The sequence below is a fragment of the Haloarcula sp. CBA1127 genome, from assembly GCF_001485575.1.
Classification (GTDB): Archaea; Halobacteriota; Halobacteria; order Halobacteriales; family Haloarculaceae; genus Haloarcula.
In genome coordinates this window covers 57,672-115,342 of the sequence record NZ_BCNB01000001.1, presented here as the reverse complement: position 1 = coordinate 115,342, position 57,671 = coordinate 57,672, and the positions used below count along the sequence as shown (strand labels likewise).

Here is a 57,671-nt window from a genome sequence, read left to right as displayed (position 1 = left end):
TCGTCGAAGCCGATGGTGAAGAGACGATAGAACCTCGCCACGTCATGACACTCTCCCTGTCGTTCGACCATCGAGTGCTCGACGGCGCAGACGCCGCACGGTTCACGAACTCCGTACAGAAGTACCTGCGAAATCCAAACCTGCTACTACTAGAATAATGGTCGTCGGAGATGTCACTACCTCGACTGACGTACTGGTTATTGGCGCGGGCCCCGGCGGATACGTCGCCGCAATCCGTGCTGCACAGCTCGATCTCGATGTCACGCTCGTTGAAAAGGGTGAGTATGGGGGTGCCTGTCTCAACCGTGGCTGTATCCCCTCTAAAGCGCTGCTCAACGGTTCAGAACTGGCCTCAGAGGCGGGCCAGGCGGAGGAACTGGGGATTTACGCGGACCCAACAGTTGCGCTCGACGAGATGATGAGCTGGAAAGACGGAATCGTCGACCAACTAACGAGCGGTATCGAGCAATTATGTACGGCAGCCGGCGTGAATCTGATGAAAGGAACAGCCGAATTTGCTGCTGAAAACAAGATCAGAATCGTCCATCAGGGTGAGGGACAGGGATCTGAATCGCTGAAATTCGAAAACTGCATCATCGCAACGGGGTCTAGGCCGATTGAAATTCCGGAGTTCGACTTTGATGACGAGCGTATTGTCTCGTCAGATGGTGCTCTGAACTTCGAAACGGTACCTGACGAACTCGTAATCGTTGGTGCCGGATACATCGGTATGGAGCTAGCAACAGTCTATAGCCGACTTGGGAGCGACGTGTCGGTCATTGAGATGCTAGAGCAGGTGCTTCCCAGCTATGAAGGAGACATTGCCTCGGTAGTCAGGAAGCGAGCAGAGCGTTTCGGTGTGGATTTCCATTTCGGGTACACCGCAGACAGGTGGGCAGCGTCGGATGGTAAGGCCGTCCTGACTGCTGTCCCCGCAGACGAGGCAGCGCATGATAGCGAGATAGAACTCACTGCTGACAGAATACTTGTCGCCGTCGGAAGACGCCCGGTGACTGAAACGCTCGGTATCGAAGCTGCCGGCGTCGAAACCGATGCTCAGGGGTTCATTCCAACGGATAGCAGATGTCGGACGAACAAGGAGCACATTTTCGCAGTCGGCGACGTTGCGGGTGAGCCGATGCTGGCACACAAGGGCTCGAAAGAGGGGGAAGTTGCAGCCGAAGTAATCGCCGGCGAGCCCGCCGCAGTCGATTACCGTGCACTCCCGGCTGCGGTGTTCACCGATCCGGAAATCGGAACCGTCGGGCTGACCGAGGACGAAGCAACGAACGAGGGTGTTACTCCCGTTACAGGTGAGTTCCAGTTCCAGGCGTCCGGACGGGCACTCACAGCAAACCGGACAGAAGGCTTTGTCCGAATTGTCGCTGCAAAAGAAACTGAACGTGTGATCGGTGCACAGATCGTCGGCCCGGAGGCATCAGAGTTGATTGCAGAAATCGCAGCCATGATCGAAATGGGGGCAAAGCTCCAGGACATCGGCTCCACCGTCCATACGCATCCAACATTAAGTGAAGCGGTAATGGAAGCCGCACAGAATGCGAGAGGGAAAGCGATCCACAGACAAAACTGACTTGTCGATATTGACGACTCAGAAACTGGACTTGCGACCAAAACCGGCGAATCCATACACAGGTCTGGCCTACCCGATACTGTTTACTGAAACGAACCAACACCTTGAGAACAGAAGGTTCGCTGAGCGACCGCTATGTTCTTTTGTGGGTATAGGCCGGAGCCAGTCTCCAGCGTCGGACGCCAGATACGTTTCAGATTCAGTCGTTCGCGACCGTTTGGCTTGCAGCACCGTCACTGGCACTCAGCTTGTTCTCCTCTTCTTCGGGTCTCGGTACGTCTGTCGGAAGGTTTTCGTACAGAATCCCTCTGCTCGCATTGTAGCATGTCATGCGATGTCATGGCTGGTGGAAACATATAAAGCCGTCCCTTATTCTGTTCCGCCGAATATTAACATTTCGAGAATGTTTATATATCGACCAATACCCCAGAACGGGATAATAGAGTATATGTTTAGGTTCAGCGTGACTGAAAATACACTCAACCTGTTTTTAGCACTGAAAGTTCAGCTACTATATCGTATGCTAGCATTTTCTGTGATTTGTCCTTTGTACAGTGCTGGATACAATCCGACAATATTGGATTACCGACTGTTTCGTTGCAGATGTAAGATTTGGTCTGAGCACAATCCGAACAGGTATATTATATGCCAGGGTACTGCGATGTCATACATTCCTCTTCACAGAAGAAATGCTCCGTTAGCTCTCCGCCCGGATCACGTATGGTAATCCCGCTGAACTTCATCTGTTCGCTGATCACTTGTCCACAGTAATCACAGCGGTAGTTCGGTGACCCGCCGATTAAGACTCGAGTTGACTTGTTTTGGATATTCAGTTCGGCAGCGGTCGTGTTGCCGCTGACTTCCATAGCACAACGAGCAGTTGCCAGTGACTGCTCCGCCTCAGTTTGTCCATTCATCGTTTGTATCGATTCGTTGTTGACAGGGTCGGACTCGTTCGGTCTACTGTTACACATTACTCTGGAGTCGCTATTGTCGATTCACCGACGTTTTCCGCCTATGCCGGGTTACTGTCCGGACTGGGGTGGGCTACGTAGGTTACCGGGGAGGAAGTGTAAAAAACGTATAACCGGACGCTACAGTCGCTAATTGGCTCGCTTTCCGGGGCGTTTCCACCGTTCTGGTACCCGGTTCCATACCTCCCAGTACGGAACTTTTGTATTTAATCATTTGGTTAGTGCCCATTAGCTTCGCCACTGAGATGGGTCCGGTCACAGGCTTGAAGCGAGTTCGGCGTTTTAGAGAGATGACCGCTGTAGGCCCCGGATACGTTGTGCAGCCCCGCTGTACCCTCAGGTTTGGGCTGGTTATATTTGACGAGTGTGAACGCCACTCACGGAACTATTAAGTGTACATCCATTAAAGATAAGCACATGAATCCGGGCGTCGACTGTACGGCTTGGCAGGCAAGCCCGCTGTCCCGGCACTTGATCGGTGCAGATCCTTTCACATCCGGTTTTACGTTTTTTACATTTTTCAAATTTTAAACTGACGTAGACCACCACAGTGCGGGCAAACGCCGGCACACAGGTGGAAAACGTCGGTCCTGGCTGGTTCCCAAACACCAGCCGACGGTTTTCGGGTCGCGATGACCCATCTCACGAAGCGCTGCGACACTAACTACAAACCCATAATCAGCGACATCATGAACGCACAAAACACGCAGGAGTACCGTAGCCAACAATCAGCAGACATCGCAAACGCGGACCGAGCGCGGAGTGCAGCCCCCGAAAGCGTTGAGAGCCAATCTATCAGGATCGTAATTAGCTCGATTGAAACGCGACAGTGCGATCACTGCGGAGCACCGATTGACGAAAACGTCCGGTATCGTAATGTTACGACCAGAGATAGTGCTGGCAACGTTTCGGAATACGCGTTCTGCGGTGTCGACTGTAAGACTGCTCGGTTCCCGAGGCTCGGCTGACCGCTGGCTGGCGTGGCGCATTGTCGGTTTACAGAACGACTGACTTGGGGCCCGGCTTCGTTTTGATAAGACGGCCCGATCCTCATTCGGAGTGGCAGTCGCAGCCACCCTGTTCCAGAAACGCCACAATCTCGTAGCTACGGCCGCAGTCCTCACACAGCACCTGTACCTCGTTGATGATGTTGAAATCGCCTGCCGAGATGGCGTTGTTCTTTTCGAGGCTCTCGATAGTCTGTCTCGTTACAGCGGTGGTTCGGCCCCGAAGGCGCTGTATTGAATCAATGGCGTTTTCTTTCCGTTCTGTGGGCGTCTGCTCGGGTCGGGCCGCCCCACGGTCGTTCTTGAGATAGCGATACACTGTCTGGTGAGAGATAAAGTCGCCCATCACCGATTCGACATCGACCCCGTTCTGTTCGAGACGGGAGCGTATGAGCGGGGCATCCGCGTCATCTTCTCGAAGTGAGTGATAGACCTGCTGGATGTCGCCACTTAATGTCGGAGCGTCACTCCCTTGGATGGCGGACTCAAGCACCGACTGATTGAAGTAGTCAGCGAGGTCTCGGGTACTTTCTTCCTCCCCATCGGCGCCGACCCACCGGTCTTCGAGTTCTGCACCCATCCCGACAAGATCGTATTTCCGAATTACGGTGTCGACCTTGTTCGTTCCCCCACCGGACTGTGAGTCGTCTGTGGTCATACTCCGATTTAGATGAACCCCATAGTTACTAAACACTCCCGCATACCGTGAGGACTGGCGAGGTCCCTCATGCGGAGAGATTTATGAGGCCCATACGCTGGTATGTGTCGGCCGATTCACGAACTGAACTACTCATTTGATGCGGATTCAGGCTCGCGAACCCACGTCACCGGGACCGGGGACTGCCGGACGATTTTGGCGCTGACACCACCCATGACGTACCTGCTGAAATCAGTCTGTCCGTGGGTCCCCATAATCGCGAGATCGATTTCATTCTCGTCGATGTAGTCGCAAATCACCTTCGCGGGGGTCCCGTGTTCGATGACGCTGGTGACCGAGTCAAGCGACGCCTCCTCGACTTTCTCGGTCGCTTCGGCCAGAATTTCATTTGCCCGCTCAGTCAACTCTCCCTCTTTCAATACGGAGCGTGCATCCGGCCCGAGGCCGCCGGTCTCGACAACGTGAAGCAGATGGAGCGTTGCTCCCGTTGCCCTCGCGACATCGATTCCCTCTGCCACTGCGAGTGCTGCGCCACGGCTTCCATCCGTTGGGACGAGGACGTGCTTCGGAGGATACGCGAGTGGTCGATCTTCGGCAGGGTTGACCGCAACGACGGGAACCGCTGCCGTGTTGATGACGCGTTCGGTGACGCTTCCGAGGAGAATCCGCTTGATCCCACGCTGTCCGTGCGTCGGCATAACGATACAGTCGATGTCGGACTGTTTGCTGTAGTCGACTATCGTCTTGTGCGGGTCTCCCTGAAGGACCGCAGAGACGACAGGGACGCCTTCGTCTTTCGCATATTGTGCGGCTTCCGCCACGATGCGCTCCCCTTCTGTTTCGAGAACGTCAATGACCTCACCACGGATTGTGGTGACGCTGTCTCGGCCAGTGTCTGCGACGTTGAGGATGTGAATCGTCGCCTCGTGTTCAGCTGCAATCTGTAGTGCGTACTCAAGGACCGATTCTGCGGCGTCACTTCCGTCGGTTGGGAACAGGATGGTGTCGTACATAGTGGTAGTGGCGTGCTGGAATGTGGATCAGCTATCTGGGTCGCGGAGGGCGTGTCGGATTGTCCGTAGGCGGGTCCCCATTTTCGCACTCCCTGATGGTGTTCTCTGCGTCCTTGCGTGCTCTATGCCGTTGCCTACGCATCAAAGCACTCGCGCCGGTACGGTTTCAGAGACATTGTATTCAGAGACTGTGTGCTGGACTACGCAGTGACATCTAATAATATCTCGCCCGCCGAAGCGCTCTCCAGCCATATCTGTGGCTGAGATACACAGCGGATTGCTCTACGCCCCACCAGGGCTGGCGCGTCCACAGGACGGTGCTGACACATATGTTTAAGCCAATCCCCCCACCGTATTGAGATATGGCAGCAGTCCGACGCCTCGTTATCGACGTACTGAAGCCCCACGATCCGCCCCTACTGATGTTCACCAACCAACTGGCCGAAATTGAGAGCGTCGAGGGCGTCACCTCGTCCCTGATCGAATTAGATCAGGAAGTGCAAAACGTCAAGCTCACGTTCGAAAGCGAAGATCTGGACTTCGAGGCGATCGAAGAAACGATCGAAAACCTCGGCGGGTCAGTACACTCTGTGGATCAGGTTGCCTGCGGTGACGCGGTTGTCACGGACCGGCGGACGTTACAGGATGGCTGATGCGCCGTGGCCTCCATTCGACAACTCCTCAGGCGTCTTCTCGGGAAGGAGGACGTCCTCGCAATCTCGCGCCGGTACTTCATATCGAACGGCTTCGACGGGACGCTGACGAGCATCGGCATCATCGTCGGCGCTGTCCTCTCGGGAGTTTCAGATGGGTCCACTGTCATCAAAATCGGACTGGGCGCGGCAGTCGGTCTCGGGACATCTGCTGTCTGGAGCGTCTGGGAAATCGAACGTGCCGAAACCCGGGCCGAAATCAGACGTATCGAGCGGGCGATGCTCAAAGATCTCGACGATACCCGCGTTCAACGTGACCAGAGCGGTGCCCGCTTCGTACACGCCATAATGAGCGGTCTGGGGCCGCTCATCGGGGTTCTGATTCCACTAACCCCGTTCGTTGTCGCGGGGACCGTTGTCACAATGGCAGAGGCGGCACTCATCGCGGTCGGCCTGGGTATCGGTGTGTTGGGTGCGTTCGGCGCTTACATGGGTTCGATTTCGGGCCAGCGGTGGTACGTTGCCGCAGCGCGGATGGGACTTGCCGGCTTGGTCGTCGCAATTCTTAATCTCTTTCTTCCGGGGTGAGAGACCGCGACTCTGTTCTCACTGGAATACAAATCCCAACTTGCTTTCCACTGGTCCCCATACGCGTAGTCGATGCGTGTTGGCTTGCGACAGTTCAAACGGCCGTTGTGCTACGTGATGGCGCTCCTGTATGTCGTTGCTGGGATATTGCATTTCGTCGTGCCAGAACTATACGTCCAGATCGTGCCACCGGTCTTGCCGGCGGCACTTGCGCTGGTGTACCTGTCCGGCGTCGCCGAAATCGCTGTCGGGCTCGGCCTGTTGGTGCCCCGGACGCGTTCGTACGCCGCCTGGGCGACGATCGCACTGCTCGTCGCGATCTTTCCCGCGAACGTCTACATGGCTGTCTCCATGGTCACTATTGAGGGGACGGGTGGCGGCGATCCCTCTGTGTTGGTCCGCTGGGCACGGCTGCCGCTGCAGGGCGTGTTGATCCTCTGGGCATACTGGTACACCGACTGAGCGTGGAGAACGCCCTGAGCGACCGGGCCAGCTCGACCGTTTCGTCCGCTGCCTGCACCGGGTCTCTCGCTTCGGTCTCGACCGCCGCGTTCTCTCTCTCACCCCGTCGCTAAAGTAGTTGCCAAACCCGCTTGCTTGCGCTTAACCCATTCTGGAACCAATATGAGGAGAGCAAGGAAGCCAACGAGGATACCGAGACCAAGTATTCGCAGTACCCCTGCCGAACGTTGTCGGTTCGGGGGAAGAGATTCGGCTAATCCAGAGAACGCAAACGCGATACCCAAAAGAGATGTTGTGAGTGCCGCTGAGTACAATACCGAATACACCAACCCAAGATGCAAATGAACGAGAAGAGTGAGAATAAGAGGCCCTTCCATCGTCCGTCGAGTTCACGAAACAGCATCCGTTGAACTGCCTCCATACGTCCTAACAGAAGTTTGACCCGGTAAAGAGTTCGCTAAAAGATGTAGCGAGTGGATTTTCTATCTCGGCGTAGACTGACTCGTCACCTAGCGGCGAATCCAGTTCGTTGGCTCTGTTGAAATCCTCAGAGGGTTACACGTCCGCCCGATAGTGTGACCAGATGCAGGCCCTCCCGAAGTCGCGGCTACTCCGGTTTGTCGAGCAGGCATTCCACTTGGCTCAACGAGCTGTCGCCCGCTACTCCTCGAAGTTCTCAAAACGACGTTACACACTCCACCAGCACATCGTTCTACTTTGTCTCAAAGTTCGGAAGAACACGACGTATCGGACGCTTCTCGACAAACTCATCGAGATGCCACGCATTCGGAACGCCATCAACTTGGACGAACTCCCGTCACCCTCAACGTTGTGCAAAGCTTCAACCGACTCGATATGGCTGTCTGGCGTGTTCTGCTTAATCTCTCGGTCACGCTTCTCCCGACTAACGGTATCGTTGGGATCGACGCTTCAGGGTTTGACCGGAGTCACGCCTCGAAACACTACACGAAGCGAACCAAGCTAACTATTCAGCAGTTGAAGGTGACATTTCTGGTGGACACGAGGTCGAACGCGATTATCGACGGACATGTAACGACGACACGAAAACACGACTCAAAGATTGCGCCGTCGCTCATCAAGCGGAATACTGGGGAAGTAGCGGTTTTCCTTGGCGATAAGGGATACGACGACGAGAAGGTTCGCGCATTAGCCCGTGAGACCGGTGTTCAACCGCTCATCAAGCACCGCGAGTTTTCGTCACTCCACAATGCGTGGAATGCTCGACTAGATGCTGATCTCTATGGCCAGCGTAGTCAGAACGAGACGGTGAACTCCCGACTCAAACGCAAGTACGGTGCGTTCGTCCGGTCACGGCACTGGTGGAAACAATTTCGAGAATTTACTATCGCCTGCCTTGCTCACAATCTCGACCGTACACTCTAATCGGTAGATACAGAGAAGGTGGTCAGCACTGAGTGTAGGCATCAGACGGTTTTGTCACCCAGACGGTGTACTGGAGCAACTCCGAACCCCACCGTCGTCTAAGACGCCCGACCAGCTGATTTCCCCGAACGTGGTTACGATAAACGTGACATCCGCATACTCCCTGGACCCCTCCTCGATTTCGGCTACTTGAACCGTCTCCGTCTGGTCTCCGTCAAGCGTGCACGTCACCACGAAGGGACCGCGACTGGACCACTCGCAGTCTACTCGAACAGGTCCCTGAGATCGGTCCAGTTCGATAGTCGTTTCTTGGACGACCTTCCCGCTCTGTTCGACGGTAAGCCCGAACTCGTGGCCGGTATCGTCATCGTTCCGGAAGGAAACGGCTTCGAGATACCGCGGACGGTCGGCAGAGGAATTCACACACCCACTTCCGAAAGCGACTGCGGCGGCACTTACTGTCTGGAGGAGTCCTCTCCGATGCACGCTTCCTAAAACGTATACGCTTACGTAAAACCCGAATGTTTGTACTGGCTGCGGCTCTCGTTCAAGTACAGCGACTTACGTCCGATACACACACCTACCTAACAGTGTTTCAACAGGGAAGCTGTCGACCCAATAGGATTTCAACAGAGCCAGAATCTTTGGAATCTCAAGCGAGAGCGCTGTTGGGTCAGCACCTGACTGCTTCTTGAACGCTCGAGAGAGCGTCCTACTCGTTTCAAACTTCGAGTAGTACGTGTTAAAATGGGTATCGGCGTTGAAACAGGATAGCAGTACCTCAGTGGATACTTTGATGTGTTTCTTTATTTCACTGATCTACCATTCGCATATTCATGATAGTACTTCGTCTCCTTCGAGTCGTATCGTACTGCCAACACCTGCTGATTCGAAGACCTCTGGAAGACGCTCATTGAGCACCCCCATTGCCGTCGTCCCAGTACAGTGGGCACCGACGAGTCGATCGAGTTTCTCCCCGAGCCAGTCTGATATCGCGTGAATTTCCTCGGTATCGGCGGCGATGAGGTGTGTTCCACCGATAATATATCGAACGTCCCCGCTACAGACTGACTCCGCATGTTCGACCGTATTCCGTAACCCAGCGTGGCAGCAGCCCAGCACCAGTGCCAGCCCTTCACTGGTCTCGACAACCACAGACTGATCGTCCACGATTTGATCCTTGACGGCACCCTCTTCCCGCTTGACTTTTCCGATCGTGTAATCCTGGTGCGTCCGTGGAATTTCGCCGAGCGCATGGACGCCGTCGACAATCTCGATAGGGTCTCGATGTTCAACAATTTCTGACTTGGCTTCGACAGTCGGCTTCGTGTAGGGAATGCCTAATGGAGCGCCGTCGAACTGCCCGTTTCGGTCGAGATATCGATGGTCCCAGACATTGGGATGGCAGTAGAGACTGGGCTGGTCCATCACGTTCAGGACGTCCAATAACCCGCTCGTGTGATCGAAATGCGAGTGGCTCAAGACGACTGAGTCGAACTTTTCGATGGGAACTCCGAGCAGCTTCGCGTTGTGGACAGCAGCCGACTGGCCAGTATCTAGAAGCACGTCCCCGATAGCGACCGAAAACCCCCACTCACCACGCAACCCCCGCGGGTACGGACTCGCGACTCTGTTATCGGCCAAAATGGTGATTTCTAACATTGCGGTCACGCCCCAATGTCCACGTCGTCAACAACCGGATACGCCAAGAGAGCGCCAGTTTCAGCGAGCTTGTCTGATAGTCGTTTCGCGAGGAGACCACTCAGAATCGCCCCACTGAGATCGTGACCCACGATGAGCACACCCTGAACCGGTACCGCTAGGATCTGGAAGCTGGATGGGACATAGATCGCACCCAGTGAGAGGAGTCCTGCGGACGCGCCACTGACTAGCATCGTGGCTCGATTGTATCGACGGTATCTGGTAAGGAAGAAGGGAATCACCGAACCGATTCTGGCGACGATAGTCGGGATGGTAACTGCCAAGCCAAACGGCGTGAGTGGGATCCAGACAAGTCCCACGAAGACCCCGTTGAGTATCGACGCGCCGGGTTTGCGAACAATATACAGCGTCATCAACCCGGGGAGATAGAATAGTTCGGCGTTCAGAATCGTCCCCAGCGGACCCAGCGCTGCCCGGATCGTGAACCCCGTAAATACGACTGGCAGTAGCGCCAGCCCAGGGACGATCCCTAGTGTAGCGACGATTAGCAAGTCTCTCGTCTCCCAGTTCCTGAGGCCCATCCATTTCTTAGTAAGTGCTGACATCTATTTCAGATTCGAACCCCACTCGTTTAATTTTTAGGCTAGCCTAAAACAGAACGTACGAATGTATCCGGTATGCACGGTATCAGTACAGCAATCCGTGGTTGTAATACTGAAAATCATCGTAGTAGGGTCAACGCTCCAAGCGCTTTGAGATACCACAACGCCCCAACGATTCCGACCGTTAGCGTCCAGAAGAGAGTGACGAACGCGACATCTTTCTTGGTGACCGATTGCCTGCGGTGATAGGTTCGCTCGTCGTACGCGTCGAAAGCCCGTGCATCCATCGCGAGCGCCGTGCGCTCGGCGCGACGGATCGCATTCACGAATAGGGGTATCGCGTAGCGAGTCGCCCGCTGGAGACGGTCGCGAAGTCCGTTAGTATCCGGCACTCCTCTGACTGTATGGGCAGCCCGGACCGTCTGCACGTCGGACCGCATCATCGGTGCGAACCGAAGGGCGGCCATTGCACTGTAGCCAATCTGGTAGGGCATATCGACGTTCTGTACAAGTGCGTGGAGGAACGATTCCGTATCGGTCGTTATGACAAACAGAAGCGAGAGGACGGACAGCGCGAGGATGCGCAGCCCCGTGGCCGCCCCGACTCGTAACCCCGCTTCTCGCACCGTGAATGGTCCGAGAAACGCCAAGATTTCCCCGGATGCTCCGTCGGGACTACCGACGACGAACGGGTAGACAAACACGAAACCGACCGCGAGCGCCGCGAGTGGGGCCGCCACACGAAGGTATTTGACCGGCGAGAGACGGCCTAAGAAGACCGTCATGAGAGTGCCGACCATGATAAAGACCAGCGGCGTGTACGGATCGGTGACGAGCATCAGCAGCCCCATCGCCGGCTCTTTTTCACTCTGTCGGCGTGTTCGTCGTCAGGGTTCTGGAGCGCGTAGATCCACGTCGTAAATTCCAAGTATGGCGTTGATTCATACAATGGAAAACCAAGGCCTTGCTTTTCGAATGCGATTGAAATATCTTCCCAACCTGTTTCTAATTTCACTTTTATAGTTGGATATTCTATCGCGATTTGGGCAACCCGTTTGTATTCCACAGACTCTTCCATCCTTTCATCATCTCTGTCCCAGTATACGACTTCAATCTCGTCAGAGCGATTTGTTTCATCAAGATGCTGAGGGAGTTCTCGGAAGAGTGATTTGTAGACTGCTAAAGATGGCACTGTATCAAATGTATAAGCAATTTCTATCCAGTCGTAGTCCTCCATTTTTTAATTTCCCGAATTATCCTGTGATTGCTGTGTTTTTACTTTCATCGACGACTTCTATCGTAATGTCCACGCCGTCTATCCGCAACAGCACGTCGGCGGCGTCCTGGTCCGTCTCAGCGCTTGTGGTGAGGAGTGTCGAAAGAGACTGCAGTCACAGCAGTCGCTCCCGGATGTACTGGTCGATGTTCTCGGTGTCGTCGAGTTCGTTAAGCGTGTCCAGTGCGCCCTCCATTGAGTCGAGGTCGTCGGCGGTGAAATCGTCCTGTTGGGCCACGCGGCCGAGACTCGCGAGGAGTTTGATCTTGCTCACGGTGGTGTCGAGGTCCATCACCTTCGTGACGACATTCTCGGCTTCGGGATCGTCCAGTCGAACGAACGATGGTGGGATTACGTCCCGAAGCAACGCCGAGACGTAGAGATCGTCTTCAGCAGTGGCGGGTATATCTGAGAGCATTCGCTTGACGATATCTGCCTTGTCTCCCGTGGTATCAGTGACAACGTTCCGCACGAATGTGCCGGTATCGAGATGCCGCAGGTTCCGGTGCTCGTCGACGCGGACGGGGACAAGTCGTAAGTCCTCGTTGGCAAACTCCGAGACGATATCGTCACGGTGGACACAGACATCAGTGCCGATCGCATCGGGGTCGAAACTCGCGAACGGATCTGACAGTGTCACGTCACTCGGCGGTGAAACGGCGTCCGCTCGATCCACCCCATCCAACAGATACCGGTCTGCTGGGTGTTTACTGCCGTAGTCATACAAAGGTATCCGGGTCGTGATGATAAGGATACTCCCGTTTTCGAGTTCTTCGACCATCCACGCCGGCGTGTCCAGAACCCGCTCACGGCCGCCAAACCGGTCGATCAACGATTGAGAGTACACGCCCAGCCACGGGATGCGCTCTAGTTCGAATGGTGTCTCGAGCGGTAGGACTGCCTCTGGTGTCGGGGCTATCTCACCGTCCATTATGGCCCTGTTGAACGTCGAAACGTAGAACGGGTCAAGTTCTTCCGCGAGTCGGCGAATCAGTTCGACGAATATCTGCGCAGGGCCCGTGTACGTATCAGCCGAGTTACTATCTGTTTTGACCAGTCGGTTTGCATCCACAGACATCTTTAGCATGGTGTCAATCGGTCCGCTCCAGTCGTCGAAACGAAACCTAAAACGTATCTCTCTGTTCTCGGAATGAACCGAGATTCGGCCTTTTTCCGAGAGGGTCGCATCTTCCGGATTCAACGGTTGCGAATCGGTCACGTGTTCCGTCAATCCCATGTCTGCACAGATTGAAAGTGTTCTGTCGATAACTCCCGCTTCGACTGGCTGCTCATCGCTGTAAAAATAGGCGGATACTAACCCCTCCTGCTTGATTCGATTACTTATATTCATTCGTCTAACTCATTATAACTCTTGAATTCGACACTAACGTCATCAAAGTTGTCCTCAACCAGTTGCCCAACGTCGGAAGGAGTTTCGACACCATCCACAGTATCTGGGAATTCACCGGTAACTTCGTCACTGTACTTGGCGTCAAGTTGGTCCTGTCGCATAACGACGACAATTTCATCTTGGCCGCTCGCAGCTTGTGTATTTAGCTTTTCGCGGAGGCTGTTGAGTCTCCCGCCGAGTTCTTCATACTCGCCTTTGTCGGGGTACAGCGGTGTGAAGTCCTTGGTGTTCTTCGACTCGTACGCGGCCCCGTTACGGTCGTTGACGTCGATGTCGGTCGGACCTTCTTTGAGGTCGTCTCTGGTGACGCCATCGGGGAGATCTTCGTCGTCAATGTTGTCGGGATCAACCATCGACTCCATCTCGACATCTGCGTCGTCATTGTTTTCGATGACACGCCGTGCCGTGCGGGTCTCACCCGCGAGTCCAGTGTAGCCGGACTGGTCACCAGATATCCTACTGATAGTATCATCCAGACGGTCGACGTTCTGGTCGTCAAGCGACTCAAGATCTTCCATGACTTTGCCCGGCTCTTCGCCTGGGACACCGTCAGGCACATCGTCCGAATCCTCGAACGCTCTGACGAGTTTGTCCGAGGCGTCTTGGTCCAGTCCGCTGCGACTGTCGACGAAGTCCTCAACAGATTTCAGGACCCCATCGCAGGGACTATTACAGACATCGGTACGCATGAGTCGGACCGCGTCCGTATCAGACCGCGCCATAGCCCCCCGAGCCACCGCTTTCTCATCGGCGTACAGTTCGTCGTAGCGTCTGAGCGCTGTCGACAGTTCGTCACTATCGACCGCGTCGCTCTCGTAGGCCCGGGTGAACCGCCGCTGGGCGGCGGCGTCGTCCATCCGTAACAGCACGTCGGCGGCGTCTTGGTCGGTCTCGGCGAGGTCGTTGAGCGCTCGCCGCCCTTTCGGGCCGGTGTTCTCGAAGAGATCGGCGGCCTTCAGCGTAGGGTCCTCGATGTCCGTGTCGCCGAGGTAGTTCTTGCCGTCGCTGTTGAGTCGGTCGAATTGCTCGGTGACCTGCTGACGGCGCGGCCCGGGCATGTCATTAAGCTTCGCGCTCATCCGGCCGGTCGGCACGTCGGCGTCGGGGACCGCGTTGTCGACTTTCCCGGCCCGGCGCAGCGCCGTCGGTTTGACGCCGTTTGGCACCCGGTCGGGCACCGCCGAGTCAGCGGTATCGACGACCCGTCTGAGTTTCGAGGAACTGCTCAGCCCCTTCTGCAGGATATCGACTTGCTGGAGTCAAAGGACAGTGCGACGGTCGCGGTCGTTCAGTATTTGTTACAAGTAATGCGAACAGAGACTGCTGTCACAGAAGCTTCGCCTGAATGTACTGGTCGATTCCGTCTTGATCATCCATCTCGCCCAGTTCGTCCAGTATCCCCTCAATAGTCGCCATCACGTCGTCGGAGACATCCGCCGATTGGGCGGTCTGTGCAAGACTCACCAGCAACTCGAACTTGCTGGTCTCGATATCCAGCGCCAGCGTCTTCGAGACGATTGTCTCGCCCTCGGGGTCGTCCAGCCGGACGAACGCCGGTGGAATCGACCCCTCGATGAGTGCTGATAATCGCTCGCTGTCCGGGTCAGCGTCTTCCGGTAGCTCGCCCAGTGCGTTTCCGTTGTCGATGAGTCGCCGGACGAATGAATCATCCTTGACGCGACGGAGGGTGTCTGAGTCGTCCCGGTACACCCGCTCCAGCGTCAGCGCCTCGTTGGTGAACTCCGGGGCGATATCGTCCTTGGCGACGACTGCATCGGTCCCGTACTCGCCAGCGTCAAGGGCGGTAAACGGGTCCGCGAAGCCGCTATCAGTTTCAGTGCCTCCACGCTGTAAGTCTCGCTGCTCCGAGTCAGTGAACTCGGAGTTCCTCCAGGGGCCGTCAGCAGTCATCGCGAAGACGTGTCCGCTGTCGAGTTCCGCGTACCGCCACGGCTCGCCGCCGTACAGTGCTTCGAACCCGCCCAGCTCTTCCAAGAGCGACTCGGAGTAGACGGCCAGTTGTGGTACTTGGTCTATGTGGCCGGCGAATGGCATCCCTGTTGGCGCAATGTCACTGTACTGGTCAATCGTTATAAGTAACGGAATGTACTCCGCATCGTATGCAGTGGCCAGTTCACAGGCTAAGTCGACAACGACGTCGATGAACTCCGCGTATTTCCCGTCGTCTGACCACTTCCGTGGCCAGAGTGCTTCAGAGAGACTGACCATTAGTACCCGCTCGTACGGGTCGCGGTTCTCGGAGATATCGAACTGGAAGTTGAGACCACACTCCGCACCGTACTCCGGCCAATCTTTATCTTCGCTGTGTGGGTTTGTCGATACGGTTATTCCAGCCAGTTCTGCAGCATCAAAGCCTGTATTTATAATTTCGTCCGGTTCCTCGCGCACATGTACTGTCAAATATGAACTTTCCATGGCTAAAGATCACTATAGCTGGTCACTTCAACGGTCACGTCTTTGTCGATCCCTAGTTGATTAGAGAGCGTGCTTTCGATGTCATTTTCCAGTTCGTTACTCACCACGTCACGGGCAGATGACCCACTTCGGTCAAGACGAGCCGCCTCAGCATCGATGTGGTCTCGATTCATAGCGACGACAATCTCGTCTTCCCCTGCAACTGCATGTGTGCGCAGTTTTTGTTTAAGTTCTCTCATTGCGCGTTCCTTCAGGAAATCAGAAGTATCTGAATCAATGTTCAGATTCTTCGATTCAATTGCCGGACTGTTCAATGTCTCTCCATTGACTTCAACATCAGTATTTGAGTCTATATCAACATCACTACCAGACTTGCTGACGTCCTTGAACTTGCTATTACTATCGACTGAGCTAGCAATGCTTGCAGTATGCTCTTTTTCGATATCGGCTGAGGTAATCTCCTGTTCGAATTCGATATCCCCATCACCAGCATCGATACCTTCTCGATCATCCAGACTCCGTCCAACATATCCTTCGCCCGCTGGGCCTTTGAATCCAGATTTTTGACGCGAAGCGCTTTTGACGACATCGTCGAGGTCATCGAAGCCGTCCCGGCTTTCCAAATCGTTGAGCACATCCTGAAGCTCACGGGCATCAGTGATTGGGCCCTCAGATACTTGCGACGAAACCTCATACGCTTCAACGAGGTTGCCTGCACCACTGTCGTCCAGTTCCAAATCATCAGCTAAGGAGTCAGCGTCGTTGGTGAGTCTCACACCGTCTGCGCCCTTTCTATTAATCAGATCGGTCGCCGCGTCCTGTGCATTGCGGTCGAAGCCGATAATCGAATCCAGAGCGCCTTTCGTGTTGACATCTCTCAGTTCATCATCGCCGATGTCCGACACCGCCCTCACGAAGTCGTCTCTCATATCGTCGGGGAGACCAGGGCAGGTCCCGCTCTGTTTGAGGGCCGTCGACGGTCCTGCAACCGAGTGATACCGGTCGGTCCGAAGCGAGCCCGCTCCGCCGAGCGACGGCGCACTCCTAGCTCCACACGGCGAGACGATAGCGTCGAACGTATCGGAGTCACTGCGTGCTGCGAAATCAGCCGCGTCGTCACCGTTGCGTGCCAGCAGGTCGTCGAACTCGTCCTTGCCGTCACTATCAAGACTATCGTACCGAGTGAGTGCCGTCGCCAGTTCGTCACCGCCGACCTCGCCGCTGTCGTAGGCCCGGGTGAACCGCCGCTGGGCGGCGGCGTCGTCCATCCGTAACAGCACGTCGGCGGCGTCTTGGTCGGTCTCAGCGAGGTCGTTGAGCGCTCGGCGACCTTTCGGGCCGGTGTTCTCGAAGAGATCGGCGGCCTTCAGCGTGGGGTCCTCGATGTCCGTATCACCGAGGTAGTTCTTGCCGTCGCTATCGAGTCGGTCGAACTGCTCGGTGGTCCGCTGGCGACGTGGGCCAGGCATGTCATCGAGCTTCGCGCTCATCCGGCCGGTCGGCACGTCGGCGTCGGGGACCGCGTTGTCGACTTTCCCGGCCCGGCGCAGCGCCGTCGGTTTGACGCCGTTTGGCACCCGGTCGGGCACCGCCGAGTCAGCGGTATCGACGACCCGTCTGAGTTTTGAGGAACTACTCAGCCCCTTCTGCAGGAAACTCGATCCGCCAGAGGCCGCCGCCGGGGCGACTGTCCCGGTCGTGTACCCCAGCGACCAGCCGCCACCGAACTCCTGGTAGTACTGCTCGTGTGGGTCGAACGGGTTGCGGGTCTCGTGCTGGTCGCGGAGCTGCGCCGCCATCATCTCCGGGAGTTTGGTCAGAATCGCGGGGTTGCTGGCTATCGTTGCCCCCAACTGGGCCATCTGTTCAGCGTAACCGATGGGGTTCGAGATCATCTCGGCGATGCCCGCGACGCTCTCTCCGGCCACAGTTGACGTGCCGGAAGAGAAGCCCATCCAGGCGACGAACCCACCTTTGCCGGGATTGGCGGGGAAACGTGCGTATTTATCTGCTGCCTGCCCGAACGTGTCGGGCCCACTGAGTTCCTTCCGCTTCGTGTTGCCGTGGGCATCCGTGGCCCTGGCGTCGACAGTCACCGGCGTGAAGAAGCCGGTCGCACCGGTGTAGATGGCGTCGAGTCGGTCCCGCTCAACGTCAATGTCAGCGGTAAACGTCCGGGCGGACTCATTGTCGCCCAGCGCGGACCACTGCTCATTGCCAGCCTTGTAGAAGCGAATCGCGTGGATGCCGCTCTGGTCTGTGGCGCTGACTCTGACCGTGTAGCTGGTCCGCTGGACGTTGTCGCTGTTGACTGCCAGTGGTTCGATCAGCGGCGCTTCATGATCGTGGATTGTCGGGTCGTTATTATTGGTGTCCTCAGTGTGGTCATTGTTGCCGTCACGATCCGAGTCGGCGACGGTCGGACTTGTACCGAGCCTACGCTCCTCGTGGTCCGGCAGCAAGTCACCGTCGGTGTCAGCTGAAAGCGGGTCTGAGCTGACGTTTTGCTCCCAGAGCACACCAATGGGGTTCCCGTCATTCTGGCGGGCCTCGACGAACTGTTCAGCTGTCGAGGGTGAGCGTGCAAGGTAGGTGTTCCAGCCACGGTTCTCTTCAGGGTCCGTAAGTCCGTCACCGTCACTGTTGACCTCGGTCGGGTTCGAGTTAGCGACGGCGATACTCGTCTCGAGGGTCCCGTTGTCAGCCTCGGTCTTGTAGATGACCTCTTCCCCATCGGGAATGCCGTCCCCGTCCGTATCAGCGTCGTACGGGTCAGTCGAGAACGTTGTTCCCGGCCCGGTCGGCAGAGTCCAAGTCTGATTCTCGACAGCGTCCCGGATGCCGTCTCCGTCACTGTCGGAAGTCTCCTGCGGAGTTACCTCGGCGCGCATATTGACACCGTCAGCCGAGAGACTGACGTTCGTCGGTCCATGGGCTAACGTAGAGACGTTGACAACCGTCTGGACAGTCCCAACAGTCCCAATAGCGAGGTCTTTCGAGACCGTTGTTCCGCTCGCACCGGTCACCTCGACGCTCGCTGCCGGATTATCGTCGGTCTGCTCGGTCTGGTAGACGACAACGAGGTCGTCGGCGTCGTCGGTCAGTTCGTAGGTGACGTTTGCAGCACCCGTGTCCCCAGCGACGTTGCTGGACGTGTTCTCGTCAGGGTCGTCCGGGACGCTAATAGTAATGTTCTGGTCAGTAGCGAGAGACTCGTTGTTAGGGTCGGTTGCGCGGCCGGAGAGAATTTCCCAGTCGGAGATTTCGCCGGGCGTAATTGGGTCCCTCTCCGCCTGCTCGTTGAAGTTGGGCGTGATGGTGATCGTCGAGTTGGTCAGTCCACCACGAAACACACCGCCGTCGGTGTTATCGTCATTCCAGGCCCAGTCGGGACTCGTGCCGTAATTGTCGCCGGGGTCGTCCTTGACTACCCAACCCCCGTCATTGACTGGCAGACCGTAGAGTTCGAGAGAGACGGCGGCACCGGAACCGTCTCGCGGTTTATCCTGCAGTGAAACGAGACTGAGCCCGTTCGGTCCCGACCAGAAGAACAGCCGGCTCGTGTCGCTCTTGGCGACCGGGAGTGGCGAGTTTATTTCGGCGTTCCCATAATCGTAGAAGTTCCGGATGGTCTGGCCGTTGCTCAGCGGGACTATCTCGTAGGTATCACCACCCTGCTCGATGCTGATTTTCCGGGTGGTCGGTTCTCCGCCAAGGACGACAGTCTCGTTCGTGGTCAGGTTGCAGGCGTTCGAACAGCGGAACGAGTCAGTGGCATTGAGATCGATCGGGTCACCGATGTCGAGGGTCGTCGTGCTGACCCACTCGTCGGTGTCGAGCACAGTAAAGTATGAGAAGTGGTCGACGGTGGCGGTCGCCGTGCCATTGTCGATCGTCGTTTCGACTTTACTCCACGAGTCGGTTGACGAGCCGTTCCACGTGTATATAGAGAGATTCTCGTAGTCAGACTCGGGGACTGACGTGTCGACCGGCAGTTCGATTGTCGCGTTCTTGAACGCCGTGCGGTTTTCGACCTGAATCGTCTGGCCCGCACTGGCAGCAGTGCCCTCAAAGAAGCCGGGCTTTGCCTTGATAGTCACATTGCCTGCCGACCCGTTCGTCTTGAGCGTCACCGTAGCGCCCGTCGAATCGTCGTCCATCGTCGTCTCGAAAGTCTCGTTGCCGTCGAGGACGCCGTCACCGTCGGTGTCGTTGACAAGTGGGTCTGTCCCCAGCTTGAGTTCCTCGTCGTCGTCCAACCCATCGGCGTCCGTGTCCGGCAGCGTCGGGTCCGTCCCCAGCTCGATTTCTCGACTGTCGTTCAGCGAGTCGCCGTCAGTATCACTCCGGTCGACCAGGGTCCCGCGCTGGGCCTCCTCGCTGTTGGTGAGGCCGTCGCCGTCAAGATCGCTGGCCCCGTCGCTCGTCCCGTCACCGTTCGTGTCGGCCGTCAGTGGGTCAAACTGCTTGTTGCGGTATTCGAACCCATCGGTGAGCCCGTCACCGTCGGTGTCGTTTACATATGGGTCCGTACCGATGGTATATTCCCTGTAGTTACCGAGCGTGTCTAAGTCGAAGTCCTCCATCCCGTCGATGACGTCGTTGTTCGCTTCGGTGTAGTTGGTAAGCGATGACTCGCTGTCGTTGTTCACCGGGTCTGTCTGAGTGACGTTCCGCTCGTAGGCGTCCGGGAGGCCATCGTCATCACGGTCGTTATCAAGGTAGTCGGGCATCCCGTCGCCGTCGCTGTCGTTTTGACCCTCAACGCCGTCGGGGGCCCCGTCGCCGTCGGCGTCGGTGTCGAGCCAGTTGACCGTCTCGTCGAAGTCGACATCGTGGCTGTAATTCTGGCCGTCCAGCGCTTCGGTCTGGGTGTTGATGCCGTCGCCGTCGTCGTCGGTGTCGCGGTAGTTGGGCGTCCCGTCGCCGTCGGTGTCAACGTCGCCTTCGCGCAAGTCAGGGATGCGGTCGCCGTCGCTGTCAGCATCACGGGCGTCAATGACTCCATTGCCGTCCGTGTCAATCGGCTTTCCACCGTTGGTTTCGGTCCAATCGCCGATTCCGTCGCTGTCGGTATCGGTGTCGAATGCGTTGGTGCCGAGCGCGACCTCGACAGTGTTGTTGAGGCCGTCGCCGTCGGCGTCGGTCTCGGTTGGGTTGATAGCCTGAACGTAGAGCCACTGGCCGTCGCTGACCGTGACTCGTCCGTCCCCAGTGAAGTCGAAACTCGAACTGTAGTTCTGGACGGAGGCGTTTGTGAGATGAGCAAGCAACGCTTGGCTGTCGACGACGTCGAAGCTGCCATCACCGTTGACGTCCTCGAAGCGTCCATCACCGTTCGGGTCGGTCGGGCTCGCCGAGTCAACGACCGGGTCGGGTGTCACAGCCGTGTTTCCGGCGCCAGTGCCGATGCTGGTGTTACCCGCGTCCGTACCGGTGTTGCCTGCATTGCCGGCCTGTGTGAGTGCGCCGGCCGGAACCGCTGCGACGACTGGGCTGGTGACAAGCAATACGGTCAGGATGACCGCCAACAGCGGCCGTGCCTGTTCACTTACGAGTTCGATACCCTCACGAGTACGACTGTGGCCTCTAGACATGAAGTATTCCAGTGTTAATTCAAGAGTTACTTTCGGTTTATTTAATACTGTGGAAATCGGGTTCGATAATATCGATGCAACTCGCTCGTCTCATGAGGGTAGTATTGGTTAGCGCTGCGCTGATTGGGAGTACTGCTGTCGTTTCTGGTGCCGGCGGGACAGAGGTTCGACTTTCGCCGGCTGCAGAGAGCATTGATCCGGGCGCAACCGTTGAGTACGAGCTGGTGGTGGGCGAGGCCAGCGGTGGTGTCGGTACGTTCAACGCGACAGTGTCGCTCAACGACAGCAGCGTCGCGACCATCGAGAGCGTCAGGTATGCCGACAGCCCAGCGTACGCCAAGCAGCCCGACGGCGGGGCGTCAGTGCAGTTGGCGGCGACGGGAATGAACACGCTCCAGAGCGGCCCGGTGGAACTCGCGACCGTCACTGTCCAAGCCGAAAATCCCGGAGCTATCGGGCTCTCCGTGAGTGTCGCGGCGCTGGGTGACGAGAACGGCAGTGCCTACTCGGTCACCGGCACAGAAGGGCGCATCCTCACCGTCGAAGGGCAGACCGACGATGAGAATGGATCGACACCAACGCCGACGGAAACAGCCACACCAACGCCAACGGACACGTCAACGCCTACGCCGACTGAGACGGAAACTCCTACTGAGGAAGACTCGTCGAGTTCCGGCGGTAGTAATGATGATGGTGATGACGATGATAGCGACTCCAGCGGCAGTGACTCTGGTGACACAGTAACAGCGACGGACACACCGACAGGAACGGAAACAACGCCGAGTGACATCCCAACAACGACGACCGCAGTGACTGAACGCTCGACCGAAACGGACACCGAGGAATCAACCTCGACCCAGACCAGCAGCGGTGGGCCAGCAATCACACCGTCTCAGACCGCGGCCACAGACAATGTCGAGCCGTCTGGGAGCGCACCGACGAATTTGCTTATTGCCGGGAGCATGATCGTCGCTGTTCTCGGTGGGATCATCATCTACCGTCGGTTGTAGGAGCGGTTCCAGAACAGACGATACGTTCTCACCTCGTGGACCAGTTCAGTGGGGGCGTCGTCTGTCTCTCATTTTGAAGAGATGTCCGCAAGCTACTCGCCGGAGATAATGTCGTTCGCTTCGTCACGCGTTCGCTTTGCTGCCTCCTGTGCATAGCCCTCGTGTGTTGTCTCGATGGACTTGTGCCGCAGTACATCCTGAGCCAGCTGTGGGTTTTCGCGATAGATTTCTCGCCCGAGGCCACGGCGAGCGCCGTGTGGTTTCAGCGGTTCCTCGAAGTCATACTCAGACCACTCACAGAGATCGGCGAGGATGTTTCGGGCTGACTGGGTTGTGATCGACGGCGTCGGGTCCAGGGCTTTCGCCGCGTTATCGAGTCGCGGGAACACGGCTTCGTCTTCGTCAGGCTCCCGGAGTTGCTTCCAGCGCCGGAGTGGACGAAGTGCATCGTCGAGGATGGGTGCAGACTCTCGGGTGCGATTCTTTCCGAACACCTGCATCGTGCCAGCATCGAGGTCGACGTGTCGCCACCGGAGGCCGTTCCGTTCCTCGTCATCGGAGACGGCGACGAGTTCCGCGCTGCGGGCTCCGGAGTAGGCGAGTAAGAAGACGAGTGCCTGGTCGCGGTAGGCCGCCGTGCGGTCGACGTCACCACTTTCGCCGGCTTCGTCGACGCGGGCAGTGGCAGTGGCGCAGATGGCTTCGCGATCGCGTGTGGTCCAGTATTGCTGGTCAGTTTCGGTCTCGTCGGTTGGAAGTGGGCCTTCGGCGTGGTTGGTCTTGGCCGGGTTCGTCGGTATCAGCCCTTCGTAGACAGCCCACGTGAGGAACGAACGGACGTAGGCGAAGTAGCGGCGTGCTGTCTCTGGTGAGATATCGTCCCGATCATCGGCTCGGGCTAGCTCACGAGCGTACTGCCGGCAGAGATCATCGTCAATGTCCTTGGGGTTGGTGATACCATGCTGGTCCCGACTCCATGCCGCGAACTTCCGCAGGACGCTCGCGACGTTTGTTCGGTAGCGTCCGGAGTCGATATCGACCAGTCGTTTCTCGATGGCTGTTTCGAGGGCGTCATCCCCGGGAGTAGCGTCGTACTGAGTCGGAAGCCGATCCATGCTTCCTGTACAGCGACGGTCCGGGTAAAATTGGTGGTGCTTATTAGGATAATACAAACCTAATTCAAAAACCAGAATTTCGCCATTTCAGCACCCTCTATGTTGCTTAGAATAGATATACTGGTGTTTATAAAGTGTATATCGCTATACCGAATTTTCGTGTTTGGAAGTTGAGACTACAGCGGGTTTAGCGGGGCTGTAATGCGTGTATTTGGACGAATCGTCGAGCGGAAACCGCTCCAGAATATCTCTCAATCACTCGTTTGTATTGTAATACTGACCATATCGCCGAATTCCAGAGACTGTCAATAGTGTAGCCACTCGACACCGTGCTACCTCAGGATCGGCTAATCCTTACCCGATTCCTGTCTCCTTTTTCAGCAGCGTCAGCGTATTATCTGCCGTCACCATCGGCGAGTGTTCGTACTCGCCAGTCAGTTCGACCTGCACGAGCAGATCCACCGCACGCCAGATCGAGTATAGGAGGCACGCAAACGCGAAATAGAAGAACCGGAGGCCAAAGTCCTTCGAGGTCGTCGCGGCCATGAATCGCTTGATCGATTTGTAGCCACTTTCAATCTCCCAGCGATACCCGTACTCGGTAAGGAATCCACTGCCGCGGTTAGACATGAATACCGAGTACTGCCGGTGATCATCATACTCAGAGTCTCTTTTCTGTCGGTAGATCAGCGTCGTCTCGTGCCATTTGTTCTTTCCGAGATGGAGCTTCCTGTCGGTCTCATACCGATTCTGGCCTCGCTGCAAGAGTCGCTTTGCCTGGGCTTTCTCGCTGGTCTGCATCCGTTTCGGGACGACGTACGACAACCCCGCTGGCTAAGCATCTCTAGAATATGGTGGCTGGCCAACTCCCGGTCCATCAGCACATTATCGATGTGGACCACTTCCTTGACAATCCTCTTGCAAGTCTTAGCTTTCGGCACGACAGTGTGGTCGTGTTTAGTTAAGCGTGAAAAGTGAGGCGAGAGTGATTTCAGCTGTCCATGGCAGAAATCACACGCCTCAGTGGATGTAGAGACTGGATTGATTTGGATTTTGTGGAGCGCGAGCGGACACCCGAGCCAGCGATGGCGTTGGGTATTCAATCGCACGTTGCGGGGCTCTCGCTATCGAATACCGTCGAATTACTCGATTCGCTGGGTGTCCAACGCAGTCGTAAAGCCGTCCACGATTGGGTTCAAAAAGCCGATCTACAGCCCGACTCTGGGAAATCTCCGAATCAGATTGCGCTCGACGAAACAGTGATTCGGATCAACGATCAGCAATTCTGGCTGTACGCCGCCGCCGATCCGCAGTCGAATGAACTGCTTCACGTCCGGCTGTTTGCGACGACTACGACCACTCTCACGGAAATTTTCCTGCGAGAACTTCGGCACAAACACAATGTCGAAACTGCCGTCTTTCTCGTCGATGGCGCTCAACACCTCCAAACCGCACTTCAACGAGCTGGACTCCGATTTCGGATGTGTCGCCACGGAAATCGGAACGCTATCGAACGGATTTTTCGAGAACTGAAGCGTCGAACCTCGTCGTTTTCACACTGCTTCAGCCACGTCGAACCGGAAACAGCCGAAAATTGGCTCCAAAGCTTCGCTCGCTGGCACAATGCTCCAAACTAAACACTACCATTAAATTAGGGAGTCCGGGTAGATCACTCGGTCGTGTATTCTCCTGCTCGCTGAACAGCACGGCCGCCACGAGAGTTCTGGGTAGATGCCACAGAAATAGTGCCGGCGTCCGTTTGTCGTGTGAAACGGTGGCCCTCGACTCCCAACTGTGAGATGACTACAGGATTACTCTGTTCGTAATTTCGCCAGAAACTGTAAAACCCACAACACCTATCCGACTGGTCGCTGAAGGGTGTGTATGGCAAACGACCAGTCCAGCAGCGATGGGACAGCTGACTCGCGGGAGTTGGGCGTCGACTTCGGCAGCCTCAAGGACGAACTAGCGTCGGAAACGTATCCACTCGAGCGGGAGACGCTGCTCTCGAAGTACGGAGGCTACGAAATAGAGACTAACAGGGAGTCACAGACGCTACAGTCGATACTTGGAGGGCAAGAGATGGAGACTGACAGTCACGAGTACGAATCAGCGGACGCAGTTCACCAAGCCGTACTCAACATGATCGGATCGGAAGCGATTGAGCGGGAGGAATATTCTGACCGAGGTGGGTCGAACAGGGATCAGGGCGACGAAGCAGAAAGCCAGAACGAACAATCTCTCTGAGGCACGAAACCGTGGTGGGCTCTCCGGGCTCCATAGACACGTTCACTGCTCGTGAAGAGTACAGTGTGGACGAGACCACGGTAGTAGAAGACGTGAATAGCACACAACTCCCGTAGCGGGGATATTGAGCCTGTTTGTCGAACAGAGACGTGCGTACATCAATCTCTATCTGATGGTATCAGACTCAGTGATTTCGAAGTCTGGTGACGACTATACGCGAGACAGTCCGCTTCGGAACTGACATCGACGGATTCCCGCTCAAAGCACCATCTGATCGCTGCCACGCTCAGTAGAGCCGTCGGGTGACGAAGATGAAGATTCCGAGGAAAAGGAGACCAATGCCCCATAAATCGACGGATACGGGAGATACGCAAGCAAGAGCGTTACCATACCGGAAGTGATGAGCGACCACCCGACTGTCGTTTGAATCGCCATATCACCCAAACCGTAGTGACCAATATGATTAGTCGCCCGTTTCGGTCAGTAGGAACACCTACTGAGCAGTCGTTGCAAGCGATATTGTGTCTGAAGCGGAGGATTTCGAGAGTGATCTGTTCCGGATAGCTGAAGCGGTTCTGAAAACGTGCTCTCGCCACGCTCCTGACACACGGCGATACATGTCCACGATGGGCATACCATGAGCCTCGACACCATGCTGAGCATATCAGTCAAAATGTGAACGGCCACAATGGCAACAGATCAATCTATAGTAGCTCCGTCGACGTTATGTGAACGGGACATCCGTCCCTTACAGGGTCGCTGATTCGTGCAGCCTTGAGAACTTATATGATTGATATTCCCGCTTATTAAGGTATTAATTTGCTGATTTGCCGTGCGATATTATTATATGTAACTCTTTCAGAGACGTGGTATATATCAAGTTAAAAACGCTCAGCCGAAACAGTATCCGAAGCGAACGCATCCTGAAATGGGAACTTAACAATAGTACACCTGTTATGAAACCCGTACTGAATTTGACCGTAGAATATGTGTTGATTACTCAGACAACTTACTCCACAGAACTGAAGCGGCTCGCACTCTCGGCGTGAGTCCCAGGAAAAACCAGTGTCTAGCGCGTGAGAACAGACTAAAGCGTTGTAAGGCTCGCGACAGTGGCACTCCGATGGAGTTCAGCGCAGTTGCTGCAAAGAGCTGAGACTCTAGAAGCGCTGGAGTCCAAGGCCATGATAAACGGTTCTCCGGGATAGGTAACTAGAACGTAACCTACGGCTGAAACTGTGAGCTTTGAGTTGTCATGCGTGATGACAAAGGGAACACAGAGCGGTGACAGGCCTTCCATAGCAGGGACAGATCAGACGCTGATAGAGCTAGTAACCCCAGATTTCGCTGGCCAAGCCCAGGCATTCATAGCTTTGGTACCTTGTACTATTGAATGCGGAGAGCGATACCCACGTATCATATGGCCACGATGATGCGAGCCAGTGTTCCGACCGAGCAGTTCGCACTGTCCGGAACATTCCAGGCTGTACCCGAAGTGGAGTTCGACGCTGTCAGGTTTGCTACACATGGAACTGACCGGGTTGTTCCCCTGCTCTGGGCGACGAACGCCGACACTGATTCCGTAGGTACGGCGATTACCGAAGACGAGACGGTACGGAGCGCACAGGTCATCACCAGCCAGGATCAAAACACGTTGCTCCGAATGGACTGGACGGATCAGGTCCGGTTTCTCACCCGCGTACTGGTCGGAGAGCACGGGACTGTCGTCAGTGCTCGCGGGAGTACTGAGGGGTGGACGTTCCGTATCCTGTTTCCGGAACGAGACGCGGTTTCCTCGACATGTGACGCGTTCGAGGAGTACCATATCGACATCGAACGGATAACTGCGCTGAAAGACGCGCCGTCGATAGAGGGGTCCCAGCTCACTGACGGACAGTTCTCGATACTCAAAGCCGCAGTCGACGAAGGCTATTACGAGATCCCCCGCCGAACAAACCTACAGGAGCTGGCATCGGACCTCGGGGTCTCACATCAGGCCCTCTCCGAACAGGCACGTCGTGGGCACCGCGCCCTCATTGAGTCAGTCATCATGCCGTGACAGTAAGAATGTACGGCACCAAAACCACAAGTGGCCTCGAAGTCGACAGGCACGACGGCCTACACATATAGGCCGGAGATGTATCCACTGCCAGAATGAACTAATTCATAATGAGCACTATCGTCGAAGCGACTGTCCCTGCAAACCAGTTCGCTCTCGGGCAGACGTTCGTCCGAGAGCCGAGCGCGGAGTTTCGCACTGTCAGCCTCGTGGCAGACGGACCTGGCCGCGTCATGCCGTTTCTGTGGGCCGACCACAACGAAACAGACCGGCTGACCGAAGTCATCGAATCTCACTGTCAGTATAACGGCTCTCGATCAGCTTTGTAACTCCGAAGTCTCTCCATGGTGGTTTACTTCTCGGTACAGAGGTGCCGGGAAGCAACCTTGAATGTCGCCATTCATAGCGGAGCCGCCGTACTGACGTGGACCGCTGCGTCCACATCTCCCGAAAAAGCGGTATCGAGACACATTGTGGTCACCGGCTGGGCCCTGCTTCGATATCAGGAATCCAGGGGTGCAGTAACGTCGGACAGCCCGCTGCCGTGCTCACCGGCCTCGGACTCGGGTATCTATCTGCGCTCTCTCACAGATACGAGTCGTCCCACTCATCGGCGAGATGGAGGTTGCCACACTCGCTGCATTCGAGGCGGTCGAGCCCATCGCCTGCTATGTCAGTACTGCCACAGTTTGAGCAGAAGTATCCGTACTGTTCTGTGCGGTCCTCACCCATATAGGTGGAAAAGAACGGAGCCTCTCGACCGGGGACGGTCTCGTCCCGTTCGATGGGATGGTCGGTCCCATCAATTGTGACGGACTCGGGAACTGGAACGGAGGGTTCGTTTGCGTCTTCCGTCCCTTCTCCCTCAGTAAATACCGCTACTGCGAACTCCTCGTTACCGAACGTCACGTCCGCATTGTCGTCGCTCTCGAGGCCGAAGTCTTCGAGGAATTCGCCACCCTCGACAGCGTCTTCGAGAATTCTCGCGACGAGCGGTGTCCCGTCGTCTTCTCGGACACTCTCCAGCAGCGCGGTGGCGATCCCCTCGCCACGCGCCTCGGGATCGACGTGGAGCCAGCGAATCGTTCTCTCAGTTCCTCCTGCCACATCAATGAACCCCTGCACTTGCTCGGTGTCGCCGGCTGTGTGTTCGGCGACTAGCACCGTTGTGTCAGAGTCGGCAAGCCGCTCAGCCAGTGTCTCGTCATCGAATTCATTTTCGACTATCGTCTCAATCTGCTGCGGACTGAGAGCGTACGAGGTTCGGAACGAATCCCGAGCGAGCGTCTCGACTCGCTGACGGTCTTCGGAGTCAGCAGGACGGATCTCCATACACACCGTTCTCGGCGGACGGTAATAAGTCACCGCACTGAACTATAAACGTCGAGGCTCGTATGCCACGGTAACGCGTCGTTCAGACGTTACCGGCTTTCCCGTCGCAGCTCACAGAAGGACCTATTTTGATAGAGCCGGCAGTACGCTGGAAGCGACAGGGGGGACGCGAAGTAAGTTTCAGGACCGTTTCGGTAGCGTTCGAAACGGGAGACATCATATCCCTAACTTCCGGCATCTGACAGGCCTCTCAGGGATTGCTCTGTCGCTTCGAGAGTGCCATCTGGGACGTCCTCCTCGTGGTTCGCGTCCCGATCCACGCACCCAGGGTGATCCCGTACAGAACGTGTCCGACATGAAACGCGAACCAGTCGTCAGGTCAATATCCAGCAGCGCTTTATGCGAGCAGCGTATTCGATAGTGTCTGGTATCGTTTACTTGAGATGCTCGTAACCCCAACTTTCCAGTATTGACGCCACAGTGTCGGGATTTTCTGCTGCCAGTTCGACGAACGCCTCGCGCAGATCCGTTACCGAGATGTCCTTTGAGCGCATATCGAGTTCATCGGCCACATCGGCCCTCACTTGGTCCTCTAATTCGGCGTATTCGTCACGGAGGAACGCGACGTGTTCGTTATCTCGGTCTTCTTTGACCGTCTGTCGGCGAATGACGTACGGGATTTCGTCTGTACTCATGCTGTCGGTGCTATCGCTTTCGGATTCGGTCTGAGATTCAGCTGTCGTTTCTGGTGTTGGGTCCAGCGCCGGGTCGTCCTGCTCGTCGGTCGTATCTTCGGCGAACGGGTCCTCTCCGGGGCCTTCCTTCATGCCAGTCATTTACGCCACCTCCTCGATAGCGCCGGGTTCCGGTGGGTTCGGGGCTTCGATCCCGGCCTGCGCTTCGAGGTAGCGGGCCAATCGGTCGTACTGCGCCAGCGTTTCGAGTTCGTAGTCACGTCGACGGTTGCGGTGATCCCGGACATACGTGAACGCTGAGCACTGCTGTGCCCACGACCCTTCCATCAGCGAAGTACGGTCGCCGAAGATCTCTGGCGTCGAGTACGGGATCTCGCTAAGGATGCGCTTCTGGTCGTTTGTCCCCTTCACGCCGACTGGGACGGCGGCAAGGACGCCCACGTCGATTTCAAGCGTGTCTTCAAGCCCGGAGACGAGCTGTTCTAACCCCTCAACAGCGGCTTGACCTTTCGCACTCGGTTCAACTGGGATAACCAACGACCGTGTCGCGTTGATAGCGTTGTGTAGGTGTGGGCCTTCCGTCGCCGGCGGGTCACAAATCAGCACATCGTACTCGTTACGAACGCCAGCATCGGCAAGCGTGCTGAGTAACGCGGCGTGAATATTGAACGCGTCCCCGACAGCGGCGGCTTGATCCTGTTCGCGGCGGAGCCAGTCCCCGAGATCGGCGAGTTGGTTGTGTTCAGCGATGACGTCGACGCCGTGTTCAGCGGTGACGATGAGGTCCTCAAAGTCACCTTTGGGACGGTTGATCATATGCCGGGCGAGATGGTCGACGTCCTTCGAGCGGTCCTTGTCGACGCCAAACAGCCGTGAGAGGTTTCCCTCTTGCGGATCTAGTGGGACGACCAGTGGTTTGAGACCGGCGCGGGCGTGTGCAACGGCGAGGTTCGCGGCGGTCGTCGTCTTGCCGACGCCGCCTGCCTCGCTGTAGGTGCTGTATGAGAGCATAGCTGGTTGTTATAGCCCCCAGTTGAAATAACCTATCGATTGGATTCTCTGTTTCAATCAACTGTTTCAACCAATCGATTCAACCAGTTAGTTCAATCAATTGGTTCAATGAGATGGTTCAACCAATCGATTCAGTCAGCTGATTCAAACGACAATACAAATCGACAAAATGCGGTTAGGGCACATCGCTGGCCGCGTCTGGTCATCCGGATCGGTCACAAGATAGTACCATGGCTTAAGTACACAACCGCATTACAGAGGAGTCGAATGGGTTCGGAGCCGACGCACACGTCGCTGGAGACTCTGCAGGAAGCCCTCCAAACAGAGCGAATCACCTACGTCGATACGTTGAACGAGGATATCGGCGCAGTCGTCGAGGGCGCAGACCAGCTCGCCTTCGATTACGTCGTCGGTGATATCTCCGACTATGGTGTGTCCTCGAACGACCACGTCCACCTCGATCTGGTCCACAGTGGTTCGACGATCCACTGCGTGCTCTTTGGGTACAAACGATCGACCATCGACACCACAATCGAGGATGGGATGCAAGCAGCTGTCAAAGGCTCGCTCTCGTATTACGAAGACGGAGGCAACGTGTCCGTCATCGTCGAAGACATCGTGGAGGTCGGTGAGGGTACGTACCAGCAAATCTACGAGCAAAACAGGGAACTGCTGGACTCGGATGGATTGCTCGATCCGGAGCACAAGCAAGCCCTGCCGGACTTCCCAGAACGGATCGGGATCGCCACCAGTTCGACAAGCGATGCCCGGATGGATGCGGTCACCAGCGTTCACGAGCGGTATCCCGACGTAGATATCGTCATCCAGAACACGAGCGTCCAGGGCGACGATGCGATGATGTCAATCATGGGTGCGATAAGTAAACTCGATGACGATCCCCTGATCGACGTTATCGTGCTTACCCGTGGTGGCGGGTCCGACAAGCATCTCCGGGTGTTCAACGAAACGCCGCTCTGCCGTGTTATCCACAAAACCGAGACGCCAATCGTAGTTGGGGTCGGACACGAGAACGACCGCACACTGGCCGATGAAGTGGCCGACAAACGGGTAATGACACCGACCGAGGTGGGTAACATCGTTCCGGAGCGGACAACACTAGACGCGGAACTAGAAACGCTCGAAGAGCGTCTCAACACAGCCTACACAGAGACCGTCGAGACAACACTGGAGACGATGGATGACCGACTCACCCAAGCCTACAGACGGACAGTCGAATCGGACCTGTCCTCGTTCGAAGTCGAGCTTGACCGCACATACGACACGCACGTTCGCGATGCACTGACCGATCTTGAGAACCAGCTAGAGCAAGCACGAACCCAGTACGATCAGCAGCGGGAACGAAAACAGGAGGCTGCAGCCCATCGCCGCCAGCGTCGACGGCTACTGCTCGTCCTGCTCGCTCTGGGCCTGCTTGTTGTGGCTCTACTCCTGTACATCTTAGTACTATGAAAGACGAGACAATCGCCGACAAGACCGACCGGCTCGAACGGATTATCGAACAGCTCGAAAACGGAGACGTCTCGCTGGAACGGGCGAATGAACTCCATGCCGAGGGAACGGAACTGATCGCCGAACTCGAATCGGAACTAGCTGTTGGGGATGGCGAGGTTATCGACCGCTGAAGTCCGGTTGAAACTGTTTTGTGCTGTGGTAACTTCTCCCGCGTAACCGTCCGAGAAGTACACTTCAGGCACAGTCTTCGCTGCGATTAATTCGTCACCCAACCAAGTGAGTCATTGTGCTGCCGGAGATACGTTGGTGCGACGTTGCCGTCCAGCTGGGGGACTGACTCACCAGCTCGGTCGACGATTGTCTGTCTCAGCAGGTCACTGTCGGTCTCGAAGTCGGGATTGACGTGCAACCGATAGTTGCGGTCGATAGTGAATAGTTCACGGTCGAAGGCCACATGGTGAATCTTGCTGAGTGGGAGGACATTGGTGGGATCCGCCCGGTGCTGTGGGTGGTCGCTCCAGGGCAGGACATGAGCAACATCCAACAGCCCGCGGTGGTCAACGCCGGATATCGGACAGGTCTCATCATACCGGACGAGTACTGTCTCCCGGAACTCCGGATCAACTGCACGGGCCTGAACCGCCGTTTCGTAGGTCGTTGCCGTCGGAGTATCTGTGGTAGGTGCGTCGGCCTGGGGGTTAGACCCAGCCCACTGCTCGACGGCGATCTCGACGAACTGGCGGCCCTCATCAGTGAGGGCGTACTGCTGGCCGTCCTTGTGGACGAGTCCGAGGCTTCGGAGCCAGTTTACTCGCTGTTTGGCCATGTCCGTATTGGCCGGGTCCCAGCCCAAGCTTGCATGCGTCTTGAGTTGCTGGTGCCCGATTTCTTCGATTGTCATCGGAGCAGGCACAAGTGAGTACAGCAGGCTCCGGAGGCCAACATTTCGGCGACACATGATCTGGAGAAGCGTTTCCGTCGTTTGCTCAGCGACGTAGGTGGTGCCCTCCGGCCCGAGTCGCCAGTGGTGGCCGTCTCGTTCGATAAAGCCGACATCTTCGAGATAGTCGATCCGGCGCTGTATCGAGTCCCGACTCGAAACTCGTTCAAAGTGCCCCCGGTGCCAGCCGATGAGTTCATCGGGAGTGGGCTGTTGGTCGTCGACGTACTCAAGGATTGCATTGAGTGTCTTGACGTAGTTCGTTGCGCCGCCGAACATCGGGACGATGCTCCGGAGCCGGTCAGGTGGCATCTCTGGCTGGTATTTTGGAGGTCAATACATGGTTTTTGGGACTACGCGGTCGGGTCAGTAGTGAATAGCTGGACCGGGATTGAGTTCACTCCGAGTTTTCAGCGTAATCCTTGATAACTGTACTAGAGGGCAGACTCAGCTGTAGCTCGAAAGTGCTTGTAGTACACCCACGGCAATCGTGGGAATCCTGTGTACGAACTGCCCCACACTTGGTGTACAACCAAGACAAAACCCTGTATCGAGAGTCCTGTGGAAACTATCTGGGGTATTCGGTCACCGTTTGCATCGACGCTTGGTATTCGAACAGATTTTAATTTACCAGAGAGCGCTTATTATCGAAACTCAGCCGCTTCTGAGTCCGGTGAAAAGACCGACAGCAATAATTTTGCTTGTGATAAAACAGCAAGTAGATGCCCTCCACACGACGTCGATTTCTTGGATTAGCCGCCTCAGGAATTATCGGTTCAGCTGGCTTCACATCTCTCGATACGCAGGAACGTATTGATAGTCAATCACCTTCCGACTGGCCGATGGGCCGATACGATCCTCCCGGAACCGGGTACAACCCCACAGTATCAGGTCCAAAAGACAATGTGGCTGTTGCGTGGACACACCAAGCCCCGGACTGGTTTCGGGGGAGTACCCAACCGATCCGCCGTGGGAAGACGCTATACGTCGGTGGCAACGGACTGCTTGCACTCGATACCGAGACTGGGAAGCGGCGGTTCAGTTTCCAGGGGCCGTATCACTCAACTCCAGCGATCGCCCCAGCGTCGATCTATCAGACGAAGACACTCGGTATAACCGGGCCAGCTGGGGTTTACGGGCTTAACGCCAGTGGCGGACGGGCACTCCCCTTCACAGATATGAGTGTCGGCGGCGAGCGATGGACAGGACCGCAATCGCCGACGCCCGGTTTCTTCGGGCCGGCCGAGTCAACAACTCCGGTCACTGCGAACGGGACGATATACACGGCACTACCTAGGACGAACTCAGTCGTAGCCCTGAACCCGAACAATGGGGAGATTTTGTGGCAACAGACCCATCACAGAGACGAGGCGATCAGTGGGACGTACAACAGACCCGCGGTGGACGACGGCATCGTGTTCGTCACCACATGGCCCCAACAGGCTACTGCGTATCGTGCTGATACTGGTGAGCAACAGTGGCACCGGGAACTCGAAGAGATGACAGTTCTGCCGCCAGTGGCGACAGACGAGGGCATCGTCATTCCGACGCGTGAGTCAGTTCAGTTGCGTGCCCGATCCGATGGTACGCTCCTGTGGGAACGCAATCTCGACGGGAATGTCACCGACAGCACGCCAGCAGTAGCCAACGGGACGATATTCGTTGCCGATGAGCGGGAGTCACTGCACGCGCTCTCGCTGGCAACCGGCGAGACACGGTGGACAGTTCCGTTCGACGGAAAAACGACGCCGGTTGTCGCTGACGGTTGCGTCTACGCGGTGGACTCACTCTGGGCACTGGAGGCGTTCGACGTCGCCACGGGTGAGAAGCAGTTCGAGTACCATCCTTCGGAAGTACCCCTCTCGCCACCGATAGTCGGAGATGGTATGCTGTATCTGGCAAATCGTGGCCGAGTTCTCGCACTGGAGGAAGCATAATGCCCGGGAACGAGGAGGCTGGAAGTGAGACGGTGTCTTCGCTTGGACACCCATCCCCGACGATTCGACTGTCTACCCTGGGCGTGCTCAAGTCTGCGCTCGGGCGCATTCGTCGCGACCCCGTGCTCGCTGTCCCATTCGCTTTCGTCGGTATGGTGGTTGCACTCGTCGACTGGCTTCGCCAGCACGATTCAGTTCCGATGGCACCAACCGACGCACTCAGTCAATCGGTCAGTGTCAACTATGCAGTGTTCCCACAGGGTACTGCACGAACGGTCCGACACGTTGGTGCGTTGGTCGACCTCGAAACACGGTATCTCCTCTGGGCTGTCGGGCTCGAAGTCCTCGTTCCACTCGCTGTCGGAATCGCCGGTTGGGTGACGATTACACGAGTCCTCGATACGCACTCTGGTCCCCGCGCGTTAAGCAGGTATCTTGTCGCACTGGCTGCCGTCGTCTCCATCCCGCAACTATTGGGCGGTTTCTCGGTGGATATCACTGGTTTCCTGTCCGGACTGATGCTATTGGCGGTGGCTCTGTTCGTCCTGACCCGTCTGTTCCTGCTCCCTGCGTTGCTAGTCACTGGCAGTGGCTTTGTGACGGCGCTCAGGCAGAGCTACCGTCGATCACGAGGGCGGGGCATGACCATCGCCGGCCTCATCATCGTCATTGGTCTCGCCTACTGGGGCCTCGCGACCGTACCGGTCGCCGGCGGCTTTCTGAGTACTGCCGTAGTGGCACCGATTCACGCTGTTGCGATCGGAACCGTCTTTTCGACTGGCTCTCGTGAGACAGCGTCGAGCCCAGCCGACCATATCGAATCGGGAGACGCACGCTCAGACGAGAGCCAGTAACGACGTTCGTGCGTGCTCTCTCTTGTGAATTGCCACCAGCACATCATCAGGCACAAATTGAGCCACCACTGATTCCGCCATCTTCCTCGAAGGTCAAACTGTGTTCCTGACCAGTTCGGGGACACGTCCGCACTCTGGTGTAGACGTGCGTCTCGTTATCGGTGCCCTTCTCGCCGAGGTACACCGTCACGTCCCCACGTGTCCACCCGTCAATCGTGGTCGTCACCGTCTCGCCGGGAGCGACGGTGATCTGTTGTGTGGGGACCCCATCGTCAGCGAGTGTGACGTTTCGATCCCCATCCGGCCAGACCAGTTGCGAGAGCGTCTTGAGCCTGTGTTCGCCATCTCTGGTCGTGACCTCGAAATTCATGTACATCGCCTGCTCGCTGCTTTCGACAGTGTACGCTGACAGTTGATACGCTGTCGTGTCGTTGTTTTCCACAGTCAGTGTGGGTTGGAAGGGTCCAGAGACGGTATCATACTGGACATAACCAATCACAAGCGCCGATCCGAGAAGGAGCGCAATCATTCGACGGGAAACCATCCGTAGGATTGTGTTCCAACAGGAAACAGAATATCATTCCGATTGTCTCATCCAAGTGTCACGGACAGAGTTAATAAATCGAGGCCGAATCAGCGATGCGGGGTGAAATTGCTGATGACGGACCAGGGGTTTCCGGAGAAAACGGACGTATTACCGCTGAGGAAGATACGGCCATCGAACGCAGCCGATCATATGCGTTCTGTCTGGTCCCGTAATGTCGGAATCCTCACATGGATTTAATATACTTCAGTGACAATTACGCAGTATGGTTGCTCAATCGACACAACGGCAAGATTCGTTTTTTACGCTCCCATCGCATCCAGTGGGATACCTCGCAATCGTAGCCACGCTTACCACTGCTGGCATCCACTTACTGCTCGGTCCACGTGTCATGGGATTCAGCCAGACATTAGGGACGCTGTTTATTCTGAATGGGCTTGGATTTCTTGGCGGGGCCCTCCTGTACAGTAGCCGATACTGGCGGCCCGAGCTGTACCTTGTCGCTGCGGGGTACGCCATTGTCACCATTCTCGCACTGTTTGCGTTCCAGGGTTTCAGCTTTGACGCGTTCTATATGCAGGGGAACCTGAATCCGCTGGCTGTCGGAGCGAAGGTAGCTGAGGCCATCCTCGCCCTCTGTGCCATCTACTTATACAGAACATCGGCTCCGTGAGAAGGCCACATTGATCGTCCGTAGACAACGACCGAGCCATCGCCTTCTACGAAAAGCTCGGGTTCGAAAGGACGCAGTATCACATGGTAGCTAGCGTAGACGACTGATATCATCCTACAAATGACAGAATAGAGTCAGCTGCGCTTGCTATCTATCAGGGTGTCATAGAACAGTTGGCATGGTTTTCTGAGACCGGTCGAGAAAGCTACTACTGCTGTTTCTGAATAGAAGCAATAATTTCTGCCTCTCAGACGCCGGTTTTCAGGCGCTACTGAGGTGTGTGAATCATTTTATCACACCCTGATCTATAGCTATCTGAAAGTAATATGTATCTCAATCCGCCCAGTCCTGACTGTTCCAATGACGTACCCAGCTGCTTGCCAGTGAACGATCCATGCAGCACTGACGGTGTCGATACTGAACAGTACCGGGCGACAGAGCACAGCGTCTCAGTTATCTAAACAGTCGCCACAACGGCTGGCCCCAGGTGGCGCTGGTGCATCGCACTCTACACAGGTATCGACAGCAATGGTCGCTGCCGAACCCGAGTTAGAGTCTTGTGTAAAACGTGCTCGGAGCCACTGAAGCATATCGATAACCATCGTTCTCTAACTATATGAAGTCATTTATGGATGATTTAATGAATAGGATAGTGCCAGCTGTACCACATCGACGCTAATAATAGCATCGCCGACGTATCGAGGGGAGGTCTCGAGGGAACGGGTACTGACATTCTTCGCCACGTTCTGATGACGTTCATTCGCGTCATGTTGAGGCACCTGCAGGTCTCTGTGAGCACTCACACCTGACCGGAGATGCCCAACAGTAACGGCAACGGTACCACACAATCGGACGAACACAAGACAACCTTGCCCGTTCGTTTGGAGGGAAATGGTGGGCTGCAATGGGCACCTTGCGTAGCGCCCACCATCTTGCTATGTCAGAGGCACGGCTGGGTTCTGGACCCGGGAAACCCAGTCAGACGACCAGCAGTCAGGGGAATGCGAAGCGGGGACCAGAACCCACCCGGATGTGACAGACGCCTCATAAATAGCCTTTGTGGAGCCACGATACCAAACACCATACCATTATCCCCCACGATAATAGCCAGATCTACCACGGTACCGATGTCTCCAGTGGCATACGCACTTGGACGTACAACAATACCCCGTAGCACCGCTATGTTCACCAGTAGAATGGTGGGTTGCCAGGGGTGGGAGAAACGGTATGCAACGCACCACCCGACAGCTACTGGGTTTCCACCGTCCCGCCACCAGAAGGTGGCCCGATGATTACCCGACCGAGTGTTGGCGAGATCGGTGCTCGTCGCCTGTACTGCCGTTCAAAATGCTCAAATCTGATTTTGATACTACGCTCGGCCTAATACGTGATGGCAGTAATTCGTGAACGCAATGGTGACAGTCTCCGCATTCAAAGATGGATCCGCTGCCCTCCGAGAAAACCCGATCCTGTTCGTCGCCGGCCTCCTCATCGGGGCCGTAAGTCAACTCCAGTACGTGGATAACCTGATCGAATCACCACTACTGTCAGCGGGTGTCTCTCTCGTATGGCTCATTGTGTTCCCGTTCGTTCTCGGTGGCTTCATCGGAACCGCACAGACCGCGCTCGAAGGAGTAGACGCGTCGCTCACCCAGTTTTTCGTTGAAGCGCGGACACATTACTTCCCACTTCTCCTCGCAACTGTGTTGTTCATACTTATCGTGTTCGGGACCGCTGTCGGACTCGGATTGATCGGGTTCATCCTCGGTATCGGCTCGATGGCGCTCGCCCCGATTAACGAGATGGCTGCCTTCATCGCCGGCGTCGGATCTATACTCATCTGGCTGCTGTCCATCCTCGTTGTCATCATGTTCGTACAGTTTTACGACACTGCGATTGTCATCGAGAACGAGAGTGTTACTGATGCGTTCCGAAAAAGTGTGAAACTCGTCCGTTCAAATCTCAGAAGCGTCGCTGGATTCTCGCTGGTGTGGAGTGTCCTGTTGAACGCTTTCTTCATCCCCGAATATCTCCTCCGGTTGACACTGACGGACGCTGGACCGGCTGACGTATTACCGATTGAGATCGGGATTCCGATGCCGATATTGCTCCTGCTCGGAATCGCTCTGTCTTCAGTCGGCTTCGCGTACTTTTATACGGTCTATACGGCCTATTACTTGCGATTAACTGCTGTCCCGGAATCAACATAAACACCTACCAACAATTACAAACGATAGTTTCGAACAGCAACCAACTGGAGCAGATCCCACGCTCTCGATCCACAGCAGCTACTCACACACATGGCACGACTTCTTCCAACACAAACTGACGCCGCCGTCGAACGAAGTGATAACCCCGCTATTTTGAGTCTCGATGACGACACAACACGAGAGGTAATCGAAGCGTTGTCCTCCGAGACTGCGTACGAGATTTTCCAACTGCTCAACGAAACGCCAGCGACACCGGCACGGATCGCTGAACAACTCGGCCAGAGCCTGCAGAACGTTCACTATCATTTGGAGAATCTCGAAGCGGCTGGCATAATCGAAGTGACTGACACCTGCTATTCGGAAAAAGGCCGCGAGATGAGTGTATACGTCGTATCTGAAGACCCGACACTTCTCTTCCTCGGCACTGAGGACGACCGCCCGAGTCTCAAACGAGCGTTCAAATCGTTCGCTTCGCTGCTCGGTCCCCCATCGATTTTACTTGCTATCGGCGAATCCATCTCACAGTTCATCACTGCCGAATGAGCGAACACACCGACCCCCCAGTCCGAAGCACTCCTACCGGTGACGACGCAACTACATGTGACATGGCACCGACGATTAAGTCACGAGAAGATATCGATGGCTGTGGTTGTCTTGAATGCCGAAACATCGATACTGCGACCACCAATCGGAGCGTCCTTGATGCGTTGGTCTGGTCCGTTCGCTTGTTTCGGTCCTATCCGTCGATCATTGCCTTCGCGGGCCTGACTATCTTAGCCAACCGACTTCTCGAAACGGACATCATCAACACGTTCCCGATGCCTGTAATCAACCTACTCGATGGTCTGACGGCGTTTGTGTTTATCATCTTGATTCGAGCCTATGTGGGAACGATTGCCGCCGGGGAACTGACTGATAACTCTGTAACGATACGCGAAGGAGTCCATCGGAGCATTACTCGGACACCGGCGTTGATTGGCGTAGTATTGCTTATCGTTTTTTCAGTAATGACAGTTCCATTCTTTCTGTTTCTTCCACTACTCCTCCTTGCTGGCGCTATTCCAGGAAATCCCGCAGATATAGTTGGCTTTCCCGTCGTTGCGGCGGTGAGTGTGCTCGTTTTTGCCACGCCGTTTCTCGGCTTGTTGTTCAAGTTTTGGTTCGCACCGGAGGCTTGTGTTATCGGCCAATATGGCCCTCTCAAATCACTTCGGATTAGCTGGCAGATTACGACGAACTACCGACGGAAATTCGTGCTCATCGCGGTAATCGCTATCGGGAGCGTAAGCAACTTCTATCTACCCGAAGTGGGGACGAGCATCGCTTCGGCGACTCCTGCTTTGCGTGTGCTCTCCTCAAGCGTCGGCGATCTACTTTCTATCGTGTGGGCGAGCGCGTACGCCCACCTCTACATCCAGGAGATTGTATCGTAAACGCAGTTCTCTCAGATAGAATCAGGAGAGAAGAGTTAGGGGGGCCAGACAGCACAGCGGCTTCATCTGTTCGGATGGGTTCCACTGAATCAACCCCTCAGCGTGCGTTCGGAGTGATTACTCGATTTCTAACTGCCCACTTTCGCCGCCCTCCTCGCCATCATTTTCGTCCCATTCGAGTTCGAATTCGACACTTAATTCAGTCATATTATCTGCCGGCCCTTCGCGTTCGGCTTTGACCTCGAAGGTCGGTCGGGCAGGGGGATTCAGCGTTACAGACTCGGAGCCTGCTTTCAGGTTGATATCGCTTCCGCTATCAAGATTATCCGCGACTTTCCGGAGGTACGATGCGATCTCTTCTCGGCTCTGGTCACTTTCTGACTTGAATAGGACTTCTTCGGGCATACAGATGCTGATACACAGCCTGCACCAATAAAGCCGCCTGCCGTGTGGATGCGACGTGATCTCGACCCCGTCGAACCGCCCGATACAGTCGGTAAGTCAAGCGGGACACATTTCGAAGAAAGTCTCGTCTATTCCCAGCGATGTACAATTGTCTCAGCGTTGAAGTGCGCTGTTTCCAACATCTAGATGATGACAGAACTAACGTTCCACGGACTTGATATCGGGCGAGTCGAGCCAAACGACGACCTCGTCGACCGAATCGTCGACACGACAGCTGAAGAGTATCCCCTGACAGACGGTGACATTGTCGTCGTCACCGCGAAGGTCGTCTCGTTCGCCGAGAATCGCCTCGTCGAAGCCGACGAGATTGAGGTGACCGACCGCGACCGTCGGGTGGCCGATATCACCGGAATCGACCCGCGGGAAGTGGCCGTAATTTACGATGAAAGCGAGGTTATCGGTGCGATCCCGATTGCAGAGGTCGGCGAAGACCTGCTACTAGATCACGCTGTTGACCCCGACGCGGCGCAGGAAGCGCTCGACGAGGTACCAGCGATGCTCCTGACCGAGCGGAACGGTCGACTCTGTACGAACGCAGGCGTCGATTGGTCAAACAGTCCAGACGGGATTATGACGTTATTGCCTGAAGATCCTGATGAGAGTGCGCGTCGCCTGCGCGAGGGAATTGCGGCCCGCACAGGCGCAGATGTGGCTGTCGTCCTAGCCGACTCGGAAATCGCCGGGCCGGGTTCGATGGATCTGGCGATCGGGTGCTCAGGGATCGAAGCGACCGATAACAACTTCGGACGGACAGACCTGTACGGAGAGCCGAAGGTCGGCGGTGTCGACCTCGTCGCGGACGAACTCACCGCCGGATCAGCATTGCTCTTCGGACAGGCGGACGAACAGATTCCGGTTACGATCGTCCGAGGGTTGGAGTACGAAGATGGAGAGGGCGTACCGAATTCGGGCGGCGTCGTCCGCCGCGGACTCCGTAAGAGCGTCCAGTTGACGGCTCGCCTGAAGGCCCGCGAGTGGTTCTGATAGCTACGCTATAATCTAGAGTCGGGTACTTGAAGGGGTCATCGATCCTCGGTACACATTGACGCTGGCCCTGTACTGATAATCACTCGGCCGCGCGATCCATTGGGTCTTCGAGTTCACCGGTGATTGCCTCGAAGGCGTCTGTCGCGGTGAGGAGACCAACGACATCGTCGTCTGCAACCACGAGAGCGAGTTCCTGACTTTCGGCCTGACACCGGTCGATGAAGTCACTGATAGTCGTCTCAGCAGCGACGGTTAGCGGCGAGGTTGCCAGTTCTTCGAGTGTGGTCGTCCCCGAATCCAGCGTTTCGTAGTTGTGTAGCACCGTCGGCGCGTAGACAACACCCACGAACGAGCCCAGTGAGTCTTCGATCAACGGAAAGCGGACGTATGGCATTCCGTCGATCCGGTCCATGTTCGTCTCGAAACCATCGGTCGTCGAGAGCGCGACGATGTCACTGCGCTCAACCATGATCTCACTGACCGGCGTCGCGCCGATATCGAGGGCGTTGATAACTTCACTCCGTCGCTCTTCGGAGATGTCGAGTCGGCTGAGCGACTCACCCATCTCGCTACGCAGTTCAGCCCGAGTCGTTGCGAGATCGCCCTCGGTCTCCGATTCGGTCCACGAACGGGAGATTTCGACGCCGAAGAGGCCCAGCAACGCTTTGGCTACCCAGTCCGCTGCGATGATCACTGGATACATGAGCTTTGTCCAGACGTACAGCGGTCCCGATCCGTATCCAGCGACGAACTTGGCACGCTCGATTCCCAGATACGTCGGTGCCTGTTCACCGACGATAACGTGCATGAGATTGACAACGACCAACGCGAGGAGGACAGACAGTGTCGTGTGTCCGCCGCCGGTGACACCAACTGCACCCAGTAGTGGTCCCAGAACTGCTGTGACGGCCGGTTCAGCGACCACACCTAGGCCGACACTACAGATGGTAATCCCCACCTGACAGCCTGTGAGGAATATCTCCAATCGCTTGGTCATGTTCCAGGCGCGTTCGAGTCCACGGCCATTGCCGAGAAACTCTGCCTCCTCGAACTGCCTGACGCGGGTCATCGCGAACTCGGTCGTGACAAAAAAGCTGTTTCCCAGGAGGAGGGCGACACCACCGAACAGACGGAGCCACGTTACCAGCGAGATAGGCATCAAATCCTGGTTTCTCCGGGCATTATCTAAATCTACTGTTGACACGCTGTAGTCAGACGCCCTATGCAGATTTCGCCCCCCTGGGGGAGCGTTGGCGATGACTATGACGACTTGCTCTGTGACCACTCTGCGACAGAGTCGGACCATCTCTCCAATTCGATATACCCCACTCGCAATCACGTCCTCCCAGTCGAACTGTCTTGGAAAGGCCAGACGTCCGTCGAAGGACCGGCTGACGTGGCGACGAACTTCGCAGATCAGCTCAACATAGATGTCGGTGTTCTGGCAGTTATCCCGAACGGAGTCAAGAATACCGCGGACCAGCGTGAGATGCTGGGAGACGTCGAGGTCTCGACCCCCGAAGTAATCGGTAATCGAACGTCACTCATCGAAGGGTGCTGGAAACAGCAGTGTTCGGCCTTCCGGTGTCCGGAAACACCGGAGTCGGCGTCGGGGTTACGAGGTCGAGACGCTGGCCCAGCTAAACCGTTACCCGTACGCTCGCATCTCAGTAGTACCGGACATGGACGAAGCCGTCGATAGTCGGTTCCATATCGGACAGCCCTTTCAATTAGTTAGCCATCGCCGTTGATGATATCCGCGACCCTTTGCCGGTCGAACAGCGTCTCATCGGAGAACACGTCGGAGTAGATCCGCTGGGCCGCGACTTCGGTCTGGAAGAGGTTGATGATCGGTCCCTGATCGAGGTATCCGCCGCGGTAGACCGCGTCGTTCTGGACGGCGGTCAGTTCGCTGGCCACAGGGTTGTTCCGTAGCGACTCAACGATAGTCTCCTCGAACGTCGCCTGATCCTTTTCGACCTGCCCGCGGACCAGCAGGACATCCGGGTCAATATCCAGCAGCGTCTCGAAATCCACTTTGAGACTCGTGTTGCCCGAATAGTGTCCGACGTCGGTCCCCTCGAAAGCGTCCCGGAGCCGTAGATCACGCCAGTGTTTCTTTCCGACACCACCGTCGTAGAGCTGGTAGGGGTAGAACGTCTCCGGTGTCTCGTCTGCGGGGTAGAGCAGTGCCGCCTCTGGAGTCGTTTCGGGCAGTCGCTCCTGGAGGTTGGTCAGGAACTCCTCGTGGAACGACGCGAACTGCTGGTAGCGCTGCTCGCGGTCGAAGACCTGTGCAATCTTCTCAAAGGCCTCGTACAGTGAGTAGTACGGGTAGTCGTGCCAGTCGTCGCTACGCCGCCGGATGAAGTTCCCAAAGAAGGGACCGATGTTCTCTTTGACTTCCTGAATGTCTCGCTCGTCCCAGTCGTACCAGTTGCGTAGCTGGTTTGGTTCCATGAAGTGGACGTCGGCATCCATCTGGTAGAACCGCTCCTTGTCGACACCGTCCTGATTGAGTGTCGTCACCGCATCGGGGTCGTACTCGACACCGGGAAGTTCTTCGTAAAACTCGGTGGCATACCGGTATGGCAACTGTATGCCGAGCGTCTGGCCTGCGTCAAGGGCCATTCCCATGTCGGCGTAGCTCGGGAGCAGTGCCACCCAATCTTCGGGAGGCCCATCGAAGGTTACGGGCCCCATCGGTTCCATCGAGACAGTGTAAGAGTCGGCCGCTTCAGGCGTTGACTCACTCTCACTGCTCCCACTACGACAGCCTGCCAGCAGACCACTTGCGATTACTGTTCCACTTGCGAGATAGGTTCGTCGTCGCATATTTTTAGGCATACCTAAAACAATAAAAGCCTATTGGAATGTGTCTCCAACTGAAATTAGTCTGCGCTGCTGTGCAGAACCACAGCATCCTCCGCCGGTTGTCGTGACTCCGGCGTGCCTGAAGCACAACACTTATCATATTTAGGTCAGCCTAAAATTTATGAATGACAGCGAGGCGACATCGGTGACGAGGCGTCGCATCCTGCGAACGAGCGTCGGTGCTATTGGGACGCTGGGGATAGCTGGTTGCTAGTCTGGGGCCGAAGAGGCGGCGTCCGCAACTGGAGATACGCCAGCACAAAATGGGGGCACGGCGACACTCACCGATGAGCAAGGGATCGCGGAATCCAGCTTCGTCTCGCCAGCGACAGCTGTGACGAGCGATCGTTCAGAGCCAACCCAAGAAATTAATAATCTCTTTGATCGAAACCACAGATATTATTATATTCAAGCATAGATTTAATAACACTGATGGTCCAACTCACGCGGCGACGGTTGCTCCAAGGCGCAGGCATAACTGCAGTTACTACAACGGGACTCACCGGCTGTCTCGGGCGAAGGAGTGGCTCACTCAACTCCCTGACCCTCGCCTACGTCCCGATCTACCCGAACATGCAACACTATGTGATGGAACAGGAGGGCTACTACGAGAACGTCGCCGCGGACGTCACTATCGAGCGATTCAGCTCGGGGCCGAGCGTCGTCAAGGCCTTCGCGAGCGGCGATGTCGATGTCGCGCTCTTCGGCATCACCCCGGCGATAGTCCTCGTCGACAAGGGCACGGACGCAGGCGTTCTCGCGGCGAATTCGAGAAACGGCTTCAAGATCATGGGGACGACCGAACTCGCCGACCGCTACGAACAGGAGGGTGCAGCCACGTTCGAGCACTTCGAGGAAGAGTATGGTCGTAAGGTCCAGTTCGGTGCACCACCGGACGGAAGCGTTCCCGATATCGTCCTCCGGTACTGGTTTCAGGAGGATCTCGCAGTCGGTAAGATGGACTCCGTCATCAACAAGTCGAAGGTCCCGCCGGCGAAGGCGGTCCAGACAATCCAGTCGGGTGACATCGACGCCACGATCATCCAGGAACCGTTCGCAACCATCATCGACCGAGAGGACGGCTTCGCCGAACTCGCTTGGTCCGGGAACATCCTAGAGAACCACCCGGTTACGGTGCTGTTCGCGAACCAGCAGGTGCTTGACGACAGTGAGGTCGCACAATCACTGGTCGAACAGCACGTAGCTGCGACCGATTTCACCGAATCTTCGCCGGATACAGCCGCAGCCCACGCCGCATCTGTAATCGGCTCCAGCATAAGCGAGGACGAGGACCTCGCGACGGCCGCCGTAGACTCGAAGGCATCCGAGTTCATTTCGAGCCCGCACACGATCACCGAACAGGCCGCGACGATGGGCGAGTTCGTCGCCAACGTTGGCAACATTGAGGACCCGGTCGCGACTGAAAATCTGTTTGCATTCGACCCTTACGACGCCATCCAAGAATGAGTACACGTACCGACACCAGTTCCAACGCGGTGGTCGCCAGCAGCTTCGAGGTGGACCTACGGCGGTATCTCCGCGGCCTGGGCGGCCTCCTCGTGTTCCTGCTCATCTGGTGGGTTGGCGCAATGTCGACCCAACCGTCGTATCTGGTGCCGAGCCCCCTCGAATCAGTACACGCGTTTATCGACCTGTTTGCGACCTCGACGGCCATTGTAGTTCCCGTTCTGGAGTCGAGTCTCGTACTACCGACTGGGCTCGCACACCTCGTACAGACGCTGTTCCACTACGTGCCGGGGCTCCTTCTCGGCGCGCTCTGTGGCATCAGTCTCGGCCTTGCGATGGGCTGGAACGGGGCACTTGACGACTGGTTTCGGCCGCTCGTCCGGGTACTGCGGCCGATTCCGCCGCTCGCGTGGGTTGTCTTTGCCATCGTCTGGTTCGGTATCCACCACACCGGCGCGGCGTTCATCGTCTTCGTCGGCGCGTTCTGGATCAACTTCTACGGCGCCTACGGTGGTGTGGAGGGGGTTTCGAGCGACCTGACCGACGCCGCGTCGACGCTCGGTGTGGAACGCGAGTTCTCAATGCTGAAACTCGTCGTGCTCCCCAGCGCCGCTCCACAAGTGTTGACAGGATTCCGAACGAGCATCGGCCGGTGCTGGATGATCGTTGTGGGTGCCGAGCTGTTCGGCGCACCAGGCGTCGGCTACGAGATCATCAACGCCTCGAACAACCTCGTGATGGCCACCAGTGTCGCGTATATGTTCGTGATCAGCCTCGCGTTCCTCTGTATGGATGTCGGATTTCGCCTCGTCGAACGGAGGGTGCTTGCGTGGCGATGAGTGAGCAATCATCCACAGAGCCCGAGAAGGTGCCCAGCGAGAAAATCACTGTTCGGAACGTCAGCAAGGCGTACGAGTCGACGCAAGCGCTCGATGACGTCTCGTTCTCGGTGACGGAAGGCGAGTTCTGCTGTGTCGTCGGACCGTCAGGCTGTGGAAAGACCACACTGTTGCGAGCGATTGCGGGACTCGACGACCCGGACAGTGGGTCGGTCCTTGTCGGCGAAGAACCGGTCACCGCTCCGGGTCTCGACCGAGGTATGGTCTTCCAAGAATACGCCCTGTTCCCGTGGCGAACCGTCCACGGGAACGTCCGGTTCGGCCTCGACCGCCCCTCGTGTGAGTGCGTGGACTGCGAGGCGCGAGTTCGGGAGCTGGTCGACCTCGTCGGACTCGAGGAGTTCGAGGATGCGTACCCGGAGGAGCTGTCCGGCGGCATGAAACAGCGCGTCGGCATCGCTCGCGCACTTGCCCCAGACCCGGAGATTCTCCTGATGGACGAGCCGTTCGGAAGCGTGGACGCACGGACCCGCGACCGCTTGCACGCCGAACTACTGGCTATCTGGGCTCAGACCGAACAGACGGTCGTGTTCGTCACGCACGACATCGACGAGGCGGTGACGCTGGCCGACCGGGTCGTCGTGATGGACGCCGACCCGGGAACCGTACAGGTGACCATCCCTATCGACATAGAGCGGCCGCACGACCGAACAGCCCACGAGTTCGTCGACTACGTGGCCCGCATCAGAGACGAGCTCGGGAGCCCGGTCGATGAAAGATACTGACGAGGTCCATCAAAAATATCGATAGTGAGCGCATCCATGACGGAGCGACTCGTTGGGAACGACCGCACAGCCAGTGACAGAAGCAGATCTGGTGGCGCTCCTTACAGAGGCCTGCAACTTGGAAACCACGCAGACACCCTCTCCAGATGGGTGTGGATACAACTGAGTCCCACCCCCGGTATCTTGCGCCGCTTCCTCAGTCGATCGAGACGCTGTTACTTTATCTGATTAGTGAGCTCGTTGATCATCTTACTGAAGACATCTTCTGTGACGAGATCGAAGTCAGCGATGATCTATGAAAGCACCCACGAAACGTTGAGCTTGAGTAGAGCATTTTTATGGGTTCAGAATTCACTCATCTAAGAGTCCATCTCCAGTATGGGTCTTACTTATGCTAGTTTCGCCTGTTGCATCCGGAGCATGAAGGCACCGGACGTGTGTCTCTCGAACCGTTTCGAGTGACGGATGGTGCTCCTGACACGATTGTGTCCCGGCCGGACAACGTGGATGGAACGGACATCCTTCCGGTCTACCTGCTGGGTCTGGGGGAGCACCGTCAAGCGGCGCTGGTGGTGGATCTCGTGGGTCATCACTTGGAATCGCACGAATTAACGCTTCAGTATATGGACGGTTAGGGGACTGGAACAGTTTGTTTGCTTGCCCGACTTCGACGATCTCACCAGCATACATTACCGCGACCCTGTCGGCGAGGAACCTGACGACATCGAGGTCATGGGAAATAAACAGGTAGCCGACACCAAACTGCTGTTGTACGTCCACAAGAAGTGACAACACTCTCGCCTGTGTTGCCATATCAAGTCCGGAAACCGGTTCATCGAGGACGATTACGTCAGGGTCGTGCGCGATAGTCCGGGCGAGAGCGACGCGCTGTATCTGTCCGCCAGAGAGTTCCCTCGGATACCGATCAGCGATTTCTGGAGCGAGGTCGACGCTACCCAAGAGCTCAGCAACGGCGTCAGGCCCGGTTCCATGTATCGACGCCGTGGTTGCACCGCCAGTGGCTTCAGCAATTGACCGGCCAACAGGCCACTGGGGATCAAAGCTCCCCCGAGCGTGTTGAAACACGACGCCGACTCGCCGCCGTTGTGCGGTGGACCGCTCTGAGAGGCCACCGACGCTCGTTCCATCGAGACGAACTTTGCCACTGTCCGGGGTGAGCTGTCCGGTGATGAGTTTCGCGAGCGTTGACTTCCCGCAGCCACTCTCACCAACAAGCCCCAGCGTTTCACCACGTTGGACCGCCAGAGACACATCACAGACCGCTTTCGCCGATGGATCACTGCCACGCAACCGGTTAAGCACTGATCGCTTCGGTGAGAACGCTTTCGAGACGTTTTGTACTTCGACCACGGTAGCACCAGACTGCGCACCGTCCGGAGCTTGGTTACGCTGTGTCATGCTGTTGCCCTCCGTCAGCTGCTGGTCTCTCTTGCTGTTCGGACACTGACTGGGCTTCAGTGACCGGCGCTTCCACACAGGCCAGTCGGTGATCCGACGCGACCTCCGTTGTTTGAATCGGGCCCGAACGACACGCGTCGGTCACGTGCTGACAGTGGTCGGCGAATGGACAGCCCTCGTGACTGCCGGTGTGGTCCTGTGGACGCACCGGGGCAGAGTGCCCGCACTCGTCAGCGTCGGCGTTGCGGACAGAACATGAAAGCAGTGCTCTCGTGTACGGGTGTTTCGGTGCGGTCAGTATCCGCTCAACCGGGCCAGCCTCCATTACCTGTCCGTCATACAGTACCACGACGCGGTCACAGGTCTGTGCAATCACGCCGAGATCATGGGAGATCAGAAGAATGCTGGTGTTTTGCTCGTCACGGAGCGAGCGCAATCGCCTAAGGATATCTGCCTGTGTGGTCGTGTCAAGCGCTGTTGTCGGCTCGTCAGCAATTAATAACGCGGGCTCACTTGCGAGTGCAGTTGCGAGAACGGCCCGCTGTCGGAGCCCGCCTGAAAGCTCGTGAGGGAACGACGACACGCTTGCAGCAGGGTTCGGGATGCCAACCTGCTCCATCAATTCGATAGCGCGCTTGTGTGCGTCCTCCCACGCTGACTGATCCCGGAACGGTGACACACCGAGGAAATCTAGCAGACGCTGTTTCCCACCCGATTCGTGTATTCGAACCGATTCAGCGATCTGTTCACCGACCGAAAACACCGGATTCAACGTTTCCGTCGGGTCCTGAAAAACCATCGAGATGCTGTTTCCACGTAGTCGACACAGTGTCGCTTCAGCAGCAGTTGTCAGCTCTCTCCCAGCAAAGGTAATCGAACCGCCAACAATATTTCCGGGGGACTCAAGTCGGCAAATTGATTGGGCAGTAGCGGACTTGCCGCTCCCACTTTCGCCCAGTATGCCGACAATCTCGCCGCGGTCAACAGTGAACGATACCCCGTTGACCGCGTCAACGGTCCCTCGATCGGTGTCGAAACAAATATGCAGGTTCTCGACGCGAAGCAGTGATTCGTGCATTGTTATAGTTCCTCCATCTGAGCAGTCTGCGTGGGTGAAAGCGCATCTCGGAGACTGTCTCCAAGAAGATTGAATCCGAGCACGGTGAGCATGATACAGAGGCCCGGGGCGTTGACGAGCCACCATGCCTGTCTGAGGTAGCTGCGTCCGGATGCAAGCATCGTCCCCCATTCAGGTGTGGGTGGCTGTGCGCCCAGCCCAAGGAATGAGAGTCCCGCAGTGCCAAGAATGACGCTGCCGATGTCGAGCGTTGCCAGAACGACAACTGGTGCAACGACGTTCGGTAGTAAGTGTCGAGTTGCGATATGCGTTCGTGATCGCCCGATCAATCGGGCGGCGCTTACGAACTCGCGCTCTCGAAGCGAGAGGACGCTACTCCGAACTAACCGTGCGTACGATGCCCAGCCAACGACCGCCAGTGCAAGCATCACGTTCACCAGACTTGGCCCCAGAATCCCGGCAATAACAAGTGCGAGGACGATTCCGGGGAACGCGAGCAGCGTGTCGACAAGTCGCATCAGTGCCTCATCAAGCCAGCCACCGGCGTAGCCGGCGACAAGACCAACTACCGTTCCCACAAGAAGGCGCACAGTGGTTACGGCGACGGCGATACCGAGCGAGAACCGCGCACCGTGAAGAAGTCTGGTCAGTACGTCTCTACCGAGCTGATCGGTCCCGAACGGATGGGACAGCGACGGTGACTCAAGCCTGTTCGAAAGATCCTGTTCGGCTGGATCGTAGGGCGAAACAACTGGTCCGAGTGCCGCAAGGACGAGTAATGTGAGCACAACTCCGATCCCAAGTTGTCCGAGACGGTCAGCTGTGAGTTCGTCAGTCCACCCCTGTTGCTTGTCTGCCTGTCGGTTTCTTCTGTTGGCTGCGCGGTCGCTCATGTTAGGTCACCTCCGATATCGATTCGTGGGTCAAGTCGGCTGTACGTCAGGTCAACGGCAAAGTTCATCACGACAAAGATGGCACCAATTAGCAGTGTCACGCCCTGCACAACCGGGTAGTCACGAGCAAAGATTGCATCAACAAGCAACGTCCCCAGGCCCGGACGTTGAAATACTACCTCGATAACAACTGCGCCGTTAAGAACGTAACTCAACTGCAACCCAATAATCGTCACGACGGGCACAAGCGCGTTCCGGAGCGCGTGTTTGTAGACGATAATCCGTTCTCGCAACCCTTTCGATCTGGCGGCCTGAATGTACGCATCGTCCAGAACATCGAGCATCGCTGTTCGGACCAGTCGTGCGATAACCGCAGCCATTCCAGAGCCGAGCGTCAGTGAGGGGAGAATCAGATGTTCCAGTCCAGCCGCGCCGGCAACCGGAAAGAGGTTGAGTCGGAGCGAACAGACGATAATAAGCAGATAGCCAAGCCAGAAGTTCGGCATCGAGACCCCAATTAGCGAGCCGATCTGTGCGGCGTAGTCTGCCTGACTTCCCGGATTCCTCGCGCTGGCGATTCCGGCCGGGATAGCTATCACAAGCGCGACGAACATCGATGCAACAGCGAGTGCGATTGTATTCGGCAACCGCTGGATAATCATCTCGGAGACAGACCGGTCGCTATAGTACGATTGGCCGAGGTCGCCCTGCAGTACGTCCCCCATCCAGCGGGCGTACTGGACCAGGAATGGATCGTCAAGGCCATTTTCAGCTCGGAACTGCTCCACCGCTTCCTGAGATGGGATCTGTCCACCCATCTGCTGGGTCAGAATCGTTCGTGCCGGATCTCCCGGCGTGATGAAGATCAGTCCGTACGTGAGAAGCGACACACCAAGCAGAACGATTGCCATCGTCAGCAGTCGCTTGCATAGTTCCTGCCCGTTCATCGCTACTATGTGACATCCTCCAGATGGTAACAGGATTCGATAGGATGGGGCTGATATCCCTCAACGTCGGCACGTGTCCCGATGACGTTTGCGTAGTAGGTGAGCCAGCCGAGCGGGAGGTCGCGTTGAATACGCCGCTGGACCGCTGCGTATCGCTCGAACCGTTCGTCACGGTCAGCTGTCCGTCTGGCTGCTTCGAGGTGCTGATCGACCGTTTCGTTCTCGTAGCCACTGAACATCGTCGCCGTCTCCGAGTGAACGAAGTCGGACAGTCGATCCGGGTCGGGATACCATAGCACTGAACTCGACCATAGAACGGTGTCGAACTCCCCGTTTTTCGCTTGCTCTTTGATTGTCGAGGACTCCATGACCGAAATATCGACATCGAAGCCAACCGCCTGAAGCTGTGTCTGTATCACCTCGGCAATTATCGGCAATAATGGACGGGTGTTGTACGTCCAGATTGAGACAGACAGTTCCTCGCCATCACGGATACGGCTGTCCCCATCTGCTTCCCATCCTGCCTCAGCGAGAAGGCTCCGTGCCTTTTCAAGCGAGTGTTCGTACGGTTCGAGCTCCGCAGCCCACTCCGTTACGTCTGCGGGGAACGGACCAACTGCTTTCGACCCCAGCCCATTCAACAGCGACTCAACGATGTGGTCCCGGTCGATAGCATGCATCACCGCTCTGCGAACTTTTCTGTCCGAAAACGGTGCCGAGTCGAGGTCGAACACGAGGTATCGGGCTCGGGGGATCTTGTACGTGTGGGCAGTGAGATCGGGATCGGATGCAAGCGTATCCGCTGCCTTGTTCGGCAGAATACGTGCCATGTCCAGTTCCCTGTTTTCGAGTTTCAGCCGCCGAGTCTGGTCGTCAGTGATCCCTTCATAGATGAGTGTGTCAATGTGCGCGCCCGAACCGTAGTAGTCCGGGTTGGCGGTCGCCGTGATTGTCGAGCCTGCCTCCCAGTTTTCAAATTGAAACGGTCCAGTACCAATCGGCTCATTGACCGATCCATCGTCGTCGATTGCGGCCGGTGAAACAGGGCAGGTAATCCCACGGGTGCAGTGTGCTGGCAGTGGCGAGAACGGAACTGCAGTTTGAATCGTAATCGTCCGGTCAGCAGTGGCTTCAACTGCGTCGACCGGGACTGCAGCCATCGAACTTGAGTCGAATGCTCGCGTGAGTGATGGGAGAACAGTTTCTGCGGTCACGTCTGTACCGTCGTGGAACGTGACCCCCTCACGGAGTGTGAACTCCCACGTCCTGTCGTTGACCATGTGCCAGTCAGTGGCCAGGCCCGGTGACACAGTCGCGTCGTAATCGACGGTAAGCAGTGGCTCAAGCACATTGATGCGTCGCCAGAGCCAGCCGTTTGTCACCGGGTCTATCGAATCCGGTGTCCAGGGTGAGCCAACTCTGAACGTGTCCTCGTCGTTGCTCTCGTTGCCTCGTAGCCAATACCCACCGAGACCGGAAATGCCGGCCGCGGTTGCAAACAATGCCTGTCGTCGCGTGAATTTATACATACTATATCTCACACTGTATCCATATCATTCGATTTCTCGTCGATACCATCTGGCTCGGTCCGTCTGAACCACTGGCTGGTGGCGGTGAGCATATTGGCCCCAGATGGCGACTCCAATCCATACCTGAGCTGGAACGCAGGAAACCCACGCTCATGCTATTCCTGTTCATTGTTCTCGCGTGAGCCCGGACCACTCGATCATGTTGTCTACTGGATGGCCGTCGATACCGGCGACATCCGCCTGCCGGCCGAAGACGGACTCGTTGTAGTACAGTGGAATGACCGCTCCGGTATCGACCACGTGTCGCTGGACTTCACCGTAGTAGTCTCGTTTTGCTTCCAACGTTTCTGCCCGGTATCCCTGCTCGATGAGACGGTCGATTTCCGGTCCGGGGTTGTAGATGCCGGTGCCATCTTGCTGGTAGCGTTTCCGGTTGTCACTGCCCTCTGAGTGGAACATTGCTCGAATAAGATAGTCACAGGCAGCGCTGTTCGATCCGAAACCGACGAGCGTCAGGTTCGCTTCCCCGGCGGTGAACGTGTCATTGAAAGATGCTGGGTCGACCTGCCGAATCTCGCTTGTGACGCCTATCTCTTCGAGCCACCCGGAGAGCGTCTGTGCGATCGTTCTATCGTCGGTATTTTCGCTGTTGATCAGAATCGAGAGCGTCTCGTTGTCGTATCCGGACGCCGCAACGAGTTCCCGTGCCCGATCCCTGTCTGGCCCGTAGGTCGGGAGGTCATCGTGAACTGACCATGGAATAGTAGACGAAATCGGCCCACGTGCTGGCTTACCGATGCCGTTGAGGACGCTGTCGACGATCTGGCTCTGGTCGACAGCCCAGTTGAGTGCCTTTCGCAGTTGCTCGTCATCGGTCGGGGACCGATATAGATTCACCGCAACGAGACCAGCTTCAGGTGTGAGATACGTGTCGACCGCTGTCTCCGGCGCGTCGGCAAGCGCCGTAGCCCGACTTTTCGGGATTTGCTGTGCGACATCAACTGAACCTTTTTCAAGGGACAGCACGCGCGTATTGGGGTCTTTGATCCACTCGAAAGTGAGCTCTGTGGGGTTAGCCGTGTCGTCCCGATAGCCAGCAAACGGCGTAAGCCTTATCCACTGTCCCGGCTTGACCTCATCAACCTGATACGGGCCTGTCCCAGTCGGCGTCTCGCTTTCATCAGGGTGCTGAATGCCAAAGTACTGGTGTGATATTGTCCCAGGAAACGCGGGGAAGGGCTCCGTTGTCTCGAACCGTACAGTGGTGTCATCTACTGCCGTGATGCCGTCAGACCTGACACCGATCCAGCCCGGGACCCACGCCCACTGCTCAAAAATCTGGTTGAAGGAGTGGACAACTGCGTCTGCTGTCAGCAAGTCTCCGTTGTGAAATGTGATACCTTCGCGTAATGAAAACTCCCACGTCGTCTCGTCAACAGCCTCCCAGTCTGTGGCAAGCAGCGGTGCGGTTTCCATCTCCGCTGTGGTGTCAACGAGCGGCTCAAACACATGCGTGTAGTACGGTGTGATACCGTTGTAGACATCCCATTTCACCCGTGTTGGATCTCGCGCCAACGCAACAGTAAATGAGTCGTCGGTGTCGGTCTCCGAGCTGCTACAGCCTGCGAGCAGGCCAGCGGCACCGGCTAAAGTGCTGCCTAACAGCTCCCGCCTCGAACAGAGTTTAGGCACTGGCCGTCACCTTGCTTCTGAGCCGTATGTGGACAGGATCAGCACAGATAGATGGATCTAATTCCACGCGGCTGCTTGCCGGGAAATATTGTACAAATATCGACATTATATTATGTCTATGGAGGGGAAGGTGGTAAATCAACTTTGGTTTAGTTAACTAAACCAAAATTGTATAATGCCATACAAAGTATTACTAGCGGTAAACAGTAATCAGTCGAATAAAATTAGGTACTAGATCCTGACTAAGGATCCCGCTAAACCAATCGAAACGATAAATAGTAGCTTGTTTTCTTCCACTCGGTACCATTGCTATTGGTCGGTGTCAGGTACCACCCCTATTGGGAATACTTTCGGCTATTACCACTGTGATAAGACCTCCGCCCACACCAGTTGCCGCTTCCACACCAGCCACCGCCCCTAACCAGATACCGTGTCTAAATAATTTACCTTAGGTGGCTAAGTTGTCTGAGGTAAATAAACTTCTATTGATCCTGATGGACCACATGCGCAGTTAGTGTGGCGTCCTCAAGAGCGGTTTCAGCATCTGAAGAGTGTTCGTCGGCGGATTGCTGTTCAGTGCTCCTGATCTGGGAAGCCTTACCCAGAGGGAGATCCCAAAATGAGCGATAATATCCACCGTCAGACTAGGATTGCTCTATCGGCTTGACCCATTCGGGAGCAGCGTCGTGGGTGCCACCGTAGATTGAGTTCTCGGAATACTGGTCGTCGGCAGCCTCGACAGAACGATTACGTTGCCACCGGAGCGCGAGATACCAGAGACGGTTCCACTGACCTCGTCGAGTGGGCTGTTGCCGTCTGTCCAATCAACCCGAACGCGGTCACCACGGTCGAAGTCGTACTCCTCGAAGGAAGGTGCGTAGTACTCATGATCTCCTCCGGCTACAAGAGACACAAAATGGCTCTATGCCAGCCAGAGTGTGATGTCTTTGGCCCAGATAAGAAGAACTAATGCCCGAGTTGCGGGTCCGGAAACCCGATGGTTGGACGACTATCTCGTTTCCCGACGCAGTTGCGTCGATTTCGGTTGCTGGTGGGAAAGTCGACGGCCAGCTGTGTCTTACCCTCACCGGCGAGCGGGAGGACGGTCCCCGTATTGTCGAAACCGGTATTCTCGACGTTGACGAACGTGACGAGCACTTATTGGAGAATACAGTGCCCCGGACTGAGGACGGAACGAGTATCGTTTTGGATCGGCTATTACCGGAGTAACAGCCGTTGTGAATACGGCTTCTTTTTTCACCAGTGAGTGTGAAACGGCCGTTTGGTACGTGGGCGTATTGACTGTTATCCTGTATCCACGCTACTACTGGGAATGTATTTTCTCGAGTCAGGCCAGTTCAGCCAGATGAGCTACAATGAACATAACAGTACCTAGAACTACGGTCCAAACTGACCACTCGGGGATGTCATCGAATTCACCTGAGGGGCCTCGGGCTATCTGATATGATGATCCACAAAACATCATGATGCTAGCTATAGATGTGGCAATTATTGAAAAACTCAGATCACCCTTGATGATGGCTGGCACCGTACTATATCCGAACATTATGCCCCACATTGCCAAGCACGTATAAAATACATAGAACCGCTTCACAGTATCGTTTTATTATCAACTGGCAAAAGTGGTCAGGATACTTCAAAGTGACATTCCAACTTCATGAATATGATATTCCAGTCAGATATACTATTTTACACGCGCTTATTACGGCCAGTGAGTGGTTCACCAGACAGATCAACACCTCCGTCCTCCGCTCTGACAGCAGAGCCGTGACTAAGGTTGCCATTCCACCATTCCAGCCGAACGGAGT

At 56.3% G+C, this 57,671-nt stretch carries 50 protein-coding genes and 4 pseudogenes (1 of these 54 only partly in view); 25 read left to right on the top strand and 29 right to left on the bottom strand.

Going from position 1 to position 57,671, the window contains the following annotated elements; genetic code table 11:
• Positions 1-158, top strand: the 3' portion of a protein-coding gene (locus AV059_RS00530; RefSeq protein WP_058991405.1) for a dihydrolipoamide acetyltransferase family protein. The gene continues 1,378 nt to the left of window position 1, outside the view; only the last 158 of its 1,536 coding nucleotides appear in the window; its start codon lies beyond the left edge, outside the window; it ends in the stop codon at positions 156-158.
• Positions 158-1,591: a dihydrolipoyl dehydrogenase gene (lpdA, locus tag AV059_RS00525; RefSeq protein ID WP_058991404.1), complete on the top strand. Its 1,434-nt coding sequence runs from the start codon at positions 158-160 to the stop codon at positions 1,589-1,591. Before AV059_RS00530 ends, lpdA begins: the two co-directional genes overlap by 1 nt.
• Before the next feature lie 199 nt (positions 1,592-1,790).
• Here lpdA and AV059_RS22895 read toward each other — a convergent pair whose 3' ends face one another.
• The 3 genes from AV059_RS22895 to AV059_RS00505 all read right to left on the bottom strand — a co-directional run bounded on the left by AV059_RS22895 (position 1,791) and on the right by AV059_RS00505 (position 5,243).
• The gene (locus tag AV059_RS22895; protein WP_255356081.1) at positions 1,791-1,922 is read right to left on the bottom strand and encodes a hypothetical protein; all 132 of its coding nucleotides are present in this window, start codon (positions 1,920-1,922) and stop codon (positions 1,791-1,793) included.
• A gap of 1,693 nt (positions 1,923-3,615) precedes the next feature.
• Positions 3,616-4,230 (bottom strand): rod-determining factor RdfA, encoded by a 615-nt coding sequence (rdfA, locus tag AV059_RS00510; protein WP_058991402.1) that lies wholly within the window; start codon positions 4,228-4,230, stop codon positions 3,616-3,618.
• 128 nt (positions 4,231-4,358) lie between these two features.
• Complete coding sequence (locus AV059_RS00505) at positions 4,359-5,243, bottom strand: universal stress protein (protein ID WP_058991401.1); 885 nt, start codon at positions 5,241-5,243, stop codon at positions 4,359-4,361.
• 362 nt (positions 5,244-5,605) lie between these two features.
• Here AV059_RS00505 and AV059_RS21785 point away from each other — a divergent pair, with 362 nt between their 5' ends.
• From AV059_RS21785 to AV059_RS00485, 4 genes and pseudogenes are all read left to right on the top strand, one after another.
• Positions 5,606-5,896 carry a DUF211 domain-containing protein gene (locus AV059_RS21785; RefSeq protein ID WP_058991400.1) on the top strand — a complete coding sequence of 97 codons (291 nt, stop codon included), beginning with the start codon at positions 5,606-5,608 and terminating at the stop codon, positions 5,894-5,896.
• A 6-nt stretch (positions 5,897-5,902) separates the two neighbouring features.
• A complete protein-coding gene (locus AV059_RS00495; RefSeq protein ID WP_058991399.1) occupies positions 5,903-6,484 on the top strand; it encodes a VIT1/CCC1 transporter family protein in 582 nt (193 codons plus the stop codon).
• A 72-nt stretch (positions 6,485-6,556) separates the two neighbouring features.
• Positions 6,557-6,946 (top strand): MauE/DoxX family redox-associated membrane protein, encoded by a 390-nt coding sequence (locus AV059_RS00490; protein WP_058991398.1) that lies wholly within the window; start codon positions 6,557-6,559, stop codon positions 6,944-6,946.
• 583 nt (positions 6,947-7,529) lie between these two features.
• A pseudogene (locus tag AV059_RS00485) lies at positions 7,530-8,350 on the top strand (IS5 family transposase).
• Positions 8,351-8,404: 54 nt separating this feature from the next.
• Here the strand turns inward: AV059_RS00485 and AV059_RS00480 are convergent.
• From AV059_RS00480 to AV059_RS00440, 9 genes are all read right to left on the bottom strand, one after another.
• A complete protein-coding gene (locus tag AV059_RS00480) occupies positions 8,405-8,773 on the bottom strand; it encodes a hypothetical protein (RefSeq protein WP_154020966.1) in 369 nt (122 codons plus the stop codon).
• 411 nt (positions 8,774-9,184) lie between these two features.
• Complete coding sequence (locus AV059_RS00475; RefSeq protein ID WP_058991396.1) at positions 9,185-10,012, bottom strand: MBL fold metallo-hydrolase; 828 nt, start codon at positions 10,010-10,012, stop codon at positions 9,185-9,187.
• A gap of 5 nt (positions 10,013-10,017) precedes the next feature.
• Positions 10,018-10,617 carry an ECF transporter S component gene (locus AV059_RS00470; RefSeq protein ID WP_079990683.1) on the bottom strand — a complete coding sequence of 200 codons (600 nt, stop codon included), beginning with the start codon at positions 10,615-10,617 and terminating at the stop codon, positions 10,018-10,020.
• A 116-nt stretch (positions 10,618-10,733) separates the two neighbouring features.
• Entirely contained in the window at positions 10,734-11,453 is a 720-nt protein-coding gene (locus AV059_RS00465; RefSeq protein ID WP_195156594.1) for an energy-coupling factor transporter transmembrane protein EcfT, read from the bottom strand.
• Positions 11,453-11,851, bottom strand: coding sequence for a hypothetical protein (locus AV059_RS00460; protein WP_058991393.1), 399 nt, complete (start codon positions 11,849-11,851; stop codon positions 11,453-11,455). The genes AV059_RS00465 and AV059_RS00460 overlap by 1 nt, the downstream gene beginning before the upstream one ends.
• A gap of 154 nt (positions 11,852-12,005) precedes the next feature.
• On the bottom strand, positions 12,006-12,968 hold the full coding sequence (locus AV059_RS00455) for a hypothetical protein (RefSeq protein WP_228841669.1): 963 nt from the start codon (positions 12,966-12,968) through the stop codon (positions 12,006-12,008).
• Positions 12,969-13,237: 269 nt separating this feature from the next.
• Positions 13,238-14,479 (bottom strand): hypothetical protein, encoded by a 1,242-nt coding sequence (locus tag AV059_RS00450; protein WP_154020965.1) that lies wholly within the window; start codon positions 14,477-14,479, stop codon positions 13,238-13,240.
• A gap of 148 nt (positions 14,480-14,627) precedes the next feature.
• The gene (locus AV059_RS00445; RefSeq protein WP_228841668.1) at positions 14,628-15,710 is read right to left on the bottom strand and encodes a hypothetical protein; all 1,083 of its coding nucleotides are present in this window, start codon (positions 15,708-15,710) and stop codon (positions 14,628-14,630) included.
• 29 nt (positions 15,711-15,739) lie between these two features.
• On the bottom strand, positions 15,740-21,334 hold the full coding sequence (locus AV059_RS00440; RefSeq protein WP_228841667.1) for a hypothetical protein: 5,595 nt from the start codon (positions 21,332-21,334) through the stop codon (positions 15,740-15,742).
• Positions 21,335-21,438: 104 nt separating this feature from the next.
• Between AV059_RS00440 and AV059_RS22215 the strand changes: the two genes are divergently transcribed.
• The gene (locus AV059_RS22215; RefSeq protein WP_079990686.1) at positions 21,439-22,344 is read left to right on the top strand and encodes a hypothetical protein; all 906 of its coding nucleotides are present in this window, start codon (positions 21,439-21,441) and stop codon (positions 22,342-22,344) included.
• Between the two features lie 92 nt (positions 22,345-22,436).
• On the opposite strand, the gene AV059_RS00430 is transcribed toward AV059_RS22215, so the two are convergent.
• Together AV059_RS00430 and AV059_RS00425 are read right to left on the bottom strand one after the other, a co-directional pair.
• Entirely contained in the window at positions 22,437-23,459 is a 1,023-nt protein-coding gene (locus AV059_RS00430) for a tyrosine-type recombinase/integrase (protein WP_058991389.1), read from the bottom strand.
• Between the two features lie 354 nt (positions 23,460-23,813).
• Positions 23,814-24,394, bottom strand: a pseudogene (locus tag AV059_RS00425) (transposase); the annotation flags it as partial.
• 66 nt (positions 24,395-24,460) lie between these two features.
• On the opposite strand from AV059_RS00425, the gene AV059_RS00420 reads away from it, so the two are divergent.
• From AV059_RS00420 to AV059_RS00405, 4 genes are all read left to right on the top strand, one after another.
• Positions 24,461-25,096 carry an IS6 family transposase gene (locus AV059_RS00420; protein ID WP_058991388.1) on the top strand — a complete coding sequence of 212 codons (636 nt, stop codon included), beginning with the start codon at positions 24,461-24,463 and terminating at the stop codon, positions 25,094-25,096.
• A 247-nt stretch (positions 25,097-25,343) separates the two neighbouring features.
• A complete protein-coding gene (locus AV059_RS00415) occupies positions 25,344-25,706 on the top strand; it encodes a hypothetical protein (protein ID WP_058991387.1) in 363 nt (120 codons plus the stop codon).
• 1,420 nt (positions 25,707-27,126) lie between these two features.
• Positions 27,127-27,765: a helix-turn-helix domain-containing protein gene (locus tag AV059_RS00410; protein WP_058991386.1), complete on the top strand. Its 639-nt coding sequence runs from the start codon at positions 27,127-27,129 to the stop codon at positions 27,763-27,765.
• Positions 27,766-27,875: 110 nt separating this feature from the next.
• Complete coding sequence (locus AV059_RS00405; RefSeq protein ID WP_058991385.1) at positions 27,876-28,094, top strand: hypothetical protein; 219 nt, start codon at positions 27,876-27,878, stop codon at positions 28,092-28,094.
• 256 nt (positions 28,095-28,350) lie between these two features.
• Here AV059_RS00405 and AV059_RS00400 read toward each other — a convergent pair whose 3' ends face one another.
• The 3 genes from AV059_RS00400 to AV059_RS00390 all read right to left on the bottom strand — a co-directional run bounded on the left by AV059_RS00400 (position 28,351) and on the right by AV059_RS00390 (position 30,803).
• Positions 28,351-29,097, bottom strand: a complete 747-nt coding sequence (locus tag AV059_RS00400) for a GNAT family N-acetyltransferase (protein WP_058991384.1) — start codon at positions 29,095-29,097, stop codon at positions 28,351-28,353.
• A gap of 434 nt (positions 29,098-29,531) precedes the next feature.
• Positions 29,532-29,933, bottom strand: a complete 402-nt coding sequence (locus AV059_RS00395) for a hypothetical protein (RefSeq protein ID WP_058991383.1) — start codon at positions 29,931-29,933, stop codon at positions 29,532-29,534.
• Positions 29,934-30,803 (bottom strand): ParA family protein, encoded by an 870-nt coding sequence (locus AV059_RS00390; RefSeq protein ID WP_058991382.1) that lies wholly within the window; start codon positions 30,801-30,803, stop codon positions 29,934-29,936.
• A 267-nt stretch (positions 30,804-31,070) separates the two neighbouring features.
• Here AV059_RS00390 and xseA point away from each other — a divergent pair, with 267 nt between their 5' ends.
• Together xseA and xseB are read left to right on the top strand one after the other, a co-directional pair.
• The gene (gene xseA, locus AV059_RS00385) at positions 31,071-32,273 is read left to right on the top strand and encodes an exodeoxyribonuclease VII large subunit (RefSeq protein WP_058991381.1); all 1,203 of its coding nucleotides are present in this window, start codon (positions 31,071-31,073) and stop codon (positions 32,271-32,273) included.
• The gene (gene xseB / locus AV059_RS00380) at positions 32,270-32,446 is read left to right on the top strand and encodes an exodeoxyribonuclease VII small subunit (RefSeq protein ID WP_058991380.1); all 177 of its coding nucleotides are present in this window, start codon (positions 32,270-32,272) and stop codon (positions 32,444-32,446) included. Before xseA ends, xseB begins: the two co-directional genes overlap by 4 nt.
• 86 nt (positions 32,447-32,532) lie before the next feature.
• Here the strand turns inward: xseB and AV059_RS00375 are convergent, their stop codons facing one another.
• Positions 32,533-33,528 carry an HNH endonuclease gene (locus AV059_RS00375; RefSeq protein ID WP_079990682.1) on the bottom strand — a complete coding sequence of 332 codons (996 nt, stop codon included), beginning with the start codon at positions 33,526-33,528 and terminating at the stop codon, positions 32,533-32,535.
• 410 nt (positions 33,529-33,938) lie between these two features.
• Here AV059_RS00375 and AV059_RS23095 point away from each other — a divergent pair, with 410 nt between their 5' ends.
• Entirely contained in the window at positions 33,939-35,153 is a 1,215-nt protein-coding gene (locus AV059_RS23095) for a PQQ-binding-like beta-propeller repeat protein (RefSeq protein WP_369815281.1), read from the top strand.
• Positions 35,153-36,007, top strand: coding sequence for a hypothetical protein (locus tag AV059_RS00365; RefSeq protein WP_228841666.1), 855 nt, complete (start codon positions 35,153-35,155; stop codon positions 36,005-36,007). Before AV059_RS23095 ends, AV059_RS00365 begins: the two co-directional genes overlap by 1 nt.
• A gap of 46 nt (positions 36,008-36,053) precedes the next feature.
• On the opposite strand, the gene AV059_RS00360 is transcribed toward AV059_RS00365, so the two are convergent.
• On the bottom strand, positions 36,054-36,551 hold the full coding sequence (locus tag AV059_RS00360; protein WP_058991378.1) for a hypothetical protein: 498 nt from the start codon (positions 36,549-36,551) through the stop codon (positions 36,054-36,056).
• 265 nt (positions 36,552-36,816) lie between these two features.
• Here AV059_RS00360 and AV059_RS00355 point away from each other — a divergent pair, with 265 nt between their 5' ends.
• From AV059_RS00355 to AV059_RS00340, 4 genes are all read left to right on the top strand, one after another.
• Positions 36,817-37,224 carry a hypothetical protein gene (locus AV059_RS00355; protein WP_058991377.1) on the top strand — a complete coding sequence of 136 codons (408 nt, stop codon included), beginning with the start codon at positions 36,817-36,819 and terminating at the stop codon, positions 37,222-37,224.
• 1,412 nt (positions 37,225-38,636) lie between these two features.
• Positions 38,637-39,434: a hypothetical protein gene (locus AV059_RS00350; RefSeq protein WP_058991376.1), complete on the top strand. Its 798-nt coding sequence runs from the start codon at positions 38,637-38,639 to the stop codon at positions 39,432-39,434.
• A 90-nt stretch (positions 39,435-39,524) separates the two neighbouring features.
• Positions 39,525-39,977, top strand: coding sequence for a helix-turn-helix domain-containing protein (locus tag AV059_RS00345; RefSeq protein WP_058991375.1), 453 nt, complete (start codon positions 39,525-39,527; stop codon positions 39,975-39,977).
• Positions 39,978-40,039: 62 nt separating this feature from the next.
• Entirely contained in the window at positions 40,040-40,867 is an 828-nt protein-coding gene (locus tag AV059_RS00340; protein ID WP_228841664.1) for a hypothetical protein, read from the top strand.
• Between the two features lie 117 nt (positions 40,868-40,984).
• Here AV059_RS00340 and AV059_RS00335 read toward each other — a convergent pair whose 3' ends face one another.
• The gene (locus AV059_RS00335) at positions 40,985-41,272 is read right to left on the bottom strand and encodes an amphi-Trp domain-containing protein (RefSeq protein ID WP_058991374.1); all 288 of its coding nucleotides are present in this window, start codon (positions 41,270-41,272) and stop codon (positions 40,985-40,987) included.
• A gap of 189 nt (positions 41,273-41,461) precedes the next feature.
• Here AV059_RS00335 and AV059_RS00330 point away from each other — a divergent pair, with 189 nt between their 5' ends.
• Positions 41,462-42,316, top strand: a complete 855-nt coding sequence (locus AV059_RS00330; RefSeq protein ID WP_228841663.1) for a coenzyme F420-0:L-glutamate ligase — start codon at positions 41,462-41,464, stop codon at positions 42,314-42,316.
• Positions 42,317-42,398: 82 nt separating this feature from the next.
• Here the strand turns inward: AV059_RS00330 and AV059_RS00325 are convergent, their stop codons facing one another.
• The gene (locus AV059_RS00325) at positions 42,399-43,478 is read right to left on the bottom strand and encodes a CNNM domain-containing protein (RefSeq protein ID WP_058991372.1); all 1,080 of its coding nucleotides are present in this window, start codon (positions 43,476-43,478) and stop codon (positions 42,399-42,401) included.
• An 84-nt stretch (positions 43,479-43,562) separates the two neighbouring features.
• Here AV059_RS00325 and AV059_RS23090 point away from each other — a divergent pair.
• Positions 43,563-43,968, top strand: a pseudogene (locus AV059_RS23090) (ParA family protein); the annotation flags it as partial.
• 85 nt (positions 43,969-44,053) lie between these two features.
• On the opposite strand, the gene AV059_RS00315 reads toward AV059_RS23090, so the two are convergent.
• Positions 44,054-45,154 (bottom strand): ABC transporter substrate-binding protein, encoded by a 1,101-nt coding sequence (locus AV059_RS00315; RefSeq protein WP_369815280.1) that lies wholly within the window; start codon positions 45,152-45,154, stop codon positions 44,054-44,056.
• A 471-nt stretch (positions 45,155-45,625) separates the two neighbouring features.
• Here AV059_RS00315 and AV059_RS00310 point away from each other — a divergent pair, with 471 nt between their 5' ends.
• The 3 genes from AV059_RS00310 to AV059_RS00300 are packed head-to-tail and all read left to right on the top strand — an operon-like array spanning position 45,626 to position 48,284.
• Complete coding sequence (locus tag AV059_RS00310) at positions 45,626-46,660, top strand: ABC transporter substrate-binding protein (protein ID WP_195156592.1); 1,035 nt, start codon at positions 45,626-45,628, stop codon at positions 46,658-46,660.
• Complete coding sequence (locus tag AV059_RS00305; protein WP_058991370.1) at positions 46,657-47,499, top strand: ABC transporter permease; 843 nt, start codon at positions 46,657-46,659, stop codon at positions 47,497-47,499. The genes AV059_RS00310 and AV059_RS00305 overlap by 4 nt, the downstream gene beginning before the upstream one ends.
• Entirely contained in the window at positions 47,490-48,284 is a 795-nt protein-coding gene (locus AV059_RS00300; protein ID WP_058991369.1) for an ABC transporter ATP-binding protein, read from the top strand. Before AV059_RS00305 ends, AV059_RS00300 begins: the two co-directional genes overlap by 10 nt.
• Before the next feature lie 351 nt (positions 48,285-48,635).
• On the opposite strand, the gene AV059_RS21315 is transcribed toward AV059_RS00300, so the two are convergent.
• From AV059_RS21315 to AV059_RS22635, 7 genes and pseudogenes are all read right to left on the bottom strand, one after another.
• The gene (locus AV059_RS21315) at positions 48,636-49,703 is read right to left on the bottom strand and encodes an ABC transporter ATP-binding protein (protein WP_079990680.1); all 1,068 of its coding nucleotides are present in this window, start codon (positions 49,701-49,703) and stop codon (positions 48,636-48,638) included.
• Positions 49,690-50,781: an ABC transporter ATP-binding protein gene (locus AV059_RS00290; protein ID WP_058991367.1), complete on the bottom strand. Its 1,092-nt coding sequence runs from the start codon at positions 50,779-50,781 to the stop codon at positions 49,690-49,692. Before AV059_RS00290 ends, AV059_RS21315 begins: the two co-directional genes overlap by 14 nt.
• 2 nt (positions 50,782-50,783) lie before the next feature.
• Positions 50,784-51,674, bottom strand: coding sequence for a nickel transporter permease (gene nikC, locus AV059_RS00285; RefSeq protein ID WP_058991366.1), 891 nt, complete (start codon positions 51,672-51,674; stop codon positions 50,784-50,786).
• Positions 51,671-52,621, bottom strand: coding sequence for a nickel ABC transporter permease (nikB, locus tag AV059_RS00280; RefSeq protein WP_058991365.1), 951 nt, complete (start codon positions 52,619-52,621; stop codon positions 51,671-51,673). Before nikB ends, nikC begins: the two co-directional genes overlap by 4 nt.
• A gap of 5 nt (positions 52,622-52,626) precedes the next feature.
• Positions 52,627-54,150, bottom strand: a complete 1,524-nt coding sequence (locus tag AV059_RS00275; protein ID WP_058991364.1) for an ABC transporter substrate-binding protein — start codon at positions 54,148-54,150, stop codon at positions 52,627-52,629.
• 165 nt (positions 54,151-54,315) lie between these two features.
• Positions 54,316-55,626, bottom strand: a complete 1,311-nt coding sequence (locus AV059_RS00270; protein WP_369815283.1) for an ABC transporter substrate-binding protein — start codon at positions 55,624-55,626, stop codon at positions 54,316-54,318.
• 860 nt (positions 55,627-56,486) lie between these two features.
• Positions 56,487-56,755: pseudogene (locus AV059_RS22635) on the bottom strand (hypothetical protein).
• Between the two features lie 56 nt (positions 56,756-56,811).
• Here AV059_RS22635 and AV059_RS00265 point away from each other — a divergent pair.
• A complete protein-coding gene (locus tag AV059_RS00265; protein WP_058991363.1) occupies positions 56,812-57,072 on the top strand; it encodes a hypothetical protein in 261 nt (86 codons plus the stop codon).
• Positions 57,073-57,671 lie beyond the last annotated feature (599 nt).

Excerpts from the sequence above, each read along its gene's own strand:
- lpdA (WP_058991404.1), top strand. The coding sequence starts at position 158 with ATGGTCGTCGGAGATGTCACTACCTCGACTGACGTACTGGTTATTGGC.
- AV059_RS22895 (WP_255356081.1), bottom strand. The coding sequence starts at position 1,922 with ATGACATGCTACAATGCGAGCAGAGGGATTCTGTACGAAAACCTTCCG.
- rdfA (WP_058991402.1), bottom strand. The coding sequence starts at position 4,230 with ATGACCACAGACGACTCACAGTCCGGTGGGGGAACGAACAAGGTCGAC.
- AV059_RS00505 (WP_058991401.1), bottom strand. The coding sequence starts at position 5,243 with ATGTACGACACCATCCTGTTCCCAACCGACGGAAGTGACGCCGCAGAA.
- AV059_RS21785 (WP_058991400.1), top strand. The coding sequence starts at position 5,606 with ATGGCAGCAGTCCGACGCCTCGTTATCGACGTACTGAAGCCCCACGAT.
- AV059_RS00490 (WP_058991398.1), top strand. The coding sequence starts at position 6,557 with ATGCGTGTTGGCTTGCGACAGTTCAAACGGCCGTTGTGCTACGTGATG.
- AV059_RS00475 (WP_058991396.1), bottom strand. The coding sequence starts at position 10,012 with ATGTTAGAAATCACCATTTTGGCCGATAACAGAGTCGCGAGTCCGTAC.
- AV059_RS00470 (WP_079990683.1), bottom strand. The coding sequence starts at position 10,617 with ATGTCAGCACTTACTAAGAAATGGATGGGCCTCAGGAACTGGGAGACG.
- AV059_RS00465 (WP_195156594.1), bottom strand. The coding sequence starts at position 11,453 with ATGCTCGTCACCGATCCGTACACGCCGCTGGTCTTTATCATGGTCGGC.
- AV059_RS00460 (WP_058991393.1), bottom strand. The coding sequence starts at position 11,851 with ATGGAGGACTACGACTGGATAGAAATTGCTTATACATTTGATACAGTG.
- AV059_RS00455 (WP_228841669.1), bottom strand. The coding sequence starts at position 12,968 with ATGTCTGTGGATGCAAACCGACTGGTCAAAACAGATAGTAACTCGGCT.
- AV059_RS00440 (WP_228841667.1), bottom strand. The coding sequence starts at position 21,334 with ATGTCTAGAGGCCACAGTCGTACTCGTGAGGGTATCGAACTCGTAAGT.
- AV059_RS00430 (WP_058991389.1), bottom strand. The coding sequence starts at position 23,459 with ATGGATCGGCTTCCGACTCAGTACGACGCTACTCCCGGGGATGACGCC.
- AV059_RS00420 (WP_058991388.1), top strand. The coding sequence starts at position 24,461 with ATGGCAGAAATCACACGCCTCAGTGGATGTAGAGACTGGATTGATTTG.
- AV059_RS00415 (WP_058991387.1), top strand. The coding sequence starts at position 25,344 with ATGGCAAACGACCAGTCCAGCAGCGATGGGACAGCTGACTCGCGGGAG.
- AV059_RS00410 (WP_058991386.1), top strand. The coding sequence starts at position 27,127 with ATGGCCACGATGATGCGAGCCAGTGTTCCGACCGAGCAGTTCGCACTG.
- AV059_RS00405 (WP_058991385.1), top strand. The coding sequence starts at position 27,876 with ATGAGCACTATCGTCGAAGCGACTGTCCCTGCAAACCAGTTCGCTCTC.
- AV059_RS00400 (WP_058991384.1), bottom strand. The coding sequence starts at position 29,097 with ATGGAGATCCGTCCTGCTGACTCCGAAGACCGTCAGCGAGTCGAGACG.
- AV059_RS00395 (WP_058991383.1), bottom strand. The coding sequence starts at position 29,933 with ATGACTGGCATGAAGGAAGGCCCCGGAGAGGACCCGTTCGCCGAAGAT.
- AV059_RS00390 (WP_058991382.1), bottom strand. The coding sequence starts at position 30,803 with ATGCTCTCATACAGCACCTACAGCGAGGCAGGCGGCGTCGGCAAGACG.
- xseA (WP_058991381.1), top strand. The coding sequence starts at position 31,071 with ATGGGTTCGGAGCCGACGCACACGTCGCTGGAGACTCTGCAGGAAGCC.
- xseB (WP_058991380.1), top strand. The coding sequence starts at position 32,270 with ATGAAAGACGAGACAATCGCCGACAAGACCGACCGGCTCGAACGGATT.
- AV059_RS00375 (WP_079990682.1), bottom strand. The coding sequence starts at position 33,528 with ATGCCACCTGACCGGCTCCGGAGCATCGTCCCGATGTTCGGCGGCGCA.
- AV059_RS23095 (WP_369815281.1), top strand. The coding sequence starts at position 33,939 with ATGCCCTCCACACGACGTCGATTTCTTGGATTAGCCGCCTCAGGAATT.
- AV059_RS00365 (WP_228841666.1), top strand. The coding sequence starts at position 35,153 with ATGCCCGGGAACGAGGAGGCTGGAAGTGAGACGGTGTCTTCGCTTGGA.
- AV059_RS00360 (WP_058991378.1), bottom strand. The coding sequence starts at position 36,551 with ATGGTTTCCCGTCGAATGATTGCGCTCCTTCTCGGATCGGCGCTTGTG.
- AV059_RS00355 (WP_058991377.1), top strand. The coding sequence starts at position 36,817 with ATGGTTGCTCAATCGACACAACGGCAAGATTCGTTTTTTACGCTCCCA.
- AV059_RS00350 (WP_058991376.1), top strand. The coding sequence starts at position 38,637 with ATGGTGACAGTCTCCGCATTCAAAGATGGATCCGCTGCCCTCCGAGAA.
- AV059_RS00345 (WP_058991375.1), top strand. The coding sequence starts at position 39,525 with ATGGCACGACTTCTTCCAACACAAACTGACGCCGCCGTCGAACGAAGT.
- AV059_RS00340 (WP_228841664.1), top strand. The coding sequence starts at position 40,040 with ATGGCACCGACGATTAAGTCACGAGAAGATATCGATGGCTGTGGTTGT.
- AV059_RS00335 (WP_058991374.1), bottom strand. The coding sequence starts at position 41,272 with ATGCCCGAAGAAGTCCTATTCAAGTCAGAAAGTGACCAGAGCCGAGAA.
- AV059_RS00330 (WP_228841663.1), top strand. The coding sequence starts at position 41,462 with ATGACAGAACTAACGTTCCACGGACTTGATATCGGGCGAGTCGAGCCA.
- AV059_RS00325 (WP_058991372.1), bottom strand. The coding sequence starts at position 43,478 with ATGCCTATCTCGCTGGTAACGTGGCTCCGTCTGTTCGGTGGTGTCGCC.
- AV059_RS00315 (WP_369815280.1), bottom strand. The coding sequence starts at position 45,154 with ATGCGACGACGAACCTATCTCGCAAGTGGAACAGTAATCGCAAGTGGT.
- AV059_RS00310 (WP_195156592.1), top strand. The coding sequence starts at position 45,626 with ATGGTCCAACTCACGCGGCGACGGTTGCTCCAAGGCGCAGGCATAACT.
- AV059_RS00305 (WP_058991370.1), top strand. The coding sequence starts at position 46,657 with ATGAGTACACGTACCGACACCAGTTCCAACGCGGTGGTCGCCAGCAGC.
- AV059_RS21315 (WP_079990680.1), bottom strand. The coding sequence starts at position 49,703 with ATGACACAGCGTAACCAAGCTCCGGACGGTGCGCAGTCTGGTGCTACC.
- AV059_RS00290 (WP_058991367.1), bottom strand. The coding sequence starts at position 50,781 with ATGCACGAATCACTGCTTCGCGTCGAGAACCTGCATATTTGTTTCGAC.
- nikC (WP_058991366.1), bottom strand. The coding sequence starts at position 51,674 with ATGAGCGACCGCGCAGCCAACAGAAGAAACCGACAGGCAGACAAGCAA.
- nikB (WP_058991365.1), bottom strand. The coding sequence starts at position 52,621 with ATGAACGGGCAGGAACTATGCAAGCGACTGCTGACGATGGCAATCGTT.
- AV059_RS00275 (WP_058991364.1), bottom strand. The coding sequence starts at position 54,150 with ATGTATAAATTCACGCGACGACAGGCATTGTTTGCAACCGCGGCCGGC.
- AV059_RS00270 (WP_369815283.1), bottom strand. The coding sequence starts at position 55,626 with ATGGAAACCGCACCGCTGCTTGCCACAGACTGGGAGGCTGTTGACGAG.
- AV059_RS00265 (WP_058991363.1), top strand. The coding sequence starts at position 56,812 with ATGCCCGAGTTGCGGGTCCGGAAACCCGATGGTTGGACGACTATCTCG.